The sequence below is a fragment of the Saccharospirillum sp. ABV4_185 genome (assembly GCF_056159245.1).
Genome location: NZ_JBSWUW010000001.1, coordinates 229639 through 287309 on the forward strand (window position 1 = coordinate 229639; position 57671 = coordinate 287309).

The following is a 57671-nucleotide window of genomic DNA, read 5'->3' on the forward strand; positions in this document are numbered from 1 at the left end:
GTATTCACTCGCCAAGGCCAACTGGGCTTCAAACCAGCGCTGCTGTAATTCGGGCGAGGCTTTCGATGCATTTCCCGAATGGAAATCCAGCCCGATTTCACCCAGCGCAATGCACTGCGGGTATTCCGACAACATCGTTTGCAGGGACGTTAAATCAGGCTCAGTCGGTGGTAAAAACCAGGGATGGTGACCAAAGGCGAGACGGATTCGAGGGTCGGACGAAAAACGTTGCCCGGCAAGGTGCCATTGCTGTGGCTCAGTACCGGGCAAGATCCACTGAGCTATGCCAGCGGCCTGTGCTTCTTTTAAAGCGCCATCCGGATCAGGCAGGCTGTCCGGATGGCAATGGGCATCGATCCAGGCCATTAGAAGTAACTGAAACGATCCTCGAGCATACGCAACCGGGCTTCGGCGTCGGCAATATCACGAATCAACTGTTCGTTACGGCTGCGCAACGCGCCCTGGCGTTCGCGCAAACGAGTGATTTCGTTGTAGGTCGCGCGACGTTCCTCTTCACTCAGCGATTCGGAGAACAGCACCGCTTCCATTTCACTCAAACGACGCTGCGACTGCGACAGTTCATTCTCGTTACTGCGCTGTTCACTGCGCAGGCCACTGATTTCCGAAGTCACCGCGTAGATTTCCCGGCCAGCCTGATAGCCATCAAGGAACTCCGGCTCCAGTGACGGCGGGCAGATGCCGGTGTACTGGTAGCCATTGCGGGCGCGACTGAAACCGTTACGAGCGGTACAGAAGTTCAGCAAACCTTCGTCGTGACCATCCTGATACTGCCGCAGGTCCGGCGTAACACCGTGTTTGGCACAGGCTTCGCGATGAGCGCCGATGCGGTTGGCGGGATAACCATTAGCGCCGTCTTCAAAGCCAATGGAGAACCAATCAGCGGTCAAACATTCTTCTTCACTGAGGGTGGCACAACCAGACAACACGAGCAGGGAGGCCAGCAGAAGGGCCGCTAATCGCTTCATAATCAACTCCTGTGTCAGCGATTTGTCATTTTGATGTAAAGGATTCTGGCACAGAAAGCTGAACCGGTCATGAACCTTTGGGCATACCATGCGGCCGCTCGACCCAGAGATTGCGATCAGGCGCGATGGGCGCCGGCTCAGGTTCAATGGGCAAAGGCTGCGGTTGATGCAGTAAGGGTTTTAACGACACCCATTCGATATCGGGATAGTCAGCCGGGTCGAGGCCGGCAAAGAACGCCAGCGTTTCCGGATAGGGATGACAGATGATGGTCACATTGCCCTGCTTGCGCGCGATGGCCAACGCCTGCTGCCACTGCTGGGCAAGAAACTCCGGCGTGCGCTCATGATCGAGAAAGATGCGCCGCCGCGACCAGGGCACTCCCATGGCATCGGCGACCCGCCAGCCCTGGGAATCGGCAATGGTCAATGAGTCAAAGAAAAACAGCTGGCGCTCTTTCAACTCCGCCATCACCCAACCCATGGCTTCGGCATCGCGCGTCAGCTGGCTGCCCATATGATTGCTCAACCCTTCGGCAAAGGGCACGCCGTCGAGTCCGGCCAGCAGATTGGCTAACAACTGCTCACGCCCTTCGTTACGATCCAGCCCCAAAGGCCCCAAGGGCAACCCACGCTGGTTCGACATCGGCGCGTGCACGATCACCGTCTTTTGAGCCCGATGAGTTTCCTGTGCCAGCGCTTGAGTAAAAGGACGCCCGGGCATAATGCCGAGCGTTTGAACGAAGGGAATGTTGATGGCGCTGAGCCCCGCACGCCATTGGTTGCCCAGATCGTCAACGACGATGGCAACCTGCGTCGAAGCCTGAGTCAGGCCGGTCCACGCCAACAACAGGCACAGACCAACCCAACGCACGCCTTTGCTGCTGTTAACGTGCGCCATTCAAAAAGCGCATGCCTTTGAGCACTGTCAGCGCCTGATACAGCTGATAATCATCAATCAGCTGGGTATCGGTTTCAGTGCTGTCTTCGGCACGATCTTCACTGCCGTTTTCACCTTCCGGGTTAGCCAGGTGACCGGCCAGATCCGCTTCGGTGTAATAAGGATTGCCGTTTTCCTGCGTCAGTTTACCGGGACGAACTTCAATGTCCGGCACGATACCCTGCGCCTGAATGGAACGGCCTGACGGCGTGAAATAGCGCGCCGTGGTCAGCTTGATGGCATGGCTTTCATCCAGCGGCAGAATGGTTTGCACCGAGCCTTTACCGAAGCTGCGCGTGCCCATAATGATGCCGCGATGATGATCCTGAATGGCACCGGCAACGATCTCCGAAGCCGAGGCACTGCCACCGTTGATCAGCACCACCAGATTGACGCCTTCGCTCGGATCCTCAGAATGCGCGCGGAAGCGGCTGGCACTGTTGGGCAGACGACCTTCGGTGTAGACGATCAGGCCTTCGGAAATCAGCGCATCGACCACCTCGACCGAGGCTTGCAGCACGCCGCCGGGGTTATTGCGCAAGTCCAGCACCATGCCATCCAACGGACCGCCGTTTTCACTGCGCAAGGTGTCCATGGCTTCGACAAAGTCGCGACCGGTGCGTTCCTGGAACTGGGAGATGCGCACATAACCGAAGTTGTCTTCGAGCATGCGCTGGCGCACTGAGGTGATCTGAATAACATCACGCACGATTTCGATGGTCAGCGGCTGGTTCTCGCCTTCGCGCACCACTGTCAGTTCAATCGGATCGCCGGGCTCACCGCGCATCAGGGTGACCGCATCGTTGACCGTCATGCCTTTTACCGGGGTGTCATCGATCTGGGTGATCAGATCGCCCGACTGCATGCCCGCGCGAAACGCCGGGGTATCGTCGATGGGCGCGACCACACGGATAAAACCGGTTTCATCCAGAGTGATTTCAATACCCAGGCCGCCGTATTCACCCGAGGTGCTTTCGCGCAAATCGGCGAAGTCTTCCGGGGTCAGGTAATCGGAATGTGGGTCGAGACCGGACAGCATGCCTTCAATGGCACTTTCAATAAGTTCACTGTCATCAATCTCTTCAACGTAAGCCTGTTTGATACGATCCAGTACCTGAGACAGCATACGGACGTCATCTACCGGCAGGCGGGTCTGACTTTTTTCGGCGTGGACACTGCTGGCAATACCGATGGAAATACCAACAATCAAGGCCGTCAGTGCAGTCAACCAGGGGCTGCGAATCAACTTCATAAGGGTTCCTTTCGCGTCTGTGTTCGATGGCATAGCGTCACCCGGGGCGCGTTCTGCGGTGTCGGAACTGCCGCCATTCTAAGCAACCCTGGCTCAGTTAGCACGGCTGTTCGGTCACTAGAAGGTCTCACTGTTAACGCCATAAGACCCACTAACGATTCAGCAACCAGTCATCCGGATTCTCCGGACGACCGTTGCGGCGTAACTCAAAATACAGGCCTGGCTCGGTAAATCCACCGGATTGGCCCACCTCGGCAATCACATCGCCGGCGCCCACCCAGGCACCGACGTCGCGCAACAAGGCCTGATTACGCCCATAGAGCGTCATCAGACCATCGCCATGATCGAGAATGATCAACAGGCCAAAGCCATTCAACCAGTCAGCAAACACCACCCGGCCGCGATGAATGGCATGCACGGCAGTGCCGGTATTGGCGCCAATCCACCAACCTTGCCAATTCAAGCGCGAACCGTCGATGGGACGGCCAAAACCTGCCCGTAACGAGCCGTCAACCGGCCAAGGCAGGCGACCTTTAACCTCTGCCATATCGGAGCCTTGGGGAAAATTGAACTCCAGATCGGCCAATTCCGACTGCATGCGTTCAATCAACTCATTGAGCTGTTCCTGCTCAGCTTCCTTACGCGCCAGCTCTGCTTCGGCGGCTTCGGCCTCGGCATTGAGATTGGCCAGAATCTGGCTGCGCCGGTTCTTTTGCTGCGCCAGCTCGTCGCGCGTCTGCGCCAATTGTTGACGATCGTTCTGCAACTGCTCGGTCAATTGCTCTTGTTCGTCAATATTAGCCGACAGCCGCTCGGATCGTTCCACCCAAGCCTGCAAGGCGGCATTTTGATCCTCGTTGAGGATGGCGAAGTAGTGCATCTGCCGTGCCAGCTCTTCCGGGCGCTGGCCGGACAACAATAATTTGATCAGCGGCTGATTGTTTTGCTTATAAGCCAGACGCAGGATGGCACGAATGGTATCGCGCTGTTCCGCCTGCTTTTGTTCCAGATCGCGCTGTTCGGCGGTCAGCGCATCCAGTTGATTGCGTGCCTGAGTCAACCGCGACTCGGTTTCGCGCAAGCGTCGATTGTTTTCACCCAGACGTCGCTCAGTGGTTTCCAGGGCCTGGCGCTGTTCCGAGACATCGTTGCGCCGGGAACGCAATTCCGCTTCCAGCGCCTGGATCTGACCTTGCAACTGTTGCAGTTCGCGTTGCCGCAAGGTCAGATCATCTTCCGCCCAGGCCGACAGCCACAACGGTGCGACGAGACAGAACCCGAGCACACAGAAAAGACGGAAAAAAAGGAAAGGACGTACCAAGTCAGCGGAGCCCGGATTCAAATGCATTGGCATGGGCACAGCAGGCTACCCCAAGCAGACCAGCGACGCCAGGGGACCGGGCGGCCCCCTTTCGTCACCTTTACCAGCGGCCCGTTCAGGCGCTTAGCTTTCGATCAGACTGTGGCCAGTCATCTCGGACGGTTGCTGCAGACCCATCATCGCCAGCAAGGTTGGCGCGATGTCAGCCAAACGACCTTCAGCCAGCTTGGCGTTCTTGTTGGTTTCAGTGACATAAACCAACGGCACCGGGAAGGTAGTGTGACTGGTCACGGCACCGCCGGATTCCGGATCGACCATCAGCTCAGCATTACCATGGTCTGCGGTAATCAGTACTTCACCGCCAGCGCGCAAGGCCGCTTCGGTGACTTTGGCCAGCGCTTCATCAAGCGCTTCCACCGCTTTAATAGCCGCGTCCATCTTGCCGGTGTGGCCGACCATATCGCCGTTGGCGTAGTTGCAGACAATCAGATCGTAAGTGCCGTCATCAATTGCCTTAACCAGTTTTTCGGTCACTTCCGGGGCGCTCATTTCCGGTTGCAGATCGTAGGTGGCGACCTTGGGTGACGGCACCAGAATACGATCTTCACCGTCGAAGACGTCTTCACGACCACCATTAAAGAAGAAGGTGACGTGAGCGTATTTTTCGGTCTCAGCAATGCGCAGTTGTTTCTTGCCCTGTTGCTCCATCACCTCACCGAGCGTATTGCTCAGCAACTCCGGCGGATACGCCACCGGCGCGTCGATGTCGGCGGCGTATTCGGTCAGGCAGACAAAGGCGCCCAGCGTCGGACGCACCGAGCGATCCAGATCAGATTCCAGGCCATCATCGATGATGGCGCGGGTGATTTCGCGGGCGCGGTCGGGACGGAAGTTCATAAAGACAACGGCATCGCCGTCTTCGAGTTTCACCGCTTCGCCGCCTTCAGCACGGATCGAGGAAGCCGGCACGAATTCGTCGTCTTTATCCTGATCGTAAGCCGCCGACAGCGCATCCATTGGCGTACCGGCAACGATGTCGGCCTTGCCCTGGGTCAGCAGATCGTAGGCAGCCTGGACGCGCTCCCAACGGTTATCGCGGTCCATGGCGTAGTAACGACCGATCAGCGAGACGATGCCGCCAACACCCAGTTTTTCCAGTTTGCTTTCCAGCTTTTCAATCGACGGCAGGGCCGAACGCGGCGGTGTATCACGACCATCCAGGAAGGCATGAACATAGACTTTATCGGCGCCACGTTTAACGGCCAGATCGACCATGGCGTGAATATGATCTTCATGAGCGTGCACGCCACCGGGCGACAGCAGACCGAGAATATGCACCGCTTTACCACTGGATACAGCCTTGTCTACGGCCTTGGTCAGCTCGGGGTTTTCATAAAAGGCACCGTCTTCGATGTCTTTGGTGATGCGGGTCAGTTGCTGATAAACGATGCGACCGCTGCCCAGATTCATATGGCCGACTTCAGAGTTACCCATCTGGCCCTCGGGCAGGCCGACGTTCATGCCCGAGGTGTGAATCAGTGAATGCGGATATTCCTGCCACAACCGCTTCCAGGTCGGGGCCTTGGCTTTTTCGATGGCATTGGACTGAGACGTCTCACTGTGGCCAAAGCCGTCGAGAATCACCAGTACTGCTGGCTTTGCAACCGCCATGGGTCTACCTCCAACTTAATTATGAGTTCAATAATGTAGGAAAATTACATAGCGTTAGTGTACTGATTCCGCGGCCATCTAGCGAGTCTGACGACGGCCGGGTCTGGCTATCGCCACGATTGCTTGCCTGCGGCTATGGCTGGCCGGGTCGCTGGTGTATACTCCGGCGCTTAATTTTTCACCGTCTTTAGAGTCAGGACCTTATGCTCCAACAACTGTTCGAATTCGTGATCAACCATTGGATTTTGGCGGCCATCTGGGTGGCGCTGTTAGCAGCCCTGCTGGCGACCGAAAGCAGCAAAGGCGGTAAAGGTGTTTCGCCACAGCAGGCAACCACCCTGATCAACAGCCAGGACGCCAAAGTCGTCGACCTGCGCCCCAAAGACGAATACCGCAAAGGTCATCTGCCCGGCGCCATCAATATTCCCTCGCGTGAATTTGCCAACCGCATGAGCGAACTGGACGCCTATAAAGACAAGCCCATCATCCTGGTTTGCAAAACCGGCACCAGTGCCGGCGCCAGCGGCGCTTTGCTGACCAAGGCCGGCTACAAAAACTTGCACAAACTGCGTGGTGGCGTTCTGGAATGGCAAAACTCCAGCTTGCCACTGGTAAAGTCTTAATCCTATCTGTCCAAGCGAGTTAATCCTGATGGCACAGCAAGCAACAGTCACTTTATACACGACTCGCTGGTGCGGTTTTTGTGCCCGCGCCAAAGCGCTGCTGGAACATAAAGGCGCTCGCTACACGGAAATCCCGGTCGACGACGAACCGGAAAAGCGACAGGAAATGATGCAGTTAAGCGGCCGTTACACCGTGCCGCAAATCTGGGTTGGCGATGTCCATGTCGGCGGTTGCGACGAGCTTTATGCCCTAGAACACAGTGGCCAGCTCGACCAGTTGCTGAACCAGGAGAGCGACCCTCATTAACGCTTTGAGTATTTTTTAGCATTCAACACCGGAGTCATCATGAGCGAACAACAAAAACCACAATTCGGCATTCAACGCATCTACACCCGGGACGTTTCTTTCGAATCACCCAACACCCCAGCAATCTTTCAGCAGGAATGGAAACCTCAGGTCAAACTCGATCTGAACACCAAAACCCGTGAGCTGAGCGAAGGTGTTTACGAAGTCATCCTGGTGGTTACCGTGGAATCCAAACTGGGTGAAACCACCGCCTTTTTGGTCGAAGTTCAACAGGCCGGCATCTTTAACCTGGGCGGTTTCACCGAAGACGCCCGCGACCAGATGCTGGGCGCCTACTGCCCATCGCTGCTGTTCCCTTACGCCCGCGAAGCAGTCGATTCTGCCGTCACCAAAGGCAGCTTCCCGGCGCTGATGCTGGCGCCGGTTAACTTCGACGTGCTGTTCCAGCAGAGCAAGCAAAAGCAGGGTGAATCGGCGCAAGCCCCTAACTGATTTGTTACTCAGCTAACAACAAAAATTTGCCGGGAACGAGGCCGCTGTACGTCTCCCGCCACCTGGCCGCGCAAAAACGACGGCCTTTTCCGGCTCCCTGATGGAGTCGATGCATAAAGAGGGCTGTTCGTGAACCAGGGTGACAAGCGGTCACCTCTTCTGGCCGCGTTTCAACAAAGCCCCTCGCCCCAGGCAGTCTGTAACGGGACAGGGCTTATTCTCCAGGTCAATGCCGCTTGGCATTCCTGGTTTGGTTGCACCGACGATATCGTTGGTGCGCCTCTGCACACTTTTCTTCCAGCCCTGCACGACCAGTTCCTGGCCGGCCTGGAGAATCCATCTCGGCTGATTACCAACAGCGCCAGCAACCAGCGCGTTGAGGTTCGCCTGCTGGCGTTCGACGATGCTGGTGAACAGGGATTTATCGTCATCGTCGGGGCAGACCAGGAAGGCCGCTGCCTGCACCAGCGGCTGACACCGCTGTTTGAATCGAGCCTCGACGGCATTGCCTTTATCGGCACCGACGGTCGTTATCAACTGGCCAACCAGGCCTTTTTCGACATGCTCGGGCGCAATGCCAGCGACATCATCGGTCGCTCCTTTACCGACTTTATTGCCGCCGACCATCTGTCCGGTGATATCAACAGCCTGCAGCAAAAACTGCTTAACGGCGACGTCGGCGGCCTGTTCGAGATCCACTACAGCCACGCCGAAGGTCATTGGATACCGGCGTCCATACGCCCGGTTCCGGTCACCGATGATGCTGGCAATCCGGCGGGCGTCTGGTCGATCAGCCGCGACAGCAGCTTGCGCAATCAACTGATCGAAAGCCTGACCAGCAGCGAACGCCGTTTCCGCGCGCTGTTTCGCAACAGCCTCGATGCCATCGCCTTCTGGGGCAACCAGAACCAGCTGCGCTACGCCAACCAGGCCTACCTGGATATGACCGGTTACAGCCGCGAAGAGCTCAGTAACCTGGCATTCGCCGACCTGCTGCCACCGGGTTGGGAAGAAACCGAGGCGGAATTCCGTCAGCAACTCAATGAACGCGGCTACACCGACGTGATTGAAACCGAGATCATGCACAAAGGCGGACAAGTGGTGCCGATCTCCATCCGCGCCAGCGCCTTCCGCGACAGTCGCGGCGAGATCAACGGTTCCTGGTTTATTCTGCGCGACATCAGCAGCTATAAGCAGGCGCTGAATCAGTTGCGACACAGCCAGAACATGCTGCAGCAAACCAACCGCATGGCGCGCATTGGCGGCTGGGAATTCGACAGCCAACGTCAGCAATTCAGCTTCACCGAAGAGACTTACCGCATACTGGCCATTCCACAGGCCTACGACAAAGGCCTCGACAGCATCCTCAAGCTGTTCAATCCCGGCTCGCAAAAACGCCTGCTGCATGAAGTCGCACGCACCCAGGACAGCGGCCAGCCGACCGATTTCGAAGTCAGGCTGGATGGCTTTGAACCGGCACGCTGGCTGCGCATCAGCGCTCAGACCGCCATCGATTCCAGCGAACGCAGTTATGTGGTTGGCGCCATCCAGGACATTTCCGAGTTCAAAGCACGCCAGCGCAGCCTGGAAAACGACCGCGACACCTTCCAGCATCTGGCCTTCCACGATCCCCTGACCGGCCTGCCCAATCGGCTGTTACTGGAAGATCGCTTCCAGCAACTGAGCTTTGCGGCGGAGCGACGCGGCGGTCATGTTGCCATCCTGGTGATCGACCTGGATGACTTCAAAATCATCAATGATCAGCGCGGCCATCCGGCGGGCGATGCGTTACTGCGTGCCATTGCTGAACGGCTGCGCAACTGCGTGCGCCAGTCCGACACCGTGGCGCGGCTCGGCGGTGACGAGTTTATCGTCCTGGCCAGCCTCGACAACGCCAACGAGATCGAAACCATCGCCAGCAAGCTGTTCGAAGAATTACAACTGCCCATCGACTGGAGCGGCCAAACTTTCAACAGCCAATGTTCCATGGGCGTAGCGGTCTATCCGCACCAGGGTGGCGACTTCAACAGCCTTTACGAAGCCGCCGATCAGGCCATGTATCAAGCCAAGGCCGGTGGTAAGAACCGCTATCTGTCCTTTGTTGCTACGGATGAATAGCCGCAACGACTGAAACGTCTCAACGCATTGAGGCTGGCGCACCCATGAAACAAGTGTTTCAATGACGAAAGACTTGTTTCATGGACGCCCCATGCCACTTTCCGATCGCATCCAGCAACACTGGGCCGAACTCCCCCCTACCGAACGACGCGTCGCCGAATTCCTGCTCGCCGAAGCCAATCGTGCCGCCACCTATTCGCTGACCGAACTGAGCCAGTTGCAAGGCGTCAGCAAAGCCACTGTCAGTCGCTTATTCCGGCGCCTGGGTTTCGATGATTTCAACGCTGCGCGCGAAGTTTTACGGCAATCGCCCAACCCCGGCAGTCCACTGCTACCACGCGCCGGTGACGCCACCGACCTGGACAGCCATCTGGCGCAAGAGCGCAGCAACACCCAAACCTGGCTCGGTACCGATCATCTCGATGAACTGATCAGCGGCCTCTATCAGGCACGCCGACTCTATTGCCTGGGCTTACGCAACAACTTCCCGCTGGCGCTGCATGCTGAAACCCAATGGCTGCAACTGCGCGACAGCGTTCAGGCGCTGCCACGGCCAGGCCAATCGTTGTCGGAACAACTGGGCCCGCTCGACGCTGACGACTGGGTGGTGCTCTTTGGTCTGCGCCGACGCCATCAGGGCTTTCGTCGTTTAATCAGCCAACTGCTGGCCGGGCCAGCAACTCTGGTGCTGATCAGCGAACCCGGCTACCAACCACCGAATCGTCCCGAACATCATCTGGTATTACCGCTCGAATCCACCGGCCCTTTTGCCAGCTATGCCGCCCCCATGAGTTGGGTGTCGCTGATAGCCAACGGCATGATGCAGCGCTTTCCACAAGCAACGCGCGAGCGCATTGAACGCATCGAACAAAGCTATCATCGGCTGGACGAGTTGGAACCCTGATCAACCTTGCCTAAGAAACACTTGTTTCTTAGTATGAAATAAACGAAACGTACGTTACCGGAAACCGTGCCATGCCTTACGCCCTCACCAGCCCCCACTTTCTGGCCACCGAAGCCGGCGCCAGCGTTCTGGCCGATGGCGGCACCGCCATCGAAGCCATGGTGGCCGCCGCCGCTGCTATCGCTGTCGCCTATCCGCATATGAACGGCCTCGGTGGTGATGGCTTTTGGCTGATCAGTCCGGCCGGACGCAAACCCATCGCCATCGATGCCACCGGCAGCGCCGCCGCTGAGGCCAGCATCGATGGTTATCGTGCCCTGGGTTTTGAGAGCATTCCCGACCGCGGCGGTCGTTCGGCGTTGACCACCGCTGGCGCGGTTGCCGGCTGGCAGGCCGCGCTCGACTTACTGCCCAGCCACCGGCCGCTTCAGGATTTACTCGCACCGGCACTGGATCTGGCGCGCAGCGGCATCCGCGTCACCGACAGCCTGGCTGCAGCATCCGCCAAGGTGTCCGCAGAATTCACGACCTTCACCGGCTATCAATCGATCTACACGCCGGATAATCGCCCGTTGAACACAGGCGAGCAGTTGCGCAATCCCAAGCTGGCCGACACCCTGGAACATCTGGCCATTGCCGGTTTAAACGACTTCTATCAGGGCGATGTCGGCCAGAGCCTGGCGCGCAGCCTCGATAAGGCGGGCAGTCCGCTGACGCGCAGCGATTTGCAAAACTACCGGGTGCGCCAGCCGCAGGCGCTGACCACCAAAACCCGCGATGGCGACCTGTTTAACTTCCCGGCACCGACTCAGGGCCTGGCCTCGCTGATGATCCTGGCGCTGTTCGACCGGGTGCGTGATCAAGCCAAGAGCGAGGCCGACCGGGTTCATCTGCTGGTCGAATGCACCAAAGTCGCCTTTCGCGCCCGCGATCGTCTGATCGCCGACCCCGATCACCTGCCGCCGGCTTACTTCAATCAACTGGAAGGCGACAACCTCGACGCCCTGGCGCATCAGGTTCAACTTAACCGCGCCGCGCCCTGGCCTCACCCGGCCAAACCCGGCGATACCGTCTGGCTCGGCTGCGTCGATGCCGACGGCACCATGGTCAGCTACATCCAGAGCCTGTACTGGGAATTCGGTTCGGGCGTGGTGTGCCCCGACACCGGCATCGTCTGGACCAATCGCGGCCTCAGCTTCAAGCTCGATAACAGCCATCCCAACCGGCTGCGTCCCGGTGCCCGGCCATTCACCACACTGAACCCGGCCTACGCTGACCTGAGCGGTGGCGACCGCCTGGTTTACGGCACCATGGGCGGTGAGGGCCAGCCGCAAACCCAGGCGGCCTTGATGATGCGGCATCTGCTGGAAGGTCGTTCGCTGGAAGACAGCATCGCCGACGGCCGCTGGCTGCTCGGTCGCACCTGGGGCGACAGCAGCAACAACCTGAAGCTGGAGGCCGATCTGGCGGCGCGTATCGCCGGCGATCTGCAACACCGCGGCCACGATCTGGTCAGCGTTCCCGAACACAGCGAAATGATGGGCCATGCCGGTGCCATTCGTCGCTACGCCAATGGCCGACTCGAGGCCGCAACCGATCCGCGCAGCGACGGCCGCGCCCTGGTTCAAAACTGACCTTAGGAGAATTATTGATGGAAGCCTTCAGTTCCGCCCTGCCACTGATCCTTACCCTGGCAGCCACCGGTGTATTCGCTGGCATTCTCGCTGGCCTACTCGGCGTCGGCGGCGGCATCGTCATCGTGCCGGTATTGTTTTTCGTGTTTCAGGGACTGGGTGTTTCCGCCGACTCGGCCATGATCATCGCTACCGCCACCTCGCTGGCGACCATCATTCCCACCTCGCTCAGCTCCATCCGCGCCCACCACGCCAAAGGCAATGTCGATTTCGCCCTGCTCAAACTCTGGGCGCCGTTTGTGCTGCTCGGCGTGTTGCTGGCCAGTTATCTGGTGACCATCGCCGAAGGCGAATGGCTGACCACTCTGTTCGGGGTCATCGCCACCCTGGCGGCGCTGAACATGTTGCTGCGCGCTGGCAGCCCGCCGATGTTTCAACGCCTGCCCAGCAAAGCCGGGCAATCCATTATGGCGGCGTTAATCGGTTTGTTTTCCGCACTGGTCGGCATCGGTGGCGGTACTCTGAGCGTTCCCACCCTGACCGCCTGCAACTACCCGGCGCATCGTGCCGTCGGTACCGCCGCCGCCATTGGTCTGATTATTTCTCTGCCGGCCGCCCTCACCTTGTTGATTGCCGGCCAGACGCCGATCGATGCACCGGCCGGCACTTACGGCCTGGTCAATTTGCTCGGCTTTATCTGCATCGTGCCGCTGACGGTTTTGTTCGCACCGGTCGGTGCGCGTATTGCCCATGCACTCGACGCCACCAAGCTGAAAAAAGTCTTTGCCATTGTTTTGCTGATCACCGGTGTGCGCATGCTCGCGCAGCTGGTGCTCTGATCCTGAACTGAGGTTTTTCCATGCCCGCACCTGAACAGCAACGCCTGAACCCGCCACCGCGCCTGTTGATGGGTCCGGGGCCGATCAACGCTTATCCGCGCGTGTTGAATGCGCTGTCGACGCAACTGATCGGCCAATATGACCCGGTGATGACCGGCTATATGAACGATGTGATGGCGCTCTATCGCGGCGTCTTCGATACCCGGAACCGCTGGACCTTGATGGTCGACGGCACCGCCCGCGCCGGCATCGAAGCGGTGCTGGTCTCAGTCATCGAACCGGGCGATAAGGTGCTGGTGCCAGTCATGGGCCGTTTCGGTCATCTGCTGGTGGAAATTGCCGAACGCGCCGGCGCCGAGGTACACAGCATTGACGTGCCCTGGGGCGAAGTTGCCCAGCCGGAACAGGTTGAAGCGGCGATTAAAAAGGTGCGGCCCAAGCTGCTCGCCACCGTTCAGGGCGATACCTCGACCACCATGCTGCAACCGCTGGCTGAACTCGGCGCGCTGTGCCAACAGTACGATGTGCTGTTCTACTGCGACGCCACTGCCTCCATCGGCGGCAATAGGCTGAAAACCGATGAATGGGGATTGGATGCCGTTTCTGCCGGTTTACAAAAATGCCTCGGCGGCCCGTCGGGCATTGCGCCGATCACCCTCAGCGACCGCTTTGTCGAGGTGATCCGCAAACGCCACCACATTGAAGCCGGTTTGCGCGCCAGCGATAGCGACGAAGAACTCGGCCCGCGCATCCGCTCCAACTATTTCGACCTGCCGATGATCCTCGACTACTGGAGCGAAAAGCGCCTCAACCACCACACCGAAGCCACCTCCATGCTCTACTGCGCGCGCGAATGCGGACAGATCATGGCCGAGGAAGGCCTCGATGCCTGCGTCGAACGCCACCGGATGCACGGCAACGCCATGCTCGCCGGTCTGACCGCGATGAATCTAAAACCCTACGGCAACCTCGAACACCGCATGAACAACGTCTGCGCAGTCTTTATTCCCGACGGCATCGACGGCGAAGCGGTACGCGCTGTGCTGCTGAACGACTTCAACATCGAGATCGGCACTTCCTTCGGCCCGCTCGCCGGCAAGGTCTGGCGCGTCGGCACCATGGGTTACAACGCCCGGATGGATGCCGTACTCACCACCCTCTCGGCGCTGGAGCATTGTCTGCGCCGCGCTGGCCATTCCTTTACGGCAGGCGCCGCTATCGACGCCGCCTACCAAAGCTATCGGAGTCTTGCATGAGTTCCTTCGGAACGGGCGCACTAAAATGGTGCGACGAACTCGCCACCCTGACCGCCACTCCCGGCCAGATGGAACGTTGTTACCTGACTGACCAGCATCGCCAGGCCAATGCTCTGGTTGCCAGCTGGCTGCAGGCGGCAGATCTGCCTTCCTGGCAGGACGCTGCGGGCAATCTTTGGGGACGCTTAGCCGCCGATAATCCCGACGCTCCAGTGGTCATTCTCGGCTCGCATCTCGACACCGTTCCCAACGGCGGCATCTACGACGGCATTCTCGGTGTGGTGCTGCCGCTGTTGGTGATGATCGAGCTAAAGAATCAAGGCACCAAACTGCCGTTTCACCTCGATCTGGTCGGCTTCGGTGATGAAGAAGGTTCGCGCTTCAGCTCCACCTTGCTTGGCAGCCGCGCGGTGATCGGCCAGTGGGACCCGAACTGGGCCGCCATCAAAGACACCAACGGCATCAGCATGGCCGAAGCCTTCGAGCGATTCGGGCTCGACATCAACGCCGTCGGCCAGGCCAGCCGTGCCGGTGAATCGGTGCTGGCTTACCTGGAAACCCATATCGAACAAGGCCCGGTACTCGAAGCTGAAGACTTACCGGTCGGCATCGTCACCGCCATCGCCGGGGCGCGCCGCTTTAACATCGACTTCACCGGCATGGCTGGCCACGCCGGCACCGTGCCGATGCATCTGCGCCGCGATGCACTGGCCGCCGCCGCCGAATTTACGCTGATCGTGGAAAGGGTCGCCCGCGAGCACGGCGTCACCGCCACGGTCGGCCGAATTCAGGCCAAGCCAGGCGCGGTCAATGTCATTGCCGGCAACGCCCAGATCAGCCTCGACATCCGCAGCGAAAAAGACAACGAACGCGATTCCGCGCTGGATATGATCTGGGACACCGCCAAAGTCGCCTGCGCCGAACGCGGCATCGAGATGAGCTGGAAAGAAATTCACGCTGCACCGGCCGTTGCTTGCGACGACCAACTGCAAAGCACCCTGGCCAGCGCCATCGAACAGCTCGGCCTAAAACCGCGCTACCTGCACAGCGGCGCCGGTCACGATGCGATGGCCATGGCGTCTATCTGCCCGGTCGGCATGTTGTTCGTGCGTTGCGAAGGCGGCATCAGCCACCATCCGGATGAATCGATCACCGCCGAAGATGCCGAAGTGGCCGGGCAGGTGTTGAAAGATTGGCTGCTCGCGCTGGCAAATCGCCAGGGCTAGATGGTCATCCCGGAACGGCGCCAGCCGTATCCGGGATCTCCAGCGGGAAACCCAAAGGGGTCCCTCGCCGCTGAATTCGACTAACCGCGATACACCCCGACATTCGCAAAGCCAGCGTCCTGCAAATGCAACGCATGCAGCTTGCTCATTACGCCTTTATCGCAATACAGCAGGTATTGCTTAGCGCCATCGAGCTCGGCAAAACGACGGTTGAGGCTGTAAAACGGAATCTGCACCACTTCGCGATCAGCCAATTCCAACGGCTCGGCCTCGGCTTCGCTGGGGTGACGCACATCGATCACCACGGCATCGGCCGCGCTCAAACTGGGCAGGCTTTGGTTCAGCGATTCCTGATCGGTCCAGGTCAACTGATCAACATTCTCGATACGCCGCTCGGCGATCGCCGCTTCCAGCACCGCCATATCAAAAGCCGATTCGGCTTCAAGCAAAGCCGGTCGTTTGCAGGCTGCGTTCGGTTTGCGTGAAATCACGCCGCAGTATTCCGGCATGCGCTCAGCAAAGGACGCAGTTCCCAAAGCGCGTGCCTGGTCGATGATGGTCGGCTTGTCGGTGACGATCAGCGGACGAATCACCAAACGGTCGGTGACTTCGTCGATCAGGTTCAGGTTCGGCATGGTCTGGCTCGATACCTGCGACAGGCATTCGCCGGTCACCAGCGCCGGAATATTCTGCTCTTCGGCGATGCGCTCGGCCGCGCGCATCATCATGCGCTTGAGCACCACGCCCATATAGCGGTCTTCGACCTGAGTCAGAATTTCCTCGACCACGCCCTCAAACGGCGCCGAAATAAAGTGCGTCTTGTGTGAGGCACCGTACTTCTTCCACAGGTAATAGGTGACTTCCTTAACGCCATTTTCGTGCGCCGCACCACCGAGGTTGAAGAACAGAAAATGGTTTTTCACACCACGGCGCAGCATCTGGAAGGCCGCCACCGTCGAGTCGAAACCACCACTGACCAGGGTCAGCACCGATTCCTGAGTGCCCAGCGGATAACCGCCCAGACCCGGCCGCTTGTTCTCAACCACATAAAAACGGTTGTGTTTGATTTCCAGGCGGATTTCCAGATCCGGGTTCTTTAAGCGCACGCCGGCCGCCGCGCTTTGCTGATTCAAGCCTCCACCGACATAACGCTCAACGTCGATGGAGGTGAAATCGTGCTCGCCGATGCGTTTACAGCGTACACAAAAGGTTTTACCCGCCAGCGCTTCACCCCAAACCTCGAGTGTCGCCGCCACCATGGCATCGAAATCAGTCAGTGGAAATTCCTGTACCGCCTGAACCTGGCTGATGCCCGGCACACATTCCAGCGCCTGGGCGACGGCTTCGTTGACCACCTCGGCGGTGTCATCCGGAGTGCGCACTGAGATGGCGTCCCAGCTGTTGACCACCTTCACGCCAGCGCAGATAGGGCGCAGTACATTGCGCAGATTTTGCGCCAGACTCTTGGTCATCAGCTGACGAACCGGCTTGGTTTTAATGGTGATCTCAGGAAAGAGTTTGACAATAAACTTCATGGGTCTGACCAGACGGGTGGAGTCGGTAATTTGAAGGGCGCGGAGTATAGCCGGACGGCGCTTAATTTTCATCCGCAGTGCGGACTTTCAACTTCGCACCAAAATAGCGCACCATTGCTGAGCATTGCCATTAAAGACGCACCATATTAGTGCCTCGCTATTGTACAAAACCGGCATAAAAGCCCATGATAACGCCAATCTAACGGCCATTGACGCGTGGCATAAGAATTGCTGAAACGGACGACACTGTTCACACTATTGGTGCTTAGGCACCGGTTAGACAACAACCTTTGGTGGATCAGGTGCGCAAAACGGTAACCGTGCACCTTAAAGGTGCCGCCCCCGACCGGCGAAACCGAAACCGCACATTAAGCTCACCGGCCAAGATGGCCGTTCAACCTGGAGATACACAATGTCAGCGAAAACTCTGAAGCTGCTCAAAGATATCGACGCCAAGTGGGTCGACCTGCGCTTTACCGATACCAAGGGTAAAGAGCAGCACGTTTCTATCCCGGCCAGCGAAGTTGACGAAAACTTCTTCACCGACGGCAAAATGTTCGACGGTTCTTCCATCGCTGGTTGGAAAGGCATTAACGAATCCGACATGATTCTGATGCCGGACGACGAAGCCTCCTTCGCCGATCCGTTCTTCGAAGACGCCACTGTCGTGGTTCGCTGCAACATCGTTGAACCTTCAACCGGCGAAGGCTACAACCGTGACCCGCGTTCTGTTGCTCAGCGTGCTGAGGAATACCTGAAATCTACCGGCCTGGGCGACACCGCCATGTTCGGTCCGGAACCTGAATTCTTCATCTTCGACGACGTTAAGTGGGGCGCCGATATCTCTGGTGCGTTCTACAAAGTCAGCTCTGAAGAAGCCGCCTGGTCTTCTGAAAAAGTCTTCGAAGACGGCAACATGGGTCACCGCCCGGGCATCAAAGGCGGTTACTTCCCGGTTCCTCCGGTCGACAGCCTGCACGACATCCGCGCCGCCATGTGCGAAGCCATGGAAGAAATGGGCCTGGAAATTGAAGTACACCACCACGAAGTGGGCACCGCTGGTCAGTGTGAAATTGGCGTTGGCGCCAACTCTCTGACCAAGAAAGCCGACGAAGTGCAAATCCTCAAGTACGCGGTTCACAACGTTGCTCACGGCTACGGCAAAACCGCTACCTTCATGCCTAAGCCGCTGGTTGGCGATAACGGCAGCGGTATGCACGTGCACATGTCTTTCTCCAAAGACGGGGTTAACCAGTTCGCGGGTGATGACTACGCTGGCCTGTCTGAAACGGCTCTGTACTACATCGGCGGTATCATCAAGCACGCTCGCGCTCTGAACGCCTTTGCCAACGCTTCGACCAACTCTTATAAGCGTCTGGTTCCTGGCTTCGAAGCGCCGGTCATGCTGGCTTACTCAGCCCGTAACCGTTCTGCTTCTATCCGTGTGCCTTGGGTTTCCTCTCCGAAAGGTAAGCGTATCGAAGTGCGTTTCGGCGACCCGACCGCTAACCCTTACCTGATGTTCTCCGCCTACCTGATGGCTGGCCTGGACGGCATCAAGAACAAGATTCACCCGGGCGACTCGGCCGATAAAGACCTGTACGACCTGCCGCCGGAAGAAAAAGACAAGTACCCGACTGTCTGCTCCAGCCTGGAACAAGCGTTGAACGCCCTGAGCGCCGACCGCGAATTCCTGAAAGCGGGCGGTGTATTCGACGACGACATGATCGACGCTTACATCGAACTGAAGATGGAAGAAGTCACTCGCATCCAGATGACGACTCATCCGGTCGAATTCGACATGTACTATTCCGTCTAAGGGCAGTCGGTCTAAACCCACTGTTAAAAAAGTTTAAAAAAGAGAGTCAAAACAAAGCCGGCCTTGCGCCGGCTTTTTTGTGTGCTTGACGCTGCCATCCAGCCAGGAAAAGCGAAAATTTCCAAATATTCCCACGAATTTGCCGATTTTTCTCATATTACAACGTCGCTTACCACGATAAATCAAACGGCCGTCCTTTAAGCTGTTCGAGCTGGAAAAGCGAGGCATCGACTCGCCGCCTATATTCTCTCACAAGGACAGGGAAGATGATGACACACCACCCAAACTCCAAGCTTCACCGCGGTTTATTAATCGCCACTCTGGTTACCGCTGCTGCACTTGCAGGCTGTGACGAAACCACCTCAAAACCCAAACCTCCCGCCCCGGAACGGCCAAGCAAAGCCGCCGAACTGAAACTGCAACCCGAAGGCATCAAAGCCTTTCATTTCAGTTGGCAAGCGGTCGACGGTGCCGACTATTACCAACTGAAAGAAAATCGCGGTGCCGACCATATGGATTACGACAGCCTGGCCGGTGCCGAAAAAATTCTCGCCAGCGACGCCGACAGTGACGGCATTGTGCATTTCACCGAAACCGATGTGCCACTCTATGCGCGCAACAACCACACCTATTTGCTCAGCACCTGTTATCACCTGGGCAACGACAAGGACCATTGTGTCGATGGCGAAACACTGCCGGTCAAGAACAACCTGAATAATCTGGTCGATGCCATTGGTTATGTGAAGGCGAGTAATACAGCCGCTCGTGACCAATTCGGCTGGTCCGTCAGCCTGAACAAAGACGGCACGGTGATGGCGGTTGGGGCATACGGTGAAGACGACAATCCGGACGCAGGACAGGGAAACAACAATTTAAATAATTCAGGAGCCGTCTATATCTACACGAAAGACCCCGAGGCCGGTTGGCAAGCGCCGATCTATCTGAAAGCAAACGATGCCAGCGCCAATGATCTTTTTGGCAACTCAGTCAGCCTTAACGAAAACGGCACGGTTTTGGCGGTGGGCGCGCCCCATAAGGACGCTGAAACAGACAAAGAAGTCGGTGCCGTTAATGTGTTTCGTTACGATGAGAGTAAGAATGAGTGGCTGCCAGAGGCGACTTTGCGACCCGAAAAGCCTGTTGCGCGTGCCTCTTTCGGTCATTCCGTCAGCCTGGATGCCAGCGGTACCCTGCTGGCGATAGGCGCTAATCAGGATGGTAGCGCCGCCTATGTCTTTAAGTTCGAGGAAGATCAGGTGAGCGGGGAATGGCAATGGAAGCAACAAGGTGATGCGCTGAAAGGAGGCCGGGACAGCAGTATCAGCTTAAGCGCGGATGGTACGGCTTTGGCGGTTGGCTCGCCAAACGAAGATACCGTTTATTTGTACAGCCGCGAAAACAACAACTGGACGCAAAAAGGTTCCGTCAAAGGTAAAGCCACAGGCGATTATTTTGGTAACTCGGTCAGCCTTAACAAGACAGGCACTCTATTGGCGGTCGGTGCCTATCTTGAGGCTGGTGACACCAAAGGTGTCGATGGGCCTGAACCCGGCGATACAGGTGCTGGCGAATCCACACATTCTGGCGCTACCTATCTGTATGCCAAGAACGGGGAGCAGTGGGAGCAACAGGCTTACATCAAGGCCAGTAATACCGGACCGAATAATACTTTCGGCACCGTGGTCAGCCTGAGTGACGACGGACAGCGACTGGTGGTAGGCACAGGTAATGAATCTACAGAATCCGGCAGCGCCAAGGGCCTGAATGGTGACCAAACGCAGAATCCCGATTCTGATTCCGCTGGCTATTCCTCAGGCGCGGCCTACAGCTACATCCGGCGCAACAATCAATGGGAATTTGAAAGCTACATCAAAGCCGCCAATACTGGTGCGGGGGACTTCTTCGGCTACGCACTGGAGCTCAGCGGCGATGGCCGAACCTTGGCGGTCGGGGCCCCTTATGAAAGCAGCAACGGCAAAGGCGTAGGCGGTTACGATCTGGAAGCAGGCCAAAACGCCCACCCCGACGGTTATGATCCTTTAAAAAATAACGACGCTCTTGTTTCGGGCGCTGTTTACCTTTACTGATAGTGATTGTAAAAAAACCGGCTTCGCTGAAATGCGGAGCCGGTTTTTTATTTCCAGCTTGGCCGCCGGAAAAAATCAATGGGGGGCAGTCACTGAGCAGTAAGGTGCCAGCCTTTATGGCGTTACTGTGATGGGACAAAGCCTGAACCTCTGGTGGCACAACGTTTTCTCGTCAAAAACATTGCACCCCTTTGGTTCAGGCTTTTTTATTGAGCCGTCAACTGTGGGACAGCAGTGGCCTTGCGCCGGCTTTTTTGTGCGCTTGACGCTGCCATCCAGCCAGGAAAAGCGAAAATTTCCAAATATTCCCACGAATTTGCCGATTTTTCTCATATTACAACGTCGCTTACCACGATAAATCAAACGGCCGTCCTTTAAGCTGTTCGAGCTGGAAAAGCGAGGCATCGACTCGCCGCCTATATTCTCTCACAAGGACAGGGAAGATGATGACACACCACCCAAACTCCAAGCTTCACCGCGGTTTATTAATCGCCACTCTGGTTACCGCTGCTGCACTTGCAGGCTGTGACGAAACCACCTCCAAACCCGAACTGCCTTCCAAAGCCGCCGAACTGAAACTGCAACCCGAAGGCATCAAAGCCTTTCATTTCAGTTGGCAAGCGGTCGACGGTGCCGACTATTACCAACTGAAAGAAAATCGCGGTGCCGACCATATGGATTACGACAGCCTGCCCGGTGCCGAAAAAATTCTCGCCAGCGACGCCGACAGCGACGGCAGACTGCATTTCACCGAAACCGATGTGCCGCTTTTTGCGCGCAACAACCACACCTATTTGCTCAGTACCTGTTATCGCCTGGGCAGCGACAAGGACCACTGTGTCGATAGCAAAACACTGCCGGTCAAGAACAACCTGAATAATCTGGTCGATGCCATTGGTTATGTGAAGGCAAGTAATACAGCCGCTGATGACTACTTCGGCGGGTCCGTCAGCCTGAACAAAGACGGTACGGTGATGGCGGTTGGGGCTAACTTTGAAGGCGATTCTTCAGGAGCCGTCTATATCTACACGAAAGACCCCGAGACCGGTTGGCAAGCGCCGGTCTATCTGAAAGCGAACGATGCCAGCGGCCTTGCAGAGTTTGGCACCTCAGTCAACCTTAACGAAAACGGCACGGTTTTGGCGGTGGGTGCGCCCTCTGATCGCGACTTTGCCGGTGCGGTTTATGTGTTTCGTTACGATGAGGATAAGAATGAGTGGCTGCCAGAGGCTACTTTACAACCCGAAGAGCCTGTTACTAATGCCACTTTCGGTTATTCCGTCAGTCTGGATGCCAGCGGCACTCTGTTGGCGGTCGGTGCTTGGTGGGTAGACACCGCCTATGTCTTTGAGTCCAAGGAAGCTAACGGGGAATGGCAATGGCAACAACAAGGTAATGCGCTGAAAGCAGGCGAGGAAAGCAGTGTCAGCTTAAGCGCAGACGGTACGGCTTTGGCGGTTGGCTCGCCCTACGAAAATGCCGTTTATTTGTACAGCTTCGACAGCAACAACTGGACGCAAAAAGGCTCCGTCAAAGGTAAAGCCACAGGCGCTCAGTTTGGTATCTCGGTCAGCCTTAACAAGACAGGCACTCTATTGGCGGTCGGTGCCCATCTTGAGAATGGTGACGCCAAAGGTGTCGATGGGCCTGAACCCGGCGATACTGGTGCTGGCGAATCCACAAAATCTGGCGCGGCCTATCTGTATACCAAAAACGAGGAGCAGTGGGAGCAACAGGCTTACATCAAGGCCAGTAATACCGCACCGGATAATAGATTCGGCTCCGTGGTCAGCCTGAGTGACGACGGACAACGCTTGGTGGTAGGTACAGGTGCTAATGGCTTTGGTTCTGAATCCGGCAGCGCCAAGGGCCTGAATGGAGACCAAACGCAAAATCGCGATTCTGATTCTGCTGGCTATGAGTCAGGTGCTGCCTACAGCTACATCAAACGCAACAATCAATGGGAATTTGAAAGCTATATCAAAGCCGCCAATACCGGTGCGGGGGACTACTTCGGCAGCGCACTCGACCTCAGCGGCGATGGCCGGACTTTGGCCGTGGGGGCCGACGGTGAAAACAGCAACGGCAAAGGCGTGGGCGGTTACGATCTGGAAGCAGGCCAAAACGCCCACCCCGACGGTTATGATCCTTTAAAAAATAACGACGCTCTTAGTTCGGGCGCTGTTTACCTCTACTGATAGTGATTGCAAAAAGACCGGCCTCGCTGAAATGCGGAGCCGGTTTTTTATTTCCAGCTTGGCCGCCGGAAAAAATCAATGGGGGGCAGTCACTGAGCAGTAAGGTGCCAGCCTTTATGGCGTTACTGCACGCGCATTTCTGCGCTCACCGAGCCGTATAATTCGCCGATCATCGGCAACGCCATGGCGAGTAAAACGACGAACAACCCGGCGCTAAAAACCCATAAAAAAGGTTCATCGCAGATTAGCGGGAAAAAGGGGATGCGGTCCGAACGGGACTGGGTTGGGCGGCGCTGCCGTACTCCATGGTGCAACCAGACCTCGCAGCCAAACCTTTGGTGATGCACGGTCGTCTGGTCAATGGCGAGGTGGAAGTCTGGGCGCTCTATCATCAACGACGTCTGCTAAGCAGCAAAGTCACGGCCTTTATGGCCTTACTGCAAGCGGAGTTCGCGGCTAGCGGAAGGGAACAACTCGCGGATTATTTGAGCGGTTATAGCGAGTAATTTAGTGCACCTATAGATACAAAAAAGCGGGCCATGCCCGCTTAGTTCTTGCTATCTAAATCGATCGACTAAGCAGCGACTACAGCAAAACGTCCAAGCCTTTGCGATCCACCAGGTTCAGCAATTTCAGCGCGGCCCCGTTGGGTTTTTTCACGCCCTGCTCCCATTTCTGCACCGTCGACCGACTGGTATTCAAATAGGCGGCAAAAACCGCCTGGCTGGCTTTGCTACGGGTGCGAATCTGTTTAATTTGGCTGGCGCTGTATTGAGTAATCGGTGGCAGACAGAGAGCGTCAAATTCGCGCATTGTCATCTCATCCATCAGCCCGGCATCATGCAGTTCCCGAGCACTGTCGTGCACAACATCTAAAATAGAATCAGCCATCTGCTTTCACCTCTATCAAGACTTCTGCCGCTATGGCTTTCTCGAGCGCAGCGTCACTGTAGCCAAAGAGCTCCAATCCATAGCGACGCAGAGCACGCAATTCATCGACTCGAATATTCGCACGCGCATTTTTTGCAAAACCATAAATAAAGAAGGCTTTATCACCAGCCTGGTAGGCAAGTATCGTTCGGAAACCAGTTCGCTTCCCACCAGCCAGACTGGCAATGCGCTTTTTGAACAATTTCCCACCCAAAGAAGCGTCTACCAGACCTTACTCAATTTCCTGTACTGCTTGCCACAGCACAGCATCCGCCAGACTTTCCTTATCTGCCCAGCGCTGAAAACGACGGTTTTTGAAGATGCGCATCCTTGCCTCCTCATTACCAGCACAAAGTATAGCACCTGGTGATACACCAATATCAATCCTCAGGCACAAAAAAAGCGGGCAAAGCCCGCTTTAGTCGTCATCGCTGTGAGCGCTTACAAACTCAAACTCTTATCCCCACGCGCAATACCGGACACCCCGGTCCGCGCTACTTCCAGCACCGTCGAGCCGGACAGCGCTTCCAAAAAGGCGCTGACTTTCTCTTCGTTGCCGGTCACTTGCAGGGTGTAAGTGGTCGGCGTGACGTCGATGATCTGGCCGCGGAAGATGTCGCAGGTGCGTTTGACTTCTTCACGCTGAGCGCCGGTGGCGCGGACCTTGATCATCATCAGTTCACGCTCAATGTGCGAACCTTCAGTCAGGTCGACCAGCTTGACCACTTCGATCAGCTTGTTCAGGTGCTTGGTGATCTGCTCGACCACCTTGTCTTCACCAATGGTCACCAGCGTCAAGCGGGACAGCGTTTCGTCTTCGGTCGGCGCCACGTTCAGCGACTCGATGTTGTAACCACGCTGAGCAAAGAGACCAACCAGCCGCGCCAAGGCACCGGCTTCGTTTTCCATCAGCACAGAAATGATGTGTCGCATGATCAGGTCCTCTCCGTTTTGCTCAGGAACATGTCGGCCATGGCACCGTTCGGTACCTGCATCGGATAGACATGTTCGTGTTGATCAACCAAAACGTCGATAAAGACCACTTGATCACGCACTGCCATCGCCTCTTCCAACTTACCTTCCAGCTCGTCGGCGGTTTCGATGCGAATGCCTTTGTGACCATAGCTCTCCGCCAGGGCTACGAAATCCGGCAGCGAATCCATATAGGAATTGGAATAACGCGACTCGTAGTTCATGTCCTGCCACTGGCGCACCATGCCCAGATAGCCGTTATTCAGACAGAGAATCTTCACCGGCAAACCGTACTGCTTGCAGGTGGAAAGCTCCTGAATGTTCATCTGAATGGAGCCTTCGCCGGTGACACAAACGACATCGGCATCCGGGTAGTTCAACTGCACACCCATGGCCGCCGGGAAGCCGAAGCCCATGGTGCCCAGGCCACCGGAGTTGATCCAGCGGTTGGGCTTGTTGAACTTGTAGTACTGGGCAGCAAACATCTGGTGCTGACCGACATCCGAGCAGACGTAGGCGTTACCGTTGGTGATGCGGCTGAGCGTTTCGATAACGTGCTGCGGTTTCATGCGGTCGGAATCGTCGGTGCGATAACGACCGCCGTGACGCTGACGCCACTCGTCGATGCGCTCCCACCATTCGCCCAACGCTTCCTCGTCGACCTTCATCTTGGCCTGCTCGATCTGCTCCAGCATTTCCTTCAATACCGGTTTCACCGGGCCAACAATTGGAATGTCGGCGGTGACGGTTTTGGAGATCGACGCCGGATCGATGTCGATATGCACGATGGTCGCATCGGGGCAGAATTTGCTGGTGTTGTTGGTCACCCGGTCATCGAAGCGCGCGCCGACAGCAAGAATAAAGTCGGCGTTGTGCATGGTCATGTTCGCCTCAAAACTGCCGTGCATGCCGAGCATGCCGACGAACTGACGATCGGTGCCAGGGTAGCCACCCAGGCCCATCAGCGTATTGGTCACCGGGAAGTTCAAGGTTTTCGCCAGCGTGGTTAATTCCTTGCTGGCTTTGCCCAGCACCACACCACCACCGGCATAGATGATCGGCCGCTTGGCCTGCAGCATGGCGTGCACCGCTTTGCGAATCTGGCCGCTGTGGCCTTTCTTCACCGGGTTGTAGGAACGCATCTTGATGCGGTCCGGGTATTCATACGGAAACTTCTCGTTCGGCATGGTCATGTCTTTGGGAATATCGACAACGACAGGACCGGGCCGACCGCTTTCGGCAATGTAGAACGCCTTCTTAATGATGGTCGGAATATCCGCCGGATCGCGCACCGACATATTGTGCTTAACGATCGGCCGCGACAGACCCATCATGTCGGTTTCCTGGAAGGCATCATCGCCGAGCAGGTGACTCATCACCTGGCCGGTAATAACCACCATAGGAACCGAATCCATATAGGCGGTGGCAATGCCGGTAATGGCATTGGTGGCACCGGGACCGGAAGTCACCAGTACCACGCCGGCCTTACCCGAGGCGCGCGCGTAGGCATCGGCCATATGGGTAGCGGCCTGTTCATGGCGCACCAGAATATGTTTGACGTCGGATTGTTTATGGATGGCATCGTAGATATGCAGTACCGCACCACCGGGGTAGCCGTATACATATTCAACGCCTTGATCTTTCAACGAACGGATGAGCATTTCGCCACCGGAGAGCATTTCCGGCTCGGCGACAGAGGCGGGCTGTGTCATGACAAACACCTGTGTCTGAGACCCAAGAACGACGCTCTTCCCGAAGTTGGAGCGACTTCAGCCCGTATTCAAGTCACGCCGCCGGTAAGCGACGCCACCAATACAGCCGGCCGGTTGAGGGTAACCCTGCAACTCGGACACCGGCATTGCTGCCTGGATCGGGTTCAATGGACCACCGGTTTGGGGCCGGCGGTCTGGGGAGTGTAGCGGGTTGGGGGGCTGTGTGCCACAGCCGGGAGATGCTTAACGGGAGACGGGAGACGCTTAACGGAAGACGCCGAATACGGAGCGCCGCGCGCTCGCCAAACTGGCGTCTCCCGTCAGCGCAGCGTGCGTTAAGCGTCTTCCGGGCGTTCAGGCGCTCACGCCAACTGAAACCGCTCCAATTGCTGACGCAGTTGGTCAAACTCTTTGTTGGCGGCTTCCAATACCTGGCCGGTGCCTTTGATGGCGTCGGCACAGCTGTTGGCGATGACACCGATGTTCTCGGCATCGGTGCTGATCTGCTGACTCATCGCCTGCTGTTCGTGTGTGGCCGAGCTAACGCTGGTCATCATCTCGGCAATGGTCTGAACGCTGCGATAAATATTGTCCATGGTGCCGGCGTTTTCGCGCACCAGCCGGGTGGTCGATTCGGTTCGAGTACTGCTTTGCTGCATCGACTCCAAAGCTTTATCGCTGGCGGCGCGCAACTTGGTGGTAATCGCCTGCACCTCTTCGGTCGATGACTGCGAGCGTTGCGCCAGCTTGCGCACCTCATCGGCAACCACGGCAAAACCCCGGCCCTGATCACCCGCCCGGGCCGCTTCGATGGCCGCATTCAACGCCAGCAAATTGGTCTGTTCGGCGATTTCGTCAATGGCTCTGAGGATATCGGTAATGCTGGAAATTTCGTTCGACAGGGTGGTCACCATGGCGGACGTTTGCTGAATGTCGCTGTCCAGTGATTCCACATCGCTGTTCAATTGCCGCACGTTGGCCTGACCGCTTTTGTTCATTTCTTCGCTGGCCATCGCCTGCTCGTTTGCACCCTGAATGCTGCGCGCAATTTCATCGTTGCTCAGATTAAATTCATGGATCGCCGAGACAATACTGCCGATGCTGTCTTGCTGTTCGTCTACCTTGCTGATCGAACTTTGCAAAATATCGCGCGATTGATTGAGGGTGCCATAAACCGTACGCGACGAATTCAGCGTGTGCTGAATAACATCGACCATCTGATCCAGATGATGATTAATCGAACCGGCAATGTCGGCAATTTCATCGCGGCCACCCGGGTTCATGCGCAGGCTCAAATCCAATTCATCGGATACCCGCTGCAAGGTTTCGCGCATACCACCAATGCGCCGTGGCAATGAAATGCTCACCGCCAGCGCCAGAATGCCGCAAGGCGCCATAATAAAAACCAGCATGCCCAGACGGAACCAAAACCAGAGTTGTGCACTCTTTAATTCGGCTTCCGCGTATTCGCGAATGTCGACACCCAGGGTGTCCGACATCGATTTAATATCGCTAATGCGTTGCGTTGCCAGCGCAAACCAATTGTCGGGCCCGGTCACTCGGGACAAATCGGTTTGCGCCAGATACGCCTGAACCAATTGATCAATACGCCGCCAATGATCCTGCTCACTGAATTCTGCCAAATGCGTTACATAATGCTCGCCGGCATACTCATCAAATTGTTGCAAATAATTGCGTTCACCGACTAGGTAACCACGAATCTGCGCTTGCTGGGCCGAGTTACTATCACCTGATTTATAAATGTTATTCATCAAACCACGCACCTGACCGGCGCGTTCTTTTAACCACAGTAATGACAACCGCGCGCGTAACATCGAGCGCAGCTGTTTATTCTGAATGGGCGTCACGGTGGCATCGAGGCTGAGCAAGGCAGCCGAATTCAAATCGGAGTAATAACTAAAAGCGGGCACGCCCGGTGTTAACTGATCAACCTGAGCGCGGATTTGGGCTTTATCATCAAGCAACTCTAATACGGGATCTAACGCATTATGAAAGGTGCGTTCAGTAATGGAACTGAAATCACTCGGCTGGGCATTGCGCACCGCCGTTTCAGCCACATCGGCTTTGGCGCGTTGTTCATCGAGTGCGGCTCGGCCCTGGCTACCACCGGAGCCAAGAAAACCCGCTGTCAGTCCGCGTTCAACGGCGTGCTGATGCGCCACTGCATCAAGCAGTTCGGTGATGTGAGCCAGCTCCACCGCTTGCTCACTTTCCACCGAGGTCTGATGGCCTTGCGCAATAAGAATACTGAGATAGAGGGTGGCAATGACGATGGGCAAACCCGCCGTCAAAATCAATATTTTGCTGATCGATAAGCGTTGATGCAGTTTCATGAGGTGCCGGGCTCCCTGGCGTCACTGCATTGAGTCTAGACGGTTCTCAGGAAATGCAAGCGCAGTGCTGTGCACGCTAGACGGGAGACGGGAGACGCCGGTTAGGTAACCATGCTCGCGGTGCTCTGTATTTAGCGTCTTCCACTATCAAGCGTCTCCCGTCAGCGCAGCGTGCGTCATGCGTCTTCCAGCGCCAGCATACCGCTGGCGCAACACCTTCGCCGCCGACACCATGGCCGCCAAGGCCGGCTTCACCTCTTCCCAGCGACGTGTTTTCAGACCGCAATCCGGGTTCACCCAGAGTCGTTCTGCGGGAATCACTTGCGCCGCGTTTTCCAGCAACTCAATCATGGTTTCAACGTTTGGCACGTTGGGTGAGTGGATATCGTAGACACCCGGGCCAATGTCATTCGGGTAATCGAATTCGCGGAAGGCGTCGAGCAAGCGTTTATCCGAGCGCGAGGTTTCGATGGTGATGACATCGGCATCCATGCGCGCAATGGCATCGATGATGTCGTTAAACTGCGAATAACACATATGCGTATGAATCTGCGTTTCACTGACAACACCGCTGGCGGTTAAACGAAACGCATCGACCGCCCAATCCAGATAGCTCTGCCAGGCGCGACGCCGCAATGGCAAGCCTTCGCGCAACGCGGCTTCGTCAATCTGAATAATGCCAATGCCGGCCGCTTCCAAATCCAACACTTCATCGCGCAACGCCAGCGCAATTTGCCGGGCGGTTTCGGCGCGCGGCTGATCGTCACGCACAAAGGACCAATTCAGAATCGTCACCGGGCCGGTTAACATGCCTTTCATCGGTCGATCGGTGAGGCTGGCAGCGTAACGTGCCCAACGCACGGTCATCGCTTCGGGGCGGCTGACATCACCAAACAGCACCGGCGGTTTTACACAGCGCGAGCCGTAAGACTGCACCCAGCCAAAACGGGTAAACCCAAAGCCTTCCAACTGTTCGCCAAAGTATTCGACCATGTCGTTACGCTCGGCTTCACCGTGCACCAACACATCCAGATCGAGCGCTTCCTGAGCGGCAACCGTGGCTTTAATTTCTGCCTCGATGCGCGCTTGGTATTGCGCTTCGCTAATCACCTTTTGACGATAATCACGACGCGTCTGACGAATGGCATCGGTCTGCGGGAAAGAACCAATGGTGGTGGTGGCAAAGGCCGGCAACGGCCGCGCCAGTTGCTGAATTTCGCGCCGTTCAGAAAACGGCAATTCACGTGACAGCGGCAATGTCGCCAGGTCAGACAACCGCTTACGCACCGCGGCCTTATGCAGATGCGGCGAGCTCAAGCGGCCCCGGGCGATCTCGGCGGCGGCCTGTAATTCGGCCTGGGTTTGGGCATCAGGATCGTCCGCCAAAGCGCGTTTGAGCAAACCGATTTCACCGAGTTTTTGCACCGCAAAACTCAGCCAGCTATGCAGTTCGGCATCGAGTTCGGTTTCCTGATCGCGATCGACCGGAACGTGCAACAACGAACAGGACGGCGCCAGCCACAAACGATCAGCCAACTTGACCTGAGCGGCCTGAAGTTTTGCCAACGCGGCCTGCAAATCGGTGCGCCAGATATTGCGACCGCTGACGATACCGACCGAGAGAATCTTGCACGTCGGCAACCAGTCCGCCGCCAGCGTCACTTCGTCCGGCGCGCTGACCGCATCGATGTGCAGACCCGCGACCGGCAGGTTGCAGGCGAGCGTCAGGTTGTCTTCCAGACCACCGAAGTAAGTGGCCACCAACAGCTTAACGCGCGCGCCTTTAAGACGGTGGTAAGCCTGCTCAAAAGCAGAGCGCCAGCCTTGCGGCAAATCGAGCACCAAGGCTGGCTCATCCAACTGCACCCAGTCCACGCCCGCTTTTGCCAGACGCTCCAGCGCCTGGGCGTAAACATCGAGCAGCTGATCGAGCAATGACAGCCGGTCGAAATCGCCACCGACCGGACGCGCCAACCACAACCAGGTGACCGGACCAAGCAACACCGGCTTGGGCGTAAAGCCCGCTGCCTGGGCTTCAGCAACCTGCTCGAACAGAGCGTCGGTCGACAGTGCAAAACGCTGGTCTGCCGCCACCTCCGGTTGCAGATAGTGATAGTTGGTGTCGAACCATTTGGTCAGGGTACAGGCAGCGGCTTCGGTGCCGCTCGGTGCGCGACCGCGCGCCATGCGAAAGTAGGTATCCAGATCGACCTGACCGCCATTCCAGCCAAACCGCTGCGGCACCACGCCGAGCAAGGCGCTGGTATCGAGCACCTGATCGTAATAGGAAAAATCGCCGACGCTGACAAAGTCGAGCCCGGCAGCCTGCTGATGCTGCCAGTTCTGCAACCTCAGGGTGCGCGCCAGCTGATGCAATTCATCGGCGCTGCGACGGCCAGCCCAATAATCTTCGACGGCAAACTTGAGTTCGCGGCGGGCGCCGATGCGCGGAAAACCAAGGCTGTGAGCGACGGTCATGATCAATCCCTGCTGTCTGGAAGTATTGGCGACGAGTCTGACTTCCGGCACAATTCAATTCCAGCTCATGTTCTTCATGCTTTTATCAAAAGGGATTCATAATGTTTCTGGAACGCCGCCATCTGCAAAGCCTGCAAGCCATCGACGAAGCCGGCAGCCTGGCCAAAGCGGCCGAACGGCTGCACGTCACCCAGTCGGCGCTGTCGCACCAGATCAAAGGCCTGGAACATTATTTCGACGTCAGTTTGTTTTTGCGTCATACCAAACCGATCAAGCTATCGCCGGCCGGGCGCAAGCTGCTGGAACTGGCCGAAGCGGTGTTGCCGCGCATCGCCGCGGTGGAAAACGAAATGACGCGCCTGGCCAGTGGCGAAGCCGGGCGGCTCTATATCGCCATCGAATGCCACGCCTGCTACGACTGGCTGATGCCAGTGCTGGCGCGCTTTAAGCAAGCCTGGCCGGGGGTGGAAGTGGATATTCGTCTGGGCCTGAGTTTCGATTCCATCACCGCCCTGCGCGCCGGCGAACTCGACCTGGTGATTTCCTCCGATCCGATCGAAGCCGCCGATCTGATCTTCCGGCCGATGTTCAACTACGAAGGCCGGTTAATCCTGCCCGACGATCACCCACTGGCCGAACGCGACTTTATCCGCGCCGAGGATTTACAACAGGAACATCTAATCAGCTACCCGGTCAGCCGCGATCGTCTGGATGTGTTCAAACACTTCCTGACACCGGCCGGTATCGAACCTAAATCCCTGCGCCAATCGGAACTCACAGCGGTGATTTTATTGCTGGTCGCCAGCGGCCGCGGCATCACTGTCCTGCCCGATTGGGTGCTGCGTTATTCGCAACATCCGACCAGCCTGGTCAGCCGTCAGCTCGGCGAAAACGGCTTACAAGGCAAGATGTATTCGGCCATTCGCAGCAGCGATGCCAACAGTCAGTACTTGGCGGATTTTGCAGAATTAGCGGGAAGGTTTGGGCCGGGAGGAAAGCCGCCGGTAGAGGAACCGGCGGCGGTGGTTTAACGCTTAACGATAACGCCGCTCCAACCACTCAAAGACCGCGCGCATACCCATGGCTTCGCCACCACTGGGGCGGCCCGGCAAGGCGCGGTTGTTAAACGCCATCACATCGAAGTGCACCCAGTGGCTGGCATCGACAAAACGCTTTAAGTACAGCGCAGCGGTGATAGCGCCGCCAAAAGGCGTGGTCGGGCAGTTGACCAGATCGGCGACGTCGCTTTTCAGGAAGTCTTCGTACGGCTCGTGCAACGGCAAGCGCCACACCGGATCGTCAGCGGCCAAACCCGCATCGGTCAGCGTACCGGCCAGATCATTACTGCCGGTGAAGAAAGCCGGCAATTCAGTACCCAAGGCTACGCGGGCAGCACCGGTTAAGGTGGCAAAGTCGATCAGCAGGTCCGGGCCTTCGGTCTCGGCTTCGGCCAGCGCATCGCACAACACCAATCGGCCTTCAGCGTCGGTGTTATCGACTTCCACGGTCAGGCCTTTGCGGGTGTTGAGGATATCGCCCGGGCGGAAAGCATCACCGGCGATGGCGTTTTCCACGGCCGGAATCAGCACGCGCAAGCGCACCGGCAGCTGCATCGCCATAATCAGTTGCGCCAGGCCGAGCACGTGCGCCGCGCCGCCCATGTCTTTTTTCATCCAGCGCATGGCACCGGCGGGCTTAATGTCCAGACCGCCGCTGTCGAAACAAACGCCTTTGCCGACCAGAGTCAGCTTGGGCTGGCTGTCATCGCCCCAGCGCAAATCGAGCAAACGCGGTGCGTGGGTGGCAGCGCGGCCGACGGCGTGCACCGCAGGGTAATTCTGGGTCAGCAGTTCATCGCCGATGATTTCACTGAATTGGCCGCCAAAACGATCGGCCAGTTCAGCCGCGGCGCTGGCCAGGTTTTCCGGCATCATGTCGGCGGCGGGAGTGTTGACCAGATCGCGCACCAGCGCCGTGCCTTCAGCCAGATGACGCACGCGCTCCACCAGCGCTTGGTTGTCGATCACCAGCGTCGTATCCGGCGCCGGGTTTTGTTTGTAGCGGTCGAACCGATAAGCACCGAGCAACCAGCTCAGAGCACAACGTTGCAACACATCCTGGTCGTCATCGGCGAGCCGATAACGGCCGGCGGGCAGCCGATTGACCAGATCACCAAGCAACCAGGGCGCATGGCGGTCTTTCACCACCAGCAGCACTTCGGCCACCTCGCCATCAGCGCCGGGCAACAGCGCATGGCCGGGCGCTTTGAAGCCGCTGGATGCCAGCCAGCGTTGCGCGGCCTGCGGCCGTGCGGCCAGCCAGTTGTCGTAGTCGGATTGTTCAATCAGGGTCAGTGGCAGGCCGTTTGTGCCGGCCTCAAGCAAGGTTGCAGTGGTGGGCATGGAGATCTCTGTTAGTACGGGTCCGTTTGCCTCTATAGCGGCAACGGCGCAGGTTTCAAGAGGCTGGCAGCGATGGACTATGCGCTCAGCTGAGTTTGCGTTGGTTCTTGACGGTTTCGTAGGCCTGCTGAATTTCCTGGGTTTTTTCCTTGGCGATAGACATCATTTCCTCGGGCAGACCACGCGCCACCAGCTTGTCCGGATGGTGCTGGCTCATCAGTCGGCGATAGGCTTTTTTCAGGTCGGCATCGGTGGATTTTTCACTCACGCCCAGGACGCGATACGACTGTTCCAGACTCGGTCCACGCTCGCGTCCGGCCGAGCTGCCACGCTGACGGGAAAACTGAGCCTGGGCACGCATGCGCTGATTAATCAGTTCAAATTGCAGTTTATTGATGTTCAGCGCTTTGCAGATCAACTGAATAATGCGCTGTTCATTGGCGCTCAAAGCACCATCGGAATAGGCGGTCTGCAACTGCACTTCCAAAAACAATTGGCTGAGCGTGCTGCGCCGGCCAATGACTTCGTGCAGCTCGTCGAGCAGCGGCATGATGTCGTAATCCGGCGTCTTGCCTTCGTTAAACAGACGCATGGCTTCGAGCCGCTGCACTTCGTTCAGACCCATGCGCGTCATCACTTCACGCGCCTGTTCAATTTCCTGCTCGCTGACCCGACCATCGGCCTTGGCCAGCTTACCCATCACCCGGAAGGTCGCCTGAAAAAACACCGTTTGCAGCACGCCACGGCGATCGCCATCCAGCTTATTGGCCTGGCCTTGCGCAGTGCGATCGAAAGCATTACCCAGCAGCACACCCAGCGCGAGTCCAACCGGCCCACCGGCGTACAGGCCCAAGGCACCGCCGAGAATTTTGCCAACCCAAGCTTTCACCACTGCACTCCTCCAACCACCGACAACGTCAAAGCTTCGAAAACGACCAAGCCTCAGCTTAACCCTTCGAATGCCGGGCTACCACCGCCCTGCCCGCTTGGGTATCATGCCCGTTTTCCTGCGAACTCACACCGGGGTCTATGCCAACGCCCGCCCACGCACATGCCTTTCGGTTTTTGACCCGCCCGCTGACTCTGGTTTTGTCAGCGACGCTGGCGATGCCTGTTGTTGCAGATAAAGGTGTTGCCGAAAACAGTGCGACCGAAAATGCTGGCGTGCTGCGCGACTGGCGCCCCTACGCTGAATTACCCGAGGCCGAACGCCAGGACATTGCACCCTATTGCCCCGGCGGTTTTGTCGATCCGATGCGCCTGGACGACAGCATCGACCCAAGCCGACCCGACGAAGAATTCCCGCTGGTTTTCCACTTCGATGAAAGCGACAACCTCTCGACCGACTCAGCTCACCTCAGCGGTGATGTCAGCGCCAAGCGCAACGCCTTCGAAGTCTATGCCGACGAAATTCGCTACGAAAGCAGCAGCGGCCAGGGTGAATTGGACGGCCAGGTGCGCTTGCGTTCGCTGGGTGCACTGATCGCCGGCGAATCGGCATTGCTCGATTTTGAGACCGACGAAGCCACCATCAATGAAGCCGAATTCGCGCTGCATCGCGAAGACCTGCACGGCTCGGCACAAACGCTGCACCGCCAAACCCTGAGCCAATTTCGCGGCGAAAATATTGCCATCACCCGCTGTATGCCCGAAGACCCGGCCTGGGGAATTCGCGCCGCCTCGCTGACGGTGAATCAACAAACCGGCATCGCCCGCGCCTGGCACGCGCGCTTTGAAATCAAATCGATTCCGGTGCTCTATGTACCTTATTTATCCTTCCCCATCGACGAACGCCGTCGCAGCGGTTTTTTGCCCGGAACCTACGGTCTGGGTGAAGGCGGCGTCACCGAATTGGCAGTGCCTTATTACCTGAACCTGGCGCCCAATTACGATGACACCTTCACGCTGCATTATTTTGGCGAGCTGGGTTTACTGGCGCGTAACGAATTCCGTTTTCTGACCGAAGAACACAGCGGCATCACCGACCTGGATGTGCAGGTCACCCAGGAAGCGGAAACCACCGATAACGAAACCGCACCGCGTCGCTGGGCCTATCGTCAACGTCTGGCCGGCCAGTTGAACGACAAAACCGGTTACGATCTCGACACCCGCTGGGTCAGCGACCGCCGCTACGATCAGAACTTCAATAACGGCGGTGACAGTGTCGACGACCAAACCCTCGATCTGACCCTCACCCGTCGCATCCCCACCGGTCTGCTCACGGTCGACAACGAATTCACCACCCCGGTGCAGGATGGCAATTCCGATTTCCACACCGCCAGCATTGCCGCCAGCACCCGCTTTGGCGATTTACGCACCCGTTTGCTGACCGAATTCCAGTTGCCGGAAGAGGAAGATTTCATTCCCGGCAATCCACTCGATAAAGACGACTGGCCACTGCAACGCCTGCCAGAACTGGCGTTGACCTATCAGCCGCTCAACCTGCCCGGCAATCTCAGCCCGTCTGGTCAGCTGACCGCCAGCCGCTTCAGCCGGCAATTAACGCCGCAGCAGGAAGATGCTTTGCTGGCGAGAGCCGATAATTCCGACCTGGCCGCCGCCAACGAGACCAATCGGCTGTATGCGCGCACCGGCTTGAGTTATCCGCTGGCGGTGGAATGGGGTTATGTGCGGCCCCAAGTGGATGCGTTCTTTCTGGGTTACCAGCAAAGCAATCCGCTGGATTCCGATTTCAGTTTTGCCGACGACGACTTTGAACGCGATCCGTCCATCGTCACCGGCCGCTTCACCATGGACAGCCGCATCGTCGCCGAAAAACCCTATCGCACCGATTCCGGCATCATCGTGCATTCCATCGAGCCGCGTCTGCACTACACCTACACGCCGTTCGTCGACCAAAGCGACCTGCCCAACCTCAACACCGAAGCGGTCGATAACGACTTCAAGCTGTTCACCAACGATCGCTTCAGCGGACTCGATCGCATCGGCGATATGAACCGGCTCAGCGTGGCCATGGATTCGCGCTTTCGCAATAACCGCACGGGCGAAGAAGTATTGTTTGCCGGCCTCAGCAAAGGTTTGAAACTGTCGCAGGAACGCGTCACAGAAACCGGCGCATCGAGACCGGAAGATCCCGATTTCGAACCCGAATTCAGCCCGACTTATCTCGATTCACGCTGGCGCCCGGCGGCCGATGTGCAGGTCAACGCCTCCGCCCAATGGGCGCATGAAGACGGCACCCTGGAAGCCTATTCCGCCGACGTAACCTACCTGCCACGCGGCCGCCGTTTCCTGCGTTTGGGCATCACCCGCGAAGACGATGCTCAGGGTTTTGGCATGTCGGGCTATTGGCCGCTGCGCGCCAACATCGCTCTGGTTGGCCACCTTAACTGGGCGCGCCCTGTGGTCGACGACGAACCCTATGGCGACTACGAAAACACCGACCTGGTGGTTGGCATCGACTACGATAGCTGTTGCTGGAACGTCCGTGTCGTCGGCTTCAGCAACGAGCCGGACGAAGATGATGACGAAGACGACAATTCCGACAGTCTGTTTTCATCGCGTCCCGAGCGCGGTGTAAGATTCGAATTCACGCTGAAAGGTCTGGGCGGCAGCACCGGCTCAATCGAATCGCTGCTGGCCGACAAAGTACCGGGTTACCACGGACGTATTCATAATTATCGTTGAAGGGCTGCACCGCGGCCCTCATGACGGCAGGTGATGCAAGCCTGCCGTCCATCGCACCGCACTGATTCCAGGAGCCACATCGTGCACAGATTGACCCTCTTAACCCTCACCACAGCCCTGTCGCTGATGCTGGCCTGGCGTGCCGACGCCGCCGAGTTGCTCGATCGCGTTGTGGCCGTGGCCAACGAAGACATTGTCACCGCCAACGAGCTGGCACAGCGCACCGCCGAAATTCGTCAGCGCTACCAGAACAGCCCACAGGTATTGCCGCCGGGCGATCAACTGCAGCGCCAGGTACTGGATTCGCTGATTCTGGAACGGCTGCAACTGCAACTAGCCAGCAACATGAACCTGAATATCACCGACAGCCAGGTCAACGACGCCATCAACACCCTGGCCCAACAACGCGATATGACACTGGACAACTTCATCGCCGCGGTGGAATCGAGCGGCGACAGCTATCAGGACCTGCGTCGTGATGTGCGCCGCGAACTGACGCTGAACCAGGTACGTCGGCGCTACGTCGGCCGCGAAGTCAACGTCACCGAAGGTGAAGTCAGCCGCTATCTCGACACCCTGGCCGGCCAATCCATTCAGGACGTGAAATTCGAATTGCTCTACCGCCGTTACAGCCTGGAGCAACGCGATGAAGCCCAGGCAAAACTGGAACAACTGCAAGCCGGCGACCAACTGAGCATCGACGACAACACCCGCAACCTGGGCCTGCGCCCGGTCAGCGAATTGCCGAGCATTTTCCGCACCGTGGTACCGGTGCTCGATCTGAACGAAGCAGTGCTGATTGAAAACGGCGGCGCTTTGCATCTGGCCCAGCTGATCAACAAAACCGATCGGCAGGCGGTTCAGGTCGAGCAATATCAGGTCCGGCATATCCTGGTGCAGCCGAACGCCCTGCTCAATGCAACCCAGGCTCAGGCACTGCTTGAAGACCTGCGCAGGCGCATCATCGACGGCGACAACATGGCCAGCCTGGCCGACCAGTTCACCGACGACCTGGGCAGCAAAGGCAAAGGCGGCGCACTGGGCTGGCGTCAGGCCGAAGAGTTTGTGCCGGCCTTCGCCAACCAGGTTCGGCAGACGCCGATGAACCAGGTCAGTGAGGTGTTTGAATCTAACTTCGGTTACCACATTCTGCGCGTTGAAGATCAGCGCACCACCGATGTCGGCCTGGATGTGTTGCGCCAACAGGTGCGCGAATCGCTGGCGCAACGCAAGTTCGAAGAAGCGTTGCAACGCTGGCTGGTGGAGTTGCGCGCCCAGAGCTTTGTCGAGGTCAAATTGTGAGTCTGCCGCTGGCGGTCACTCCCGGTGAACCAGCGGGCATCGGCCCGGATCTGGTACTGAAACAAGCGCTGCTGGAGCACCGCCAACCCTGGTTTGCCATCGCCGATCCGGCGTTGATGACCGAACGCGCACGCCTGTTGAACCTGGACGTGCGCATCGAAACACTCGCCAGCATCGACGCACTGAAAGCACCGCAAGCCGGGGTATTGCCCGTCTTGCCGGTTGAGCTGAACGCGCCTTGCGAAGCCGGTCAGCTCGACGCCCGCAACGCCGCTTATGTACTGAAAACACTCGACATCGCCATCGACCTTGCCATGGCCGGTAAAGTCGCGTTAGTCACCGGCCCGGTGCACAAAGGCATCATCAACGACGCCGGCATCGCCTTCACCGGCCACACCGAATATCTGCAAACCAACAGTGGCGTTAATCAGGTCGTGATGATGCTGGCCACCCAAGGCTTGCGCGTGGCTCTGGTGACCACTCACTTACCGCTGTCACAAGTGCCCGCCGCCATCACCGCCGAGCGCATCGACAGCGTCGCTACGGTGCTGCAGCAATCTCTGCAACGCGATTTTGGCTGTGCTGAACCCAAAGTACTGGTCTGCGGTTTGAATCCACACGCCGGCGAAGGCGGCCACCTGGGTCACGAAGAAGGCGATATCATCGAACCAGCGCTGGCTAAACTGCGCGCACGCGGCTGGCATTTCGACGGCCCGCTGCCGGCCGATACGCTGTTCCAACCCCACTATTTGGACGACGCCGACGCCGTACTCGCCATGTATCACGACCAGGGTTTACCGGTGCTGAAATTCAAAGGCTTCGGCGCGGCAGTGAACATTACTTTGGGCCTGCCTTTTGTGCGTACCTCGGTCGATCACGGCACCGCGCTCGACTTAGCAGGCACCGGCACAGCATCGGACGGCTCACTCGCCGTCGCCCTGCAAACCGCCGCCACCATGGCGCAACACCGGCACAACACCGGCACAACAATGGTCAGTTAAACGACCCAGCAAATGGACAGTTGAATGCATAAAGCGCGTAAACGATTCGGCCAGAACTTTCTGCACGACAGCCGCATCATCGATCGCATCATCGCCAGCATCGCGCCCAAACCGGGGCAGCGACTGGTGGAAATCGGCCCGGGTCGTGGCGCCCTGACCGAGCCGCTGCTGGCCGGAACCGAGGGCGAACTCGACGTTATCGAACTCGACCGCGACTTAATTCCCATCCTGCGCGCCCAGTTTTTCGATGCCCAAAAGCTGCGTATTCACGAAGCCGATGCGCTGCGTTTCGACTATGGCCAATTGATCAACGGCGATGAAAAACTGCGCCTGGTCGGCAACCTGCCGTACAACATTTCCACGCCGCTGATGTTTCATCTGCTCAACTGGTCGGGCCAGATTCACGACATGCATTTTATGCTGCAAAAGGAAGTGGTCGAACGGCTGTGTGCCGCACCGGGCGACAACGCTTACGGCCGTCTCGGCATCATGATGCAGTACCACTGCGAAGCGCGTTATCTGTTCACCGTACCGCCCGGCTCGTTCCAGCCGGCGCCAAAAGTCGACTCCGCCATCGTCCGCTTAACGCCACGTGCCGAACCGCAAACGCCGGCCGATAACGTTGAACTGCTCGGCACAGTGGTGCGCACCGCTTTCAGTCAACGCCGCAAAACGCTGCGTAATAATTTAAAGCCGCTGATCGATGCCGCCGGCATTGAAGCGCTGGGATTAAACCCCGGAGAGCGCGCCGAAAACCTCGCCATTGCCGACTTTGTGAACCTGGCCAACGCCATCCACCGTCAGGAGAAAGCATGACGCTCTATGCCGTCGGTGACCTCCAGGGTTGCCGCAGACCACTCGAATTGCTACTGGAAACCGTCGGCTTCGATACCAACGTCGACAAACTCTGGCTGACCGGCGATCTGGTTAATCGCGGCGACGATTCACTCGGCTGCTTACGTTTTGTGCGTTCACTGGGCGCTGCCGCTGAAACCGTGCTCGGCAATCACGACCTGCATTTATTAGCGCTGGCACTCAGTCAGCAACCGATGAAAAGCAATCCCGACCTCGACCGTATTTTGAACGCCGAAGACTGCTTCGAGTTGATGGAATGGTTGCGCACCCGGCCGGTATTACTGCACGACGCCGAACGCCGCCTGCTGATGACACACGCCGGCATCCCGCCAATCTGGAGCGACAACGAAGCCCAACTGCACGCCAAAGAACTGGAAAGTCTGTTCGCCGACCGACCGCGTTTTCTCGGTTTTCTCAGTGAAATGTACGGCGACAAGCCCGACGTCTGGAGCGACGACCTAACCGGTATGGCGCGTTACCGCTACCTCACCAACGCCTTCACCCGCATGCGCTTTTGTGGCCCCGACGGCCGACTGGAATTCAAACACAAAGAAGGCATCGACGACTTCCCCACCGGCATGAGGCCCTGGTTCGACTGGCCGGTTAAACGCAACCACACCATCCTGTTCGGTCACTGGGCCGCGTTGATGGGTCGCACCGGCAACGACGATTTTGTCGCTCTCGATACCGGTTACGTCTGGAATAATTATTTAACCCTGATGAATCTCGATACCGGCGAGCGCTTGCATTGCGATACCGCCGGCATTGTTTTCTCGGTTTAACAACCGTCAGCAACAACATAAAAAAAGGCGCCAGTTCTTAACGAAAGCTGGCGCCTGTCGAGAGAGACTATTTGGCCTAGCAGGGGAATTACCAGGCCATCACCACATCATCCATCTGCAAATTCAAACGTTCGCTGCCAATCGCCAGTTCGGCAATGGCGAAGTGCGGTTGCACCTGTTTGACTTCCGCCACCAGGCGGGTGTCGCTCAATTGCCAGAAGGTATCGCCCTGGCGGTCGAAGTGCTGGCTGGTGCGATACACACTCAGGAAATCGCCCGGACGCAAACCGCTGCTGGCACCGGTATCGACAAAGATACGCTGACCATTGACCTGGCTGATCGCGGCCATAAAAGGCTGGCACTGAATGGTTTTCTGAATGTCTTCCACCGCCTGGTCGAGCAGCAGTTTTACTTCATGGCCGTAATCGGTACTGAAGAAACGACCGGTAGCGAAACCAACACGCGCATTACGCGGCTCGTTCCATTCGCCGTAAGTGCTGTAACGGCTTTGGAAAACCAGGGCGCCGGAATAGCCATCGTGTACGAAGATATCGAACACGAAATGACGAGTGCGTTCAGGGCGTTCAATACCAACGCGCGACAACATGCCATCCCAGATTTTCGGCTGGTCGGCGTGCGGGTCTTCCATCGCCAACTCGCGAATGGCGCCGGAAATGACAAACTGAGCACCGAGGTTTTTCGCAGCATCCACCGCACTGGTCAGTGTCATGCGCGGCGATAATTGCGTCGGCGCCGCATCGCTGTTCGGGTACAAAGTCATGGTGTTGGCGTTCAGCGCACGAATGCCGGCCATGCCACCAAAACCATTCACAAAATAAGCCGCCAGTTCCCGATCAACCGAACCCAGATGGCCCATGGTGGACTGTTCCGGATGGTCCATCTGGAAACCGGTCACCGCCACGGTTTTGCGATAGTGGTTGGCCATCACATTGGCGCAGACTTCGTTAGACGACACCCGAGCAGTAATGGACACCTGGTACATATTGCCCTGGCGGCCTTCACTCATGATGTGAATATCGGTCACCCGGGCGGCGCTGTTCACGCGCAGGTAATCGACCGTCAGATTGCCGTTTTCCATCACCTGGGTGGAATGCACCTGAGCACTCACCTGCACCGAGGCACTTTCGATCGCCTGGCGCAGTGCACGAATGCGGGCGCTGTCGGTATCGCCAAACTGAATTTCCGCTTCGCCGACGGCGTCAACCAGTACCAGACCATCGTTGGAAGGCATCGGTTCTGCTTGCGCCAGGCTGATCGCAGCCAGCGGGAAAACCACCGTGGCGACGAACCAACGCAGTGCCATCTTCAGACTCTGTTTTGTGCGCAACATGATGCTCTCCTCCCACCAACTCGATGCCGTTAGGCGATGCTGTTATTCGATACCGTTATTCGATGAAGTACAGACCGGATTCATTCGACTCCACGCCCTGACGCGTCAGCTGACTGCGCGTAATGGCATCGATGTCGTGAACCATGTCAGCGGCACAACTGGTGTTCTGACGACCGTTGGCACGGTTGGCCAGACAGTTGCGGAAACCTTCGTCGATCACCATCTCGACCATGGTTTCGTAACTGCCGTCAGACAGCATTTCCTGATAAATCACCCGCGCACCCATGATTTGGGTATCGACAAAGGCACGGTAGCGATCGCTCTGCACCACCATGTCTTCCACGGTAGAAGTACCGATGATCTGCGTGCCGTACACCCGTTCCGCCATGGTCCGGTAGGCATCGAGCTTGGAAGCGCGACGCGCAATCAGACGCTGCTGAACTTCGGTCAGACCGGCCGAGTTGGGGTTGATGGCGCCGTAACCGGAAGCCCGCAACACCATCGGCTCCATCGGAGGCAGTTTTTCATTGATCTGGCGCACTTCGGAGACAATGGCGGCCACCTGTTCTTCCTGGCTCGGCTCATCGCCGCCGAACATTCCGCAACCAGTGAGCAGCAGGGACAGGGCCGCCAGGCTGATCACCTGGCGCAGGGTATTCGCTTGCATAGGGCGCTCCATTTTCATATCGGCACGTGGCCTGACGCTGTTGTTTCCAGCTATCGGCCAGCGCAGAAATTACATTAGGGGCATTTCGGGAGTGGTGACCGTGGTGCGGTCGAGGAAGCCAGGTGATCAGGCTGTCAGCGGCTTGACGATTTTCAATCCAGGCGGCTGTAGCGCACGAGCAACGCCAATAAATTGACGAAAAATGTCGCTAATTTCGCCAAAAGACACACCAAAAGACGACTTCATCGATTATTGCATCAAGCTCGCTTTGCAAAGTGGTTCACATCCACTATTTTTAAAGCAACCCGCCAGCGGTATTTGGCCGCCCAACCAGAAATCACAGGAAGATCACTATGCAACGAAGTCTGCTTGCACTGGCCATACTGACGGCCGGCACCGCCTCTGCGACCCCCTTTACCGGCAACGACACCCGCTCCAATGCCATGGGTAACACCGGTGTCGCCTCCGCCGACTCCTTCGCCGCCAGCCAGTTCAACCCGGCACTGTTGTCGGCTTATGACGATGATGTGGATTTTGGTTTGCAACTGCCGAGCATCCGCTTTGCGATTGATGATGGGTATGGGTTTATTAAGGCGGCGAATGTTACTGAGGCGTTTGAGGATACGGATACTAACGAAATTATTCTGCAAATCGACGGCGGCAGTGGTGTTGATCCATTAAGCACCTCCGTAAGTGAGCTCCAAACAGCATCAGCGAACTTGGATGCAGACTTTAGCTCGGCTAACTTACAAGCTCTTAATGAGGCCAACGCTAATTTATCGACAAAGATCAACATTATCCAAACTGAAATGAATAACCTGGATGTCGCAATTAACGAAACTAATGACAGCCTTTCTACACTCGAAGACCGCCCGCTTTCAATACTAGGATCCATCGGAGCTGCTGTGGCAATCCCTCGCTCCGGACTTGGCTTAGCACTGCACCTTAATACCAGTGCCAACCTAGGTATGAGGGCCAACATTGCACAATCAGACCTTGATCAGATTAGCGCCATTGTCAGTGCCACCACGGGTTACACTGCAGAAGCGCAAGACCTTACAACGCTATCGTCCGCCGTATCATCCGCTGCTAACGGATTAGAACCATTTGCAGGCGTCGCCGATCCATGTGCGTCTGGTGACAGTGCTGACGCATGGGATGCATTTCTCGAAGCACAAGCGGACCTCCAAGCTGAAACTGGCGCCGGGGACGTTCCTATCGGTGCAGGGCAGGGATATTGTGGTGGCACTTATACCGGTCAATACGACGGAAATAACTTGGACACTTATAGTAGTGGCGGTATCTACGTAAACGGCGAACTCCAGGCTTCAGCTACTGATGGCCTCGGCGACGATTCCTCCGTCACCATCCTCGGCGCCAATATCGTAGAACTGGGCATCTCTGCCGCTCGTGAATTCACCTACCTGGGCCAAACCTTCTCCGTCGGTATCACCCCGAAAATCCAGTCGCTGCAGATTTTCGAAGACACCATCGCCTTCGACGAAGCCGGCTCTGTTGACTCCAGCACCCTCAGCCAGAACACCACCACGGCCTTCACCGGTAACCTCGATATCGGTATCGCCAAGAACTGGTACAACGTCGCCAAAGGCCAGGTGCGTGCCGGCCTGGTGGTGAAAGACCTGATTCCACAGACCTTCGAAAGTGCGTCCGGCCGCGAGCTGGAAATGGGTCCCAAGGCACGCATTGGTGTCGCCCATGAAACCCGCTTCAGCACCCTGGCGCTGGACCTGGACCTGACCGAAAACGAACCCCTGGGTTATGGCGTCACCACGCGCTACATCGGTGTGGGCGGTGAATTCGACGCCTTCAACTGGATGAAAGTCCGCGCCGGTTACCGCAATAACCTGAGCGTCGAAGACAGCCACGTCATCACCACCGGCCTCGGCTTCACACCCTTCGGTGTCGGCCTGGACATAACTGCCTGGCTCAGCCCTGCAACTGAATGGGAAGAAATCGTTCAGGACGCAGGTCTTGCCACCCAGTTCTCCATGAACTGGTAAGCCAAACCTCCGGTCGTCCCGGAGCGGTAGACACCCGCCGCTCCCCCAAAGCCCGGAAAGGTTGCGCAGCAGCCTTATCCGGGATCTCCCCTGGGCCTCGGCCCAAACATCCAACCAGCTCCCCCTGCTCAGCAACAACTCCGTTCTGAGACCCAGTCGTCAATAAGGCATCTATTCAGGTCTCACCTTCGCCCCTAAACTCCGGTTACATTCTTTAACGCCGCAACGGAAGCACCACGACCCAACCGAGGGTCGTTGACACCACAGGGAATCGAAACGATGGAACGCGTTTTAGTGACACTGGTGACCTTGATCACCACAGCGGCATCGGCCGCGCCTTTTACCGGGAATGACACCCGCTCGAATGCCATGGGCGGTACCGGCGTAGCATCAGCAACCTCATTCGCCGCCAGCCAGTTCAACCCCGCCTTACTGACCAACTTCGGCGAAAAAATCGACTTCGGCCTGCAGTTACCCAGCATGGTATTGGCCATCGACGACGGCAAAGGCTTTGAAGAAGCCGTCTCTGTCGTCAGTGAATTCAAGGAAGTCGATATCGCCGTCCTTACCACCCAGGTAGAGGGTAATGCCAACACTGTCTCCCTGGCCGAAGCGGTCAGAAACGTTCGGGATTCGGCTGATTTCAAAGACGGCGGAAGCCAGGAGGAATTGGAAAAATTCAGCGCCGCCAACGCCGCCTTAAGTGAGAAAGTCACCATCATTACAGCCGAGATGAACGACCTGGATGCCGCCGTAAAAAAATCCAGCGAGAGCTTTTCGACACTCAACAAAAAACCTCTGGCTTTCCTCGGCTCCATCGGCACCGCCATTTCCCTGCCTCGGAAAAAAACCAGCGCCGCGCTGCATCTTAATTCCAATATCAACCTCGGCATGTTGACGAAAATCGATCAGGGGGATCTGGATAAAATCAGCAGTATTGTCGCGGCCACCAATGGCTTTGCCAACGAGTCTCAACAAGTCACCCAACTGAACGCCAACTTCTCCGCGGCTCTGGCCACCTTCAACACCTTCGACACCTCGGTAGAACCGTGCACCTCGGGCAATGCCGCTTACCAGGCAGCGTTCAACAACTTGATATTGGCGCAGGCGTCGCTCTACGCCGAAGTCACCAACGAAGATCAAACCGCGGTAATCTGTGACGGCGAAGGCAGCTTTACCAACGAGGATCGATCCCCTATCGGCAACACCAACCTCGCCAGCTACACCAGCGAAGACGGCCTCTTCGTTGATGGCGAATTACAAAGTTCGACGCTCGAAGGTTTGGGGGATGATTCCACCATCACCATTCTTGGCGCCAACCTGACGGAACTGGGCTTGTCCGTCGCGCGCGATGTCACCTTTTTAAAGCAGGACTTTGCCATTGGCATCACCCCAAAACTGCAGCTGATTCAAATATTCGAAGACAGCTTCAGCTTTAACGAAAACAATGGCGTGGAAAGCGGCGACTTTATGGAGAACGTCAAATTCGTCACCACCGGCAATGTTGATGTGGGCGTGGCCAAAACCTGGCCCACCATTATCGGCGGCCAGATGCGCGCTGGCCTGGCAGTCAAAGACATCATCCCGCAAACCTTCAAAAGCACCGCCGGCCGGGAATTAACCATGTCACCCAAAGCCAGAATCGGTGCCGCTCACGAAACCCGTTTCAGCACCCTGGCGATGGACCTTGATCTCACCGAAAACAAACCTCTGGGTTATGGCTCGCCCAGCCAGCAATTCGGCATCGGCGCCGAATTCGATGCCTTCAACTGGGCCAAAATACGTGGCGGCTACCGCAACAACCTGGCCATCAAAGACCTGCACACCATCAGCACCGGTTTGGGTTTCACGCCCTTCGGCATCGGCCTCGATATCACCGCCTGGATGGTACCCAGCTTCGACCCACACAAGACATTCCGCGACGCCGGCATCGCCAGCCAGTTTTCGATGAATTGGTAGCCAGGTTAAGACGGGGTTTCAGCCGAAACCCCAATCCTTGCTTCGCTTAACGCTGGGCGGCACTGCATCTCCCGTAAGCTCAGCGTGCGTTAAGTGCCTACCAACCTGTCAGCCATCTGCCTTCAGCAGTACAATGCCCGAACATTCAAACACCTGATGAACAATGCAAACCTATTTGGTCGGCGGCGCAGTACGCGATGAACTCCTGGGACTGGCGGTAAAAGACCGCGACTGGGTGGTCGTGGGCGCGCACCCGGAAGAACTCGAAGCTGAAGGTTATCAGCGCGTCGGCGCCGACTTCCCGGTGTTCCTGCATCCGCACACCAAAGAGGAATACGCCCTGGCGCGCACCGAGCGCAAATCCGGCCACGGCTACACCGGCTTTGAAGTGCAATTCGACCCCAGCGTCAGCCTCGAAGACGACCTGCTGCGCCGTGACCTCACCATCAACGCCATCGCCAAAAGCGATAGCGGTGAATTGGTCGATCCTTACGGTGGCTTAGCCGACATCAACAACAAACAACTGCGCCATATTTCGCCCGCCTTCCGTGAAGACCCACTACGAGTACTGCGCGTGGCCCGCTTCGCCGCCCGCTTTGCCGGCCTGGGTTTTGAAGTGGCCAACGAGACCCGGGAACTGATGCGCGCCATGGTGGACGATGGCGAATTGCAGTATCTGGTACACGAACGCGTCTGGCAGGAAATGAGCCGCGCCCTGCTCGAACCCAATCCAGAATGTTTTTTTCGCGAACTGCGCGCCTGCGGCGCGTTAAAAATTATTCTGCCGGAACTCGATGCGCTCTTTGGTGTGCCACAAACCATGCGCTGGCATCCGGAAATCGACACCGCCATTCACACCTTAAAAGCGTTGCAAATCGCTGTGCAATTAAGCGACAGCCTCGACGTTCGCCTCGCCGTCCTGTGCCACGACTTCGGCAAAGGCCTAACCGACCCCAAATACTGGCCGTCACATCGCGGCCATGAAGAAAGCGGCGCCCAGGCGATTGCCAAAGTCGCCGCCGAACGCAAATGGCCGAAAAAGCCCGCACGCCTGGCCGAACTGACCGCGCGTTACCATACGCATTGCCACAAAATCGGCGAACTCAAAGCCGCCACCGTTGTGAAAACCTTGGAAGCCTTCGCCGCTTTTCGGCAGCCGGAAACCTTCGAACATTTCCTGCTTGCCTGCGAAGCCGATGCGCGCGGACGATCCGGTTTGGAACAACAGCCGTATCCAGAGGCAGACCGCTTCCGCGCTTGCCTCGCCGCCTGCCAATCGGTAAAACCGGCCGACTTAATGGCCCAGGGTTATGAAGGCGCCAAACTCGGCGAAGCCATTCACCGCGCGCGCATCAATGCCGTTAAGGATGTACAAAAAACATGGAACTGACGCTGAAATTAAAAGAGGCTCACCCGGCGCCCGTGGTATTGATTACCGGCGCAGCGCGTCGGGTTGGCGCACAGCTGGCGCGTACTTTTCATCAGGCTGGCTTTCGCGTAATGGTTCACTACCGCAGCAGTCAAAGCGATGCCGAAGCGCTGGTTGCCGATTTAAACCAACAAAGAGACAACAGCGCTCAGGCAATACAATCCACACTGGAAAACGCCGATAGCATTAACGAATTCGCTCAACGGGCCAGCGCCGCTTTCGGCCGCATCGATGTACTCATCAACAACGCCTCCGCTTTCTTCCCCACCGCTTTCGGTAAAATAGAAGAAGCCGACCTCGATCGGTTATTGCACTCCAACCTGCGCTTACCCATTTTGCTCACCCAAGCGCTAGTGCCCGAACTGACTAAAGCAAAAGGCGCCATCATCAACATGGTCGACATCCACGCCCTGCGCCCTTTAGCCGACCACCCCGCCTACGCCGCCGCCAAAGCCGGCCTAATCAGCGCCACCAAATCCATGGCGCTAGACTTAGCGCCCTACGTTCGCGCCAATGCCGTCGCACCCGGCGCCATCTTGTTGCCGGAAAGTCAGGGTTCGGACTACGAAAAACACCTCACCGCCCAGATTCCGCTGGGAGCAATGGGCCAACCCAAAGACCTAGCCGAAGCCGCGCTCTTCCTGGCAACAGCGCCCTATATTACCGGGCAGGTCTTAGCGGTGGATGGCGGACGAACGTTGAAGCAATAAAGCCGGCCAAGCCTCTAGCAAAGCGGTCACAAACGCGCCTGTCATCCTTGGACCTCATCACATAAAGCGGTACTCCTAGGCACAAACCCAATCCTTAGTGTGCCACGTAACTGGCCGGGTGGTAGCGTGACCGGAGCCTAAAGTCGTCGCTAGCACGACGCCTATCCAAGGTAAAACCCAGATAGGCGTATTTATATAGGCTGATATCCGGAATAAGCTATTAAGTGAGTCGAGCATGGAAGAAAATCTGCCAAACGAAATAAAAAAGCATCTACCCTTGGGTTATAACTCGGGGTTAGGTTCGTGGCTTGTTCTTCCATCCGAAGACCAAAAAGACAGAGATGGAATAAATACGCTTAATCGTTGGCTGCGAGAACAAGATTGGTGTCCTGGCGAGCATGGAAATATTCTCTAGTTTGGAGATGATGGTGCGGGCAATCTTTTAGGATGGGATCAAACCGAAATTATAGCCGTTCTTTGGAATCCTGCTGATGGGCCAGAGTGCTGGTATAAAAACGGCAGCCTGTCACTATGGCAATTTCTACAAAATGGATATGAGCCACCACTTAACAAACACATCAAAAATCGCTTCACTTCGTTGCGCTGGGCGTTAGGCTTTTTGATCTACAAACAACATGAGCTTTAAGGATATGAAGTCAGACTATATAGCACGTGAGTATTTGGAAGGGTTAGGGTATAGGGTTGAAGTTATACCAACGTCAGATAAAAAAGAAGCCGATTTTTATGTTAGCTATGATGGTCATGTCGCTATTATTGAAGCAAAGTTAAAAGAAGATGATCAAAAGGTTGCCGAAGAAAAAGAGCGGGCATTAGTCTCCGGTGAGATGTCCATCGTGGAAGGAAATCTCGGTCGAAGTGAAACCATTTCTGGAGTGATAAAAACTGCTGCAAAGCAACTCTTATCATCGTCTGATAAAGAGCATGCCTTTAAAATAATTTCATTTGTTGCAGTTGGGTCGAATGAAAGAACAAAGGCTGATCAATTTAAAGATACAATTTACGGTAGTACGAAAATAATTCATGGTTCAGACTGTAGGACTTGCTATTTTTACAGGAATTCAGATTTTTTTCGAAGAAAAATTATTGATGCCGCAATTGTTGGGTATGCTGTTAATGGAAAAATATGTCTAGAGTTATGCCTAAATCCATATAGCAACAACTATGAAATACTAAAAAACTCTAGCTTTCTGAAACCCTTCAAAAACGCGATAATCGATCCTGTGGAAATAGAAAGACAAGGACTAGCGTATATTCCAGACCAATGTGTAGAGCGAAAATTACACAGCTTCCACCTGCTATCGCCTATGTTCAATCCAATACTTTTAAATTTAGCAAAAAAATATGGTTTAGGTTTATTGATAGCCGCAGACTTTAACGCGCCAGAAATTTCAGTAAGGCATGAAGATTAACCGAGGCCTAACAATCGCAGTCACTGCGACAGCTTTTTCTTTGCGCCTTCGCCTTCATAACAACAAACAAGACACCCATAACAAGAAGCCCGAGCTAGAGTCTTTTAAGAGCTTCTGATCGTCCATCTTTATATGCTTCATAGCTATCAACAAACAGCCACCGACAACTAATATGCTGGCTGTCCATGCGAGTTACTTATAGGCTTAATAAAATGAGATTTCCCATTATCAGTAAAATCAAGGCCCACCAAACGCGGTCTGGAGCCGATTTTGGTCACCTAAAGTGTGGTCAGAAATACCAAGTTATTGAGTCCTTTACAGATTATGATGGTGTGCTTCATCCAATTGATGAAGTATGGCAATTTAACGGTAGTTACTTTCTACCCTACGACGATGGCCTTGCCTTATTGGTAACCATAGACCGAAGCAAGACAATAGTCAGACTTCAGTGGCGTGACAACGAGCAAGCAAAACTGATCGAACTTCTTGAGAATTACCTGAAACCCTGTCAGTAGAGCGAAATAACTATGGTCGATTGCTAATGAGCTTAATACAAACCATCAAAGAAGCCTGGGGCTGGATTGGTATCGATCCCGATAAGGTCGTTAGTCAAAACGAGTTCGGCAATCTGATCATTAAAGACACAGCAGGGAAATATTGGCGGCTTTGCCCGGAGGACCTCTACTGCAGCGTTATTGCGGATAGCCGGGAAGAACTGGATAAGCTAACGACCGACCATGAATTCGTACACGACTGGTTTATGCAGGCTTTGGTCGAACAAGCACACCATAAGCTGGGCCCATTAAATGAAGATGAAAAATATTACCTGGTGATACCAGGACCTTTGGGTGGTGCTTATGCCGCATCCAATATCCAAAAACTGCCACTCCACCAGCTTGTTGGACTGTCGGGTGATATAGCGCAGCAAATAGAAAATCTGCCGGATGGTGCAAAGATACAACTCAAAGTTGATGATTGACCAAACCTGGCCACCTTAAAGCCATGAAAAAAACCCTATTAAGCGCCGTAGAAGACTTGGCGATTGCTGTAAACACCAATCGTAGGTTAAGCAATGCCGAGGAAACGGTTATTGAGGCAACGAACAACCTGCCCTCAGCCAGCTTCAGCTTCTGGACCCAGTGCATTCGGGCCCGATTTAATGAATTCATCTGGACACCGCCGCCTACCCTCGACACAACATCCAGCTACACGGCTAACCGACCAACTTGGTTGGAGCTACTCTGCCGCAATGGCTACCGGCGTGAGCATACACTGCGTTCACTCACCGGCCCTGCACCCAACACCTTTTTATTAACGGTCGCCATTCGTATGCTCAATGACGGCGTTCCTCAAATTCGGGACGCTGCCAGAACGCAAGTGCCCCTCATCATTGCAAACTCCAATATTGAATGTGTTACCGGGGCCGTCTGTCAGGTGCTTACACACTGGAGAACCTGGGGCAGAATTACAGAGTTAGAGCGTCAGGTTTTGCTCAATACGGTCAGTCAAGAACCTCTGGCCGGTGCACTAATATGGAAGCTGATGACAACAGCTGCCGGCCCGATGCCTAGCCTTTTTTCACAGCTCGGCCGAACGTCAATGCTGGACCAGAGCCTTGAAGACATGGCTCAGCAGGCTGTACAACCGGCGATAAGAGCGAAGGCCTACCGAAGCTTGCTTGAAGGACGTATCACCTGGGTAGAAAAGAGAGAATGGCAGGTGGTCGACCGCACTTCGGGCAAGAGAGAACCGGTGACCGCTATTGGTGAGCGAACACTTCAGGTTAGCTCGGACTATTGGGAGTTACTGGAGCGATCATCAACAGATACCTCATCCGTCGTCAGGAGAGTCGCTGCGGAAGTGCTGATAAAAAATTTGACCAAGATCGGTGCTAAAGCCATACCACTAGCCAGTCAATTTGCAGCCGACAAGTCGACAGCCGTCTCTGAGCGAGGCGAGTTTGCCTTACGGAAATTGCGCCAAATGGAGTGGTTCTGAAAGTCACACAACCGTAAACAGAAACTGCCACCAAAAGCTGTAGAGTAACTTTAATGGACACCAATGATCTAAAAATAAAATCGGAAACCTACCTCACTTCATTGGGTATCCAGGTTCCTTCTCACCTGCCAAAAATAGAGAGCCTTGATGACGTAAACCCCAAGACGGCAACACAGATTGCTAGCCGACTCTGTGCACTGACTTATGTCATCGGTATGGGATTTGGAGCAAAGCACAATGATCTGCTTGATGATCTGCAAGCCTATAATCTGATGGACTTTGTCAGCCCTAAAGAACAGCAGCTTTTGAGTCAAGAGAGCTTAACTGAACAACAAAGAATCAACATGGCGTGGCAAGTCGAAGGTGCTCAAGCACTGGCATGGTGCATCGGGGTTGTTGGGTTCAATCACTTCAAACCCTGCGATAGTGACTTAGCACAGAAAATACCCTTTAAAACATCGCCAGAGCCTTTTATTCAGCACGCTGAGCGACGATCCATCGACGCCATTCAGGAACAATCCGATCTACTTTATCGGATGCACTGGTACGTCAAAAACTGCCGGCTCAGCGGTCAAGAAACCTTACTAAACGAAAGCGTGATAGCCGAACGCAGAAAGGCGATTGACTGGGCATACGGAGTTGCTGAGGATTGGGACAATGTCCCTATGGATACTTGAGAAACACAGTATTCCAAAGGGATACATGCCCAGATCTTTTCAAGAAGCAAACAAGGCACTCATCGCAAACGCCCCGAGATAGAGCCTTTAGAGCCTCTTGATCGCCTATCTTTATATTGTTTATGACTATCAATGATAACTACTATGATGGGTGTCCAGATAAACTTTAAAAAAACCAAAGAACTTAACTGGTCGCAGTAGAATGAAACAAGCCAAACAAGAACAACTAACTTCTAGCAAGCCATGAACAACCCAAGGTCCCAAATCTGCACATTGCTCAGATTTTTCATTCTAGCCATCTGTATCGGCCAGTCGAAAGCAGAAGAAACCCCACTCAACTATCAGACCGCGGCCATCCAAACCGAACAACTCAGTGGTCTTTTGTATCAACCCGCAAGGCAGCAACCATCGACAGCGATAGTGGTACTGGGTGGTTCCGGTGGGCGGTTGAATACTGTCTATCCCGAAATGCTGGCAGAACAGGGTTTTGTCGTGCTGGCGTTGGCTTACTTCAAGGCTCCGGGTTTACCCGCCACTTTGGATGAGGTTCCGGTGGAAACCGTGAGTCGGGCTTTGGATTTCCTGGAACAGCTTCCTGAGGTGAATCAGCGTGGGGGCTTTGGTGTTTTGGGCGTGTCGCGCGGTAGCGAATTGGCGTTACTGGCCGCAGCTTATGATCAGCGAATCCGGGCGGTTGCGGGTATTGTTCCTTCATCGGTGGCCTGGCATGGCCAGACCGGCCCAGCGGCCTGGACGGTTGATGCGCAACCCGTAAGCAGCCTGAGTTTTGCCAGACGCTCTGAGCAACCCATTCTCCTTCGGGCGCAACAGGCGTTGAGCACCGCACCTGCCGATCAAGCGCAACTGCCGGTGGAGCGAATCAGCGGGCCTTTGTTGTTAGTATCCGCGAGTCAGGACCACATCTGGCCATCAACAGCCATGGCCCGGCAATTGGTTGAGCGCTTGGAAACTCACGGCTTTGCTTACCCAGTGAACCACCTGATACTGGCGGATGATCACAGCCTTGATCAGCGCAGTGTTGAACAAATCAAACAACCGCTGATTGAACTGTTTTCGGTGTTGTCCACTGATTGATCCTTGGCGGGCAAGGCGGTGTTAATGACTTGGCTGTTATCGTAATCGGCTGTATATAGATCAGGGACTAACAGCAGATAGCAGCACATCTATGTACGGGTTTGTGGGCAAAATCAGCGCCTATGCGTTCAAACTGGTCCGAATTTCAACGCCAACAATGATAGGTGAGTATGGAACCTAGCAACATACTTAATATCGATACCCTCGATAGCAACTGGCGTGATAAAGACACGATTATGTTGCACGCGTGCTTTCAGTTATTGAAGGACTGCATCGAGAAAGAAAAACTTTTAGATGGTCATATTGACTGGGATTTTGATGAGAAGCATCGCCTAGCAAAGAAAGAAATTGAAGAACTTTATAATTGGTGGCTTTCCTATTCTTCATCCAGCACCTCAGACGATGAATATTACGAAATCGAAACAAAAATGCTGTTTCGATTAATAACAGTAAGGTGGGCGCTATGGACATAAATATTAATCAGATATAGCCATTCGCACCCTCGGGTGCTGAACCTTTCTGGCGTCATGCCGCTGTGCTTGTTGCCATCCGGTTAGAGATGCTGATCCACATCCATACTGTTGTGAAGAACTCGGACTATGATGACTCTGGATTCCGTTCCGGCTCGGTAATAAATGACGTGGCTGCCCTGACTGAACTTTTTACAACCTGGTTTTATGTCATCCGCATCGCGGCCAATATCCGGTTCGCGACCAAGCAATTTGAACGCATCATCAAGCTGCTTGAGGTATTTATCGCGCTGACGCTTGCCCCATTTTTCGGCGGTGAAACGGCCAATGTCGATAACGTCTTTTCGGGCAGCGAAAGTAAGCAGGTACGGACGCATCACTGAGCTTCGTCGTCCAGTTCGGCAATAACACTTTCAAGGGAATAATCGGTTATTCCACTCTGCTCGCCTTCATCCAATAGGCGTCGGAGCCGTTCGAGCTTAGTTTCCGTTTCTTCCAAAAGACGCAGTCCGGCACGGACTACCTCGCTCGCCGAGCCATAGCGACCATTTTTAACCTGGCTGACGATAAACTCGTCAAAATGTGGGCCTAGTGTAATGCTGGTATGTCTGGCCATGGGAGCCTCCTGTACCAAATATTGGTATATTGTGCCGAAGTGCTCATAGTCAGGCAAGGCAGGCTGAGCAATAACGCCTCGTCGCTGCGTCAGATAGAAATAAACCTTGTTGCTACCGATGCAGTAGCCTTCACTGCATCGGGCAATATTCCACTAACAGGAGAACATCCATGTACGGGTTGATTGGCAAAATCAGAGCGGTGGACGGGCAACGCGACGCTCTGGTCGACATTCTTGTTGACGGCGTGTCCGGTATGCCTGGCTGCTTGAGTTACGTGGTTGCTCAGGACCCGACCGATGCGGATGCAATCTGGGTAACAGAGGTCTGGGATAACCCGGACAGCCATAAAGCGTCGTTGTCACTGCCCTCCGTTCAGGACGCAATCGCGCGCGGTCGACCACTGATTGCCGGCTTCGATCAGCATATAGAAACGGTGCCGGTGGGCGGTCAGGGAATTTAAATCACCATGCTTCTCTACTACCTGGATTTAGCCGGCGTCGCTGTTTTTGCCACCAGTGGTGTACTGGCCGCACGGGATCGCGATCTGGATGTTCTCGGCGTTATCGTGATCGCCACCATCACTGCCATAGGTGGCGGTACGCTGCGCGATCTGCTGCTGAACCGGCACCCTATTTTCTGGGTCACCGACAGTTGGTATCTGGTCGTCATTATCTCGGCGGCGGTGCTGACGTTGGTCTATCTGCGCTTTAAAGAGGTTCCCGGCCCGGCGTTTTTAGTGGCCGATGCTTTCGGTCTGGCGCTGTTCGCGCTCTCGGGTGCCCAGTACGCTCAGCAAGGCGGTTACGATCCGCTGATTGTGATTCTGATGGGCACTATGACCGGCGTTACCGGCGGCATTATTCGCGATGTGATTACCGCCAAAGTGCCGCTGGTGTTGCGGCGCGAAATCTACGCCACAGCAGCCATTGCCGGCATCGCTCTTTATCTGCTGTTGCAGGCGTTGGGTGTTGCTCAGACACTGGCGTTCTGGATCGGCATCTTAGTTGTTGCCGGGCTGCGCTTACTGGCCTTGCGCTGGAATCTTCACCTGCCGGTGTTGTACAAACCCTGAATCTATTTATTGCACAACAGGCAGAGTTATATTGCTCACTGAGTTAAAAAGGAGGTTGAGATGTCGGGACATAAAATCTTCACCATGCCTTTTGCCAAGGTCTATCCAGCCTACGTTCAAAAGGCAGAACGCAAAGGCCGCACCCAAGCCGAGGTCGATGAAATCATTTGTTGGCTGACCGGTTATGACCAGGCCAGCTTGCAGCAGCAGCTCGAGCAACAAGTCGATTTCGACACCTTCTTCGCCCAGGCCCCTGCGATGAATCCCAACACGGCCTTGATCAAAGGTGTGGTTTGCGGCATTCGGGTGGAAGAAGTCGAAGATCCTTTGATGCAGAAAATCCGCTGGCTCGACAAGCTGATCGACGAACTTGCCAAGGGCAAGGCGATGGAGAAGATTCTCCGGCACTAACTAACAGCCCAGCCAGTCCATTCACTGGCTTCTCAACCGCAAACAAATAGTTTGCCATTTGGAAAACTGTTATCTATAGTTCGCCAAATGGAAAACAATACACACCAACTTGATAGGGCCTTT

At 56.1% G+C, this 57671-nt stretch carries 51 protein-coding genes and 2 pseudogenes (2 of these 53 only partly in view); 34 read left to right on the forward strand and 19 right to left on the reverse strand.

Features of this window, described 5'->3' with window-relative positions; genetic code table 11:
• From ACXAE6_RS01050 to gpmI, 6 genes are all read right to left on the reverse strand, one after another.
• On the reverse strand, positions 1–366 hold the beginning of the coding sequence (locus ACXAE6_RS01050; RefSeq protein WP_475143345.1) for a TatD family hydrolase. 390 nt of this gene lie to the left of the window's left edge; only the first 366 of its 756 coding nucleotides appear in the window; its start codon is at positions 364–366; its stop codon lies beyond the left edge, outside the window.
• On the reverse strand, positions 366–986 hold the full coding sequence (locus ACXAE6_RS01055; RefSeq protein WP_392800010.1) for a DUF2799 domain-containing protein: 621 nt from the start codon (positions 984–986) through the stop codon (positions 366–368). Before ACXAE6_RS01055 ends, ACXAE6_RS01050 begins: the two co-directional genes overlap by 1 nt.
• A 67-nt stretch (positions 987–1053) precedes the next feature.
• A complete protein-coding gene (locus ACXAE6_RS01060) occupies positions 1054–1884 on the reverse strand; it encodes a divergent polysaccharide deacetylase family protein (protein WP_475143350.1) in 831 nt (276 codons plus the stop codon).
• Positions 1871–3175: a S41 family peptidase gene (locus ACXAE6_RS01065; protein ID WP_475143354.1), complete on the reverse strand. Its 1305-nt coding sequence runs from the start codon at positions 3173–3175 to the stop codon at positions 1871–1873. Before ACXAE6_RS01065 ends, ACXAE6_RS01060 begins: the two co-directional genes overlap by 14 nt.
• 151 nt (positions 3176–3326) lie before the next feature.
• Complete coding sequence (locus ACXAE6_RS01070) at positions 3327–4529, reverse strand: murein hydrolase activator EnvC family protein (RefSeq protein ID WP_475143358.1); 1203 nt, start codon at positions 4527–4529, stop codon at positions 3327–3329.
• 90 nt (positions 4530–4619) lie between these two features.
• Positions 4620–6167 (reverse strand): 2,3-bisphosphoglycerate-independent phosphoglycerate mutase, encoded by a 1548-nt coding sequence (gpmI, locus tag ACXAE6_RS01075; protein ID WP_475143362.1) that lies wholly within the window; start codon positions 6165–6167, stop codon positions 4620–4622.
• 203 nt (positions 6168–6370) lie between these two features.
• Between gpmI and ACXAE6_RS01080 the strand changes: the two genes are divergently transcribed.
• From ACXAE6_RS01080 to ACXAE6_RS01120, 9 genes are all read left to right on the forward strand, one after another.
• Entirely contained in the window at positions 6371–6790 is a 420-nt protein-coding gene (locus tag ACXAE6_RS01080) for a rhodanese-like domain-containing protein (RefSeq protein WP_392799997.1), read from the forward strand.
• Positions 6791–6818: 28 nt separating this feature from the next.
• Positions 6819–7097 carry a glutaredoxin 3 gene (gene grxC, locus ACXAE6_RS01085; RefSeq protein WP_475143365.1) on the forward strand — a complete coding sequence of 93 codons (279 nt, stop codon included), beginning with the start codon at positions 6819–6821 and terminating at the stop codon, positions 7095–7097.
• 39 nt (positions 7098–7136) lie between these two features.
• Positions 7137–7589, forward strand: a complete 453-nt coding sequence (gene secB / locus ACXAE6_RS01090) for a protein-export chaperone SecB (protein WP_475143370.1) — start codon at positions 7137–7139, stop codon at positions 7587–7589.
• Positions 7590–7718: 129 nt separating this feature from the next.
• Positions 7719–9707, forward strand: a complete 1989-nt coding sequence (locus tag ACXAE6_RS01095; RefSeq protein ID WP_475143374.1) for a sensor domain-containing protein — start codon at positions 7719–7721, stop codon at positions 9705–9707.
• Between the two features lie 91 nt (positions 9708–9798).
• On the forward strand, positions 9799–10611 hold the full coding sequence (locus ACXAE6_RS01100; protein WP_475143378.1) for a MurR/RpiR family transcriptional regulator: 813 nt from the start codon (positions 9799–9801) through the stop codon (positions 10609–10611).
• Between the two features lie 71 nt (positions 10612–10682).
• Positions 10683–12245 carry a gamma-glutamyltransferase family protein gene (locus ACXAE6_RS01105; RefSeq protein WP_475143380.1) on the forward strand — a complete coding sequence of 521 codons (1563 nt, stop codon included), beginning with the start codon at positions 10683–10685 and terminating at the stop codon, positions 12243–12245.
• A gap of 17 nt (positions 12246–12262) precedes the next feature.
• Positions 12263–13084: a sulfite exporter TauE/SafE family protein gene (locus ACXAE6_RS01110; RefSeq protein WP_475143383.1), complete on the forward strand. Its 822-nt coding sequence runs from the start codon at positions 12263–12265 to the stop codon at positions 13082–13084.
• A gap of 20 nt (positions 13085–13104) precedes the next feature.
• Positions 13105–14340, forward strand: coding sequence for a pyridoxal-phosphate-dependent aminotransferase family protein (locus ACXAE6_RS01115; protein ID WP_475143387.1), 1236 nt, complete (start codon positions 13105–13107; stop codon positions 14338–14340).
• On the forward strand, positions 14337–15566 hold the full coding sequence (locus tag ACXAE6_RS01120) for an allantoate amidohydrolase (protein WP_475143392.1): 1230 nt from the start codon (positions 14337–14339) through the stop codon (positions 15564–15566). Before ACXAE6_RS01115 ends, ACXAE6_RS01120 begins: the two co-directional genes overlap by 4 nt.
• Before the next feature lie 80 nt (positions 15567–15646).
• On the opposite strand, the gene thiI is transcribed toward ACXAE6_RS01120, so the two are convergent.
• Positions 15647–17101 carry a tRNA uracil 4-sulfurtransferase ThiI gene (gene thiI, locus ACXAE6_RS01125; protein WP_475143396.1) on the reverse strand — a complete coding sequence of 485 codons (1455 nt, stop codon included), beginning with the start codon at positions 17099–17101 and terminating at the stop codon, positions 15647–15649.
• A gap of 412 nt (positions 17102–17513) precedes the next feature.
• On the opposite strand from thiI, the gene glnA reads away from it, so the two are divergent.
• From glnA to ACXAE6_RS01145, 4 genes and pseudogenes are all read left to right on the forward strand, one after another.
• A complete protein-coding gene (gene glnA / locus ACXAE6_RS01130; RefSeq protein ID WP_392799973.1) occupies positions 17514–18920 on the forward strand; it encodes a glutamate--ammonia ligase in 1407 nt (468 codons plus the stop codon).
• 266 nt (positions 18921–19186) lie between these two features.
• Entirely contained in the window at positions 19187–21007 is a 1821-nt protein-coding gene (locus tag ACXAE6_RS01135; RefSeq protein ID WP_475143399.1) for an FG-GAP repeat protein, read from the forward strand.
• A 443-nt stretch (positions 21008–21450) separates the two neighbouring features.
• Positions 21451–23205 (forward strand): hypothetical protein, encoded by a 1755-nt coding sequence (locus ACXAE6_RS01140; protein ID WP_475143401.1) that lies wholly within the window; start codon positions 21451–21453, stop codon positions 23203–23205.
• Between the two features lie 275 nt (positions 23206–23480).
• Positions 23481–23711 (forward strand): annotated as a pseudogene (locus tag ACXAE6_RS01145) (LysR substrate-binding domain-containing protein); the annotation flags it as partial.
• Between the two features lie 79 nt (positions 23712–23790).
• Here the strand turns inward: ACXAE6_RS01145 and ACXAE6_RS01150 are convergent.
• From ACXAE6_RS01150 to metE, 6 genes and pseudogenes are all read right to left on the reverse strand, one after another.
• The gene (locus tag ACXAE6_RS01150; RefSeq protein ID WP_475143404.1) at positions 23791–24096 is read right to left on the reverse strand and encodes a helix-turn-helix domain-containing protein; all 306 of its coding nucleotides are present in this window, start codon (positions 24094–24096) and stop codon (positions 23791–23793) included.
• Positions 24089–24463, reverse strand: a pseudogene (locus ACXAE6_RS01155) (type II toxin-antitoxin system RelE/ParE family toxin). The gene ACXAE6_RS01150 and the pseudogene ACXAE6_RS01155 overlap by 8 nt, the downstream one beginning before the upstream one ends.
• A gap of 113 nt (positions 24464–24576) precedes the next feature.
• The gene (ilvN, locus tag ACXAE6_RS01160) at positions 24577–25068 is read right to left on the reverse strand and encodes an acetolactate synthase small subunit (protein ID WP_392799960.1); all 492 of its coding nucleotides are present in this window, start codon (positions 25066–25068) and stop codon (positions 24577–24579) included.
• Between the two features lie 2 nt (positions 25069–25070).
• A complete protein-coding gene (locus tag ACXAE6_RS01165; RefSeq protein WP_475143407.1) occupies positions 25071–26819 on the reverse strand; it encodes an acetolactate synthase 3 large subunit in 1749 nt (582 codons plus the stop codon).
• 362 nt (positions 26820–27181) lie between these two features.
• Positions 27182–29173, reverse strand: a complete 1992-nt coding sequence (locus tag ACXAE6_RS01170) for a methyl-accepting chemotaxis protein (protein ID WP_475143411.1) — start codon at positions 29171–29173, stop codon at positions 27182–27184.
• Positions 29174–29320: 147 nt separating this feature from the next.
• On the reverse strand, positions 29321–31651 hold the full coding sequence (gene metE, locus ACXAE6_RS01175) for a 5-methyltetrahydropteroyltriglutamate--homocysteine S-methyltransferase (RefSeq protein ID WP_475143414.1): 2331 nt from the start codon (positions 31649–31651) through the stop codon (positions 29321–29323).
• Positions 31652–31752: 101 nt separating this feature from the next.
• Between metE and ACXAE6_RS01180 the strand changes: the two genes are divergently transcribed.
• A complete protein-coding gene (locus ACXAE6_RS01180; RefSeq protein WP_475143417.1) occupies positions 31753–32682 on the forward strand; it encodes a LysR substrate-binding domain-containing protein in 930 nt (309 codons plus the stop codon).
• Positions 32683–32685: 3 nt separating this feature from the next.
• Here ACXAE6_RS01180 and ACXAE6_RS01185 read toward each other — a convergent pair whose 3' ends face one another.
• Together ACXAE6_RS01185 and djlA are read right to left on the reverse strand one after the other, a co-directional pair.
• Complete coding sequence (locus tag ACXAE6_RS01185; protein WP_475143420.1) at positions 32686–34053, reverse strand: leucyl aminopeptidase family protein; 1368 nt, start codon at positions 34051–34053, stop codon at positions 32686–32688.
• A gap of 85 nt (positions 34054–34138) precedes the next feature.
• Positions 34139–34942, reverse strand: coding sequence for a co-chaperone DjlA (gene djlA / locus ACXAE6_RS01190; protein ID WP_392799942.1), 804 nt, complete (start codon positions 34940–34942; stop codon positions 34139–34141).
• Positions 34943–35160: 218 nt separating this feature from the next.
• Between djlA and ACXAE6_RS01195 the strand changes: the two genes are divergently transcribed.
• The 5 genes from ACXAE6_RS01195 (at position 35161) to ACXAE6_RS01215 (ending at position 41641) form a co-directional block, all read left to right on the forward strand.
• Positions 35161–37701, forward strand: coding sequence for an LPS-assembly protein LptD (locus ACXAE6_RS01195; RefSeq protein WP_475143425.1), 2541 nt, complete (start codon positions 35161–35163; stop codon positions 37699–37701).
• Positions 37702–37782: 81 nt separating this feature from the next.
• Positions 37783–39003 (forward strand): peptidylprolyl isomerase, encoded by a 1221-nt coding sequence (locus tag ACXAE6_RS01200; RefSeq protein WP_475143428.1) that lies wholly within the window; start codon positions 37783–37785, stop codon positions 39001–39003.
• Positions 39000–40004, forward strand: coding sequence for a 4-hydroxythreonine-4-phosphate dehydrogenase PdxA (pdxA, locus tag ACXAE6_RS01205; protein WP_475143430.1), 1005 nt, complete (start codon positions 39000–39002; stop codon positions 40002–40004). The genes ACXAE6_RS01200 and pdxA overlap by 4 nt, the downstream gene beginning before the upstream one ends.
• Before the next feature lie 24 nt (positions 40005–40028).
• Positions 40029–40820, forward strand: coding sequence for a 16S rRNA (adenine(1518)-N(6)/adenine(1519)-N(6))-dimethyltransferase RsmA (gene rsmA / locus ACXAE6_RS01210; RefSeq protein ID WP_475143432.1), 792 nt, complete (start codon positions 40029–40031; stop codon positions 40818–40820).
• The gene (locus tag ACXAE6_RS01215; protein ID WP_475143435.1) at positions 40817–41641 is read left to right on the forward strand and encodes a symmetrical bis(5'-nucleosyl)-tetraphosphatase; all 825 of its coding nucleotides are present in this window, start codon (positions 40817–40819) and stop codon (positions 41639–41641) included. The genes rsmA and ACXAE6_RS01215 overlap by 4 nt, the downstream gene beginning before the upstream one ends.
• Positions 41642–41729: 88 nt before the next feature.
• Here ACXAE6_RS01215 and ACXAE6_RS01220 read toward each other — a convergent pair whose 3' ends face one another.
• Positions 41730–42992, reverse strand: coding sequence for a flagellar assembly protein T N-terminal domain-containing protein (locus ACXAE6_RS01220; protein ID WP_475143439.1), 1263 nt, complete (start codon positions 42990–42992; stop codon positions 41730–41732).
• Between the two features lie 55 nt (positions 42993–43047).
• Positions 43048–43659 (reverse strand): LPP20 family lipoprotein, encoded by a 612-nt coding sequence (locus tag ACXAE6_RS01225; protein WP_475143442.1) that lies wholly within the window; start codon positions 43657–43659, stop codon positions 43048–43050.
• A gap of 353 nt (positions 43660–44012) precedes the next feature.
• Here ACXAE6_RS01225 and traF (ACXAE6_RS01230) point away from each other — a divergent pair, with 353 nt between their 5' ends.
• The 11 genes from traF (ACXAE6_RS01230) (at position 44013) to ACXAE6_RS01280 (ending at position 55451) form a co-directional block, all read left to right on the forward strand.
• Positions 44013–45680 carry a conjugal transfer protein TraF gene (gene traF, locus ACXAE6_RS01230; RefSeq protein WP_475143445.1) on the forward strand — a complete coding sequence of 556 codons (1668 nt, stop codon included), beginning with the start codon at positions 44013–44015 and terminating at the stop codon, positions 45678–45680.
• 279 nt (positions 45681–45959) lie between these two features.
• Positions 45960–47639, forward strand: coding sequence for a conjugal transfer protein TraF (gene traF, locus ACXAE6_RS01235; protein WP_475143446.1), 1680 nt, complete (start codon positions 45960–45962; stop codon positions 47637–47639).
• A gap of 163 nt (positions 47640–47802) precedes the next feature.
• A complete protein-coding gene (locus tag ACXAE6_RS01240; protein WP_475143447.1) occupies positions 47803–49029 on the forward strand; it encodes a multifunctional CCA addition/repair protein in 1227 nt (408 codons plus the stop codon).
• Positions 49020–49778, forward strand: a complete 759-nt coding sequence (locus ACXAE6_RS01245; protein ID WP_475143448.1) for a pteridine reductase — start codon at positions 49020–49022, stop codon at positions 49776–49778. Before ACXAE6_RS01240 ends, ACXAE6_RS01245 begins: the two co-directional genes overlap by 10 nt.
• A gap of 650 nt (positions 49779–50428) precedes the next feature.
• The gene (locus ACXAE6_RS01250; protein ID WP_475143451.1) at positions 50429–51208 is read left to right on the forward strand and encodes a hypothetical protein; all 780 of its coding nucleotides are present in this window, start codon (positions 50429–50431) and stop codon (positions 51206–51208) included.
• A gap of 212 nt (positions 51209–51420) precedes the next feature.
• Positions 51421–51723 carry a DUF3601 domain-containing protein gene (locus ACXAE6_RS01255; protein WP_475143455.1) on the forward strand — a complete coding sequence of 101 codons (303 nt, stop codon included), beginning with the start codon at positions 51421–51423 and terminating at the stop codon, positions 51721–51723.
• 26 nt (positions 51724–51749) lie between these two features.
• Positions 51750–52187, forward strand: a complete 438-nt coding sequence (locus tag ACXAE6_RS01260; RefSeq protein ID WP_475143458.1) for a T6SS immunity protein Tdi1 domain-containing protein — start codon at positions 51750–51752, stop codon at positions 52185–52187.
• Positions 52184–53206: a hypothetical protein gene (locus ACXAE6_RS01265; protein ID WP_475143461.1), complete on the forward strand. Its 1023-nt coding sequence runs from the start codon at positions 52184–52186 to the stop codon at positions 53204–53206. The genes ACXAE6_RS01260 and ACXAE6_RS01265 overlap by 4 nt, the downstream gene beginning before the upstream one ends.
• 53 nt (positions 53207–53259) lie before the next feature.
• Entirely contained in the window at positions 53260–53883 is a 624-nt protein-coding gene (locus ACXAE6_RS01270) for a DUF4272 domain-containing protein (protein WP_475143464.1), read from the forward strand.
• 273 nt (positions 53884–54156) lie between these two features.
• The gene (locus tag ACXAE6_RS01275; RefSeq protein ID WP_475143468.1) at positions 54157–54978 is read left to right on the forward strand and encodes an acyl-CoA thioester hydrolase/BAAT C-terminal domain-containing protein; all 822 of its coding nucleotides are present in this window, start codon (positions 54157–54159) and stop codon (positions 54976–54978) included.
• 170 nt (positions 54979–55148) lie between these two features.
• A complete protein-coding gene (locus tag ACXAE6_RS01280; protein ID WP_475143472.1) occupies positions 55149–55451 on the forward strand; it encodes a hypothetical protein in 303 nt (100 codons plus the stop codon).
• 80 nt (positions 55452–55531) lie between these two features.
• Here the strand turns inward: ACXAE6_RS01280 and ACXAE6_RS01285 are convergent, their stop codons facing one another.
• Positions 55532–55825: a type II toxin-antitoxin system RelE/ParE family toxin gene (locus ACXAE6_RS01285; protein WP_475143475.1), complete on the reverse strand. Its 294-nt coding sequence runs from the start codon at positions 55823–55825 to the stop codon at positions 55532–55534.
• Positions 55825–56064, reverse strand: coding sequence for a type II toxin-antitoxin system ParD family antitoxin (locus tag ACXAE6_RS01290; RefSeq protein WP_475143477.1), 240 nt, complete (start codon positions 56062–56064; stop codon positions 55825–55827). The genes ACXAE6_RS01285 and ACXAE6_RS01290 overlap by 1 nt, the downstream gene beginning before the upstream one ends.
• Before the next feature lie 170 nt (positions 56065–56234).
• Here ACXAE6_RS01290 and ACXAE6_RS01295 point away from each other — a divergent pair, with 170 nt between their 5' ends.
• From ACXAE6_RS01295 to ACXAE6_RS01310, 4 genes are all read left to right on the forward strand, one after another.
• On the forward strand, positions 56235–56525 hold the full coding sequence (locus tag ACXAE6_RS01295) for a putative quinol monooxygenase (RefSeq protein WP_475143479.1): 291 nt from the start codon (positions 56235–56237) through the stop codon (positions 56523–56525).
• A gap of 6 nt (positions 56526–56531) precedes the next feature.
• On the forward strand, positions 56532–57137 hold the full coding sequence (locus ACXAE6_RS01300) for a trimeric intracellular cation channel family protein (protein WP_475143481.1): 606 nt from the start codon (positions 56532–56534) through the stop codon (positions 57135–57137).
• Positions 57138–57197: 60 nt separating this feature from the next.
• A complete protein-coding gene (locus tag ACXAE6_RS01305; RefSeq protein ID WP_475143483.1) occupies positions 57198–57548 on the forward strand; it encodes a DUF2200 domain-containing protein in 351 nt (116 codons plus the stop codon).
• A gap of 87 nt (positions 57549–57635) precedes the next feature.
• Positions 57636–57671, forward strand: the 5' portion of a protein-coding gene (locus ACXAE6_RS01310; protein WP_475143485.1) for an ArsR/SmtB family transcription factor. 318 nt of this gene lie beyond the right edge of the window; the window shows 36 of its 354 coding nt (coding positions 1–36); it begins with the start codon at positions 57636–57638; its stop codon lies beyond the right edge, outside the window.

Excerpts from the sequence above, each read along its gene's own strand:
- ACXAE6_RS01105 (WP_475143380.1), top strand. The coding sequence starts at position 10,683 with ATGCCTTACGCCCTCACCAGCCCCCACTTTCTGGCCACCGAAGCCGGC.
- ACXAE6_RS01255 (WP_475143455.1), top strand. The coding sequence starts at position 51,421 with ATGAGATTTCCCATTATCAGTAAAATCAAGGCCCACCAAACGCGGTCT.
- ACXAE6_RS01270 (WP_475143464.1), top strand. The coding sequence starts at position 53,260 with ATGGACACCAATGATCTAAAAATAAAATCGGAAACCTACCTCACTTCA.
- ACXAE6_RS01180 (WP_475143417.1), top strand. The coding sequence starts at position 31,753 with ATGTTTCTGGAACGCCGCCATCTGCAAAGCCTGCAAGCCATCGACGAA.
- ACXAE6_RS01110 (WP_475143383.1), top strand. The coding sequence starts at position 12,263 with ATGGAAGCCTTCAGTTCCGCCCTGCCACTGATCCTTACCCTGGCAGCC.
- metE (WP_475143414.1), bottom strand. The coding sequence starts at position 31,651 with ATGACCGTCGCTCACAGCCTTGGTTTTCCGCGCATCGGCGCCCGCCGC.
- traF (WP_475143445.1), top strand. The coding sequence starts at position 44,013 with ATGCAACGAAGTCTGCTTGCACTGGCCATACTGACGGCCGGCACCGCC.
- ACXAE6_RS01140 (WP_475143401.1), top strand. The coding sequence starts at position 21,451 with ATGATGACACACCACCCAAACTCCAAGCTTCACCGCGGTTTATTAATC.
- ACXAE6_RS01225 (WP_475143442.1), bottom strand. The coding sequence starts at position 43,659 with ATGCAAGCGAATACCCTGCGCCAGGTGATCAGCCTGGCGGCCCTGTCC.
- thiI (WP_475143396.1), bottom strand. The coding sequence starts at position 17,101 with ATGAAGTTTATTGTCAAACTCTTTCCTGAGATCACCATTAAAACCAAG.
- ACXAE6_RS01185 (WP_475143420.1), bottom strand. The coding sequence starts at position 34,053 with ATGCCCACCACTGCAACCTTGCTTGAGGCCGGCACAAACGGCCTGCCA.
- ACXAE6_RS01290 (WP_475143477.1), bottom strand. The coding sequence starts at position 56,064 with ATGGCCAGACATACCAGCATTACACTAGGCCCACATTTTGACGAGTTT.
- ACXAE6_RS01300 (WP_475143481.1), top strand. The coding sequence starts at position 56,532 with ATGCTTCTCTACTACCTGGATTTAGCCGGCGTCGCTGTTTTTGCCACC.
- secB (WP_475143370.1), top strand. The coding sequence starts at position 7,137 with ATGAGCGAACAACAAAAACCACAATTCGGCATTCAACGCATCTACACC.
- ACXAE6_RS01305 (WP_475143483.1), top strand. The coding sequence starts at position 57,198 with ATGTCGGGACATAAAATCTTCACCATGCCTTTTGCCAAGGTCTATCCA.
- traF (WP_475143446.1), top strand. The coding sequence starts at position 45,960 with ATGGAACGCGTTTTAGTGACACTGGTGACCTTGATCACCACAGCGGCA.
- ACXAE6_RS01250 (WP_475143451.1), top strand. The coding sequence starts at position 50,429 with ATGAAGTCAGACTATATAGCACGTGAGTATTTGGAAGGGTTAGGGTAT.
- ACXAE6_RS01215 (WP_475143435.1), top strand. The coding sequence starts at position 40,817 with ATGACGCTCTATGCCGTCGGTGACCTCCAGGGTTGCCGCAGACCACTC.
- ACXAE6_RS01115 (WP_475143387.1), top strand. The coding sequence starts at position 13,105 with ATGCCCGCACCTGAACAGCAACGCCTGAACCCGCCACCGCGCCTGTTG.
- ACXAE6_RS01165 (WP_475143407.1), bottom strand. The coding sequence starts at position 26,819 with ATGACACAGCCCGCCTCTGTCGCCGAGCCGGAAATGCTCTCCGGTGGC.
- ACXAE6_RS01220 (WP_475143439.1), bottom strand. The coding sequence starts at position 42,992 with ATGTTGCGCACAAAACAGAGTCTGAAGATGGCACTGCGTTGGTTCGTC.
- ACXAE6_RS01245 (WP_475143448.1), top strand. The coding sequence starts at position 49,020 with ATGGAACTGACGCTGAAATTAAAAGAGGCTCACCCGGCGCCCGTGGTA.
- ACXAE6_RS01195 (WP_475143425.1), top strand. The coding sequence starts at position 35,161 with ATGCCTGTTGTTGCAGATAAAGGTGTTGCCGAAAACAGTGCGACCGAA.
- ACXAE6_RS01070 (WP_475143358.1), bottom strand. The coding sequence starts at position 4,529 with ATGCCAATGCATTTGAATCCGGGCTCCGCTGACTTGGTACGTCCTTTC.
- ACXAE6_RS01150 (WP_475143404.1), bottom strand. The coding sequence starts at position 24,096 with ATGGCTGATTCTATTTTAGATGTTGTGCACGACAGTGCTCGGGAACTG.
- ACXAE6_RS01240 (WP_475143447.1), top strand. The coding sequence starts at position 47,803 with ATGCAAACCTATTTGGTCGGCGGCGCAGTACGCGATGAACTCCTGGGA.
- ACXAE6_RS01170 (WP_475143411.1), bottom strand. The coding sequence starts at position 29,173 with ATGAAACTGCATCAACGCTTATCGATCAGCAAAATATTGATTTTGACG.
- ACXAE6_RS01120 (WP_475143392.1), top strand. The coding sequence starts at position 14,337 with ATGAGTTCCTTCGGAACGGGCGCACTAAAATGGTGCGACGAACTCGCC.
- ACXAE6_RS01280 (WP_475143472.1), top strand. The coding sequence starts at position 55,149 with ATGGAACCTAGCAACATACTTAATATCGATACCCTCGATAGCAACTGG.
- ACXAE6_RS01295 (WP_475143479.1), top strand. The coding sequence starts at position 56,235 with ATGTACGGGTTGATTGGCAAAATCAGAGCGGTGGACGGGCAACGCGAC.
- ACXAE6_RS01065 (WP_475143354.1), bottom strand. The coding sequence starts at position 3,175 with ATGAAGTTGATTCGCAGCCCCTGGTTGACTGCACTGACGGCCTTGATT.
- ACXAE6_RS01260 (WP_475143458.1), top strand. The coding sequence starts at position 51,750 with ATGAGCTTAATACAAACCATCAAAGAAGCCTGGGGCTGGATTGGTATC.
- grxC (WP_475143365.1), top strand. The coding sequence starts at position 6,819 with ATGGCACAGCAAGCAACAGTCACTTTATACACGACTCGCTGGTGCGGT.
- ACXAE6_RS01285 (WP_475143475.1), bottom strand. The coding sequence starts at position 55,825 with ATGCGTCCGTACCTGCTTACTTTCGCTGCCCGAAAAGACGTTATCGAC.
- ACXAE6_RS01135 (WP_475143399.1), top strand. The coding sequence starts at position 19,187 with ATGATGACACACCACCCAAACTCCAAGCTTCACCGCGGTTTATTAATC.
- ACXAE6_RS01080 (WP_392799997.1), top strand. The coding sequence starts at position 6,371 with ATGCTCCAACAACTGTTCGAATTCGTGATCAACCATTGGATTTTGGCG.
- ilvN (WP_392799960.1), bottom strand. The coding sequence starts at position 25,068 with ATGCGACACATCATTTCTGTGCTGATGGAAAACGAAGCCGGTGCCTTG.
- gpmI (WP_475143362.1), bottom strand. The coding sequence starts at position 6,167 with ATGGCGGTTGCAAAGCCAGCAGTACTGGTGATTCTCGACGGCTTTGGC.
- ACXAE6_RS01055 (WP_392800010.1), bottom strand. The coding sequence starts at position 986 with ATGAAGCGATTAGCGGCCCTTCTGCTGGCCTCCCTGCTCGTGTTGTCT.
- ACXAE6_RS01060 (WP_475143350.1), bottom strand. The coding sequence starts at position 1,884 with ATGGCGCACGTTAACAGCAGCAAAGGCGTGCGTTGGGTTGGTCTGTGC.
- rsmA (WP_475143432.1), top strand. The coding sequence starts at position 40,029 with ATGCATAAAGCGCGTAAACGATTCGGCCAGAACTTTCTGCACGACAGC.
- glnA (WP_392799973.1), top strand. The coding sequence starts at position 17,514 with ATGTCAGCGAAAACTCTGAAGCTGCTCAAAGATATCGACGCCAAGTGG.
- ACXAE6_RS01100 (WP_475143378.1), top strand. The coding sequence starts at position 9,799 with ATGCCACTTTCCGATCGCATCCAGCAACACTGGGCCGAACTCCCCCCT.